The 57,671-nt window shown below is 51.3% G+C and carries 40 protein-coding genes and 1 pseudogene (1 of these 41 cut by a window edge); 19 read left to right on the forward strand and 22 right to left on the reverse strand.

From position 1 onward, the window contains the following. Both surE and CRP01_RS23195 read right to left on the reverse strand, forming a co-directional pair. Positions 1–600: the 5' portion of a 5'/3'-nucleotidase SurE gene (gene surE / locus CRP01_RS23190; RefSeq protein ID WP_099152496.1), read on the reverse strand. Its footprint begins 204 nt before the window's first position; 600 of the gene's 804 nt are visible here — the first part of the coding sequence; it begins with the start codon at positions 598–600; its stop codon lies off the left edge, out of view. Between the two features lie 35 nt (positions 601–635). Next, positions 636–1,175, reverse strand: a complete 540-nt coding sequence (locus CRP01_RS23195) for a hypothetical protein (protein WP_099152497.1) — start codon at positions 1,173–1,175, stop codon at positions 636–638. A gap of 151 nt (positions 1,176–1,326) precedes the next feature. On the opposite strand from CRP01_RS23195, the gene hemH reads away from it, so the two are divergent. From hemH to CRP01_RS23215, 4 genes are all read left to right on the forward strand, one after another. Then, the gene (gene hemH / locus CRP01_RS23200) at positions 1,327–2,373 is read left to right on the forward strand and encodes a ferrochelatase (protein ID WP_099152498.1); all 1,047 of its coding nucleotides are present in this window, start codon (positions 1,327–1,329) and stop codon (positions 2,371–2,373) included. A gap of 213 nt (positions 2,374–2,586) precedes the next feature. Then, positions 2,587–3,042, forward strand: coding sequence for an SRPBCC family protein (locus CRP01_RS23205; protein ID WP_099152499.1), 456 nt, complete (start codon positions 2,587–2,589; stop codon positions 3,040–3,042). Between the two features lie 95 nt (positions 3,043–3,137). Further along, positions 3,138–3,809 (forward strand): outer membrane beta-barrel protein, encoded by a 672-nt coding sequence (locus tag CRP01_RS23210; RefSeq protein WP_099152500.1) that lies wholly within the window; start codon positions 3,138–3,140, stop codon positions 3,807–3,809. A 102-nt stretch (positions 3,810–3,911) separates the two neighbouring features. Further along, entirely contained in the window at positions 3,912–5,180 is a 1,269-nt protein-coding gene (locus CRP01_RS23215) for a metal-dependent hydrolase family protein (protein ID WP_099152580.1), read from the forward strand. 223 nt (positions 5,181–5,403) lie between these two features. On the opposite strand, the gene CRP01_RS23220 is transcribed toward CRP01_RS23215, so the two are convergent. Continuing rightward, positions 5,404–5,892, reverse strand: a complete 489-nt coding sequence (locus tag CRP01_RS23220) for a nuclear transport factor 2 family protein (protein ID WP_099152501.1) — start codon at positions 5,890–5,892, stop codon at positions 5,404–5,406. Positions 5,893–6,073: 181 nt separating this feature from the next. Further along, on the reverse strand, positions 6,074–6,820 hold the full coding sequence (locus CRP01_RS23225) for a LytR/AlgR family response regulator transcription factor (RefSeq protein WP_143473504.1): 747 nt from the start codon (positions 6,818–6,820) through the stop codon (positions 6,074–6,076). On the opposite strand from CRP01_RS23225, the gene CRP01_RS41925 reads away from it, so the two are divergent. The 3 genes from CRP01_RS41925 to CRP01_RS23235 all read left to right on the forward strand — a co-directional run bounded on the left by CRP01_RS41925 (position 6,819) and on the right by CRP01_RS23235 (position 12,034). After that, on the forward strand, positions 6,819–7,040 hold the full coding sequence (locus CRP01_RS41925; RefSeq protein ID WP_143473505.1) for a hypothetical protein: 222 nt from the start codon (positions 6,819–6,821) through the stop codon (positions 7,038–7,040). The genes CRP01_RS23225 and CRP01_RS41925 overlap by 2 nt on opposite strands. A gap of 150 nt (positions 7,041–7,190) precedes the next feature. Further along, entirely contained in the window at positions 7,191–9,593 is a 2,403-nt protein-coding gene (locus CRP01_RS23230) for an ABC transporter permease (RefSeq protein WP_099152503.1), read from the forward strand. Between the two features lie 65 nt (positions 9,594–9,658). Then, positions 9,659–12,034: an ABC transporter permease gene (locus CRP01_RS23235; RefSeq protein WP_099152504.1), complete on the forward strand. Its 2,376-nt coding sequence runs from the start codon at positions 9,659–9,661 to the stop codon at positions 12,032–12,034. Positions 12,035–12,795: 761 nt separating this feature from the next. Here the strand turns inward: CRP01_RS23235 and CRP01_RS23240 are convergent. The 6 genes from CRP01_RS23240 to CRP01_RS23265 all read right to left on the reverse strand — a co-directional run bounded on the left by CRP01_RS23240 (position 12,796) and on the right by CRP01_RS23265 (position 23,086). Beyond that, positions 12,796–13,479: a LytR/AlgR family response regulator transcription factor gene (locus CRP01_RS23240; RefSeq protein ID WP_099152505.1), complete on the reverse strand. Its 684-nt coding sequence runs from the start codon at positions 13,477–13,479 to the stop codon at positions 12,796–12,798. A gap of 58 nt (positions 13,480–13,537) precedes the next feature. Continuing rightward, positions 13,538–15,073, reverse strand: a complete 1,536-nt coding sequence (locus CRP01_RS23245; protein ID WP_099152506.1) for a sensor histidine kinase — start codon at positions 15,071–15,073, stop codon at positions 13,538–13,540. Further along, entirely contained in the window at positions 15,073–16,596 is a 1,524-nt protein-coding gene (locus CRP01_RS23250) for a TlpA family protein disulfide reductase (protein WP_099152507.1), read from the reverse strand. The genes CRP01_RS23245 and CRP01_RS23250 overlap by 1 nt, the downstream gene beginning before the upstream one ends. A 341-nt stretch (positions 16,597–16,937) precedes the next feature. Beyond that, a complete protein-coding gene (locus CRP01_RS23255; protein WP_099152508.1) occupies positions 16,938–18,206 on the reverse strand; it encodes an MFS transporter in 1,269 nt (422 codons plus the stop codon). 197 nt (positions 18,207–18,403) lie between these two features. Continuing rightward, complete coding sequence (locus tag CRP01_RS23260) at positions 18,404–19,825, reverse strand: SusD/RagB family nutrient-binding outer membrane lipoprotein (RefSeq protein WP_099152509.1); 1,422 nt, start codon at positions 19,823–19,825, stop codon at positions 18,404–18,406. 18 nt (positions 19,826–19,843) lie between these two features. Continuing rightward, positions 19,844–23,086, reverse strand: a complete 3,243-nt coding sequence (locus CRP01_RS23265) for a SusC/RagA family TonB-linked outer membrane protein (protein WP_170110503.1) — start codon at positions 23,084–23,086, stop codon at positions 19,844–19,846. Positions 23,087–23,392: 306 nt separating this feature from the next. On the opposite strand from CRP01_RS23265, the gene CRP01_RS23270 reads away from it, so the two are divergent. Both CRP01_RS23270 and CRP01_RS23275 read left to right on the forward strand, forming a co-directional pair. Continuing rightward, complete coding sequence (locus tag CRP01_RS23270) at positions 23,393–25,807, forward strand: ABC transporter permease (RefSeq protein WP_099152511.1); 2,415 nt, start codon at positions 23,393–23,395, stop codon at positions 25,805–25,807. A 257-nt stretch (positions 25,808–26,064) separates the two neighbouring features. Continuing rightward, on the forward strand, positions 26,065–28,521 hold the full coding sequence (locus CRP01_RS23275; RefSeq protein WP_099152512.1) for an ABC transporter permease: 2,457 nt from the start codon (positions 26,065–26,067) through the stop codon (positions 28,519–28,521). A 67-nt stretch (positions 28,522–28,588) separates the two neighbouring features. On the opposite strand, the gene CRP01_RS23280 is transcribed toward CRP01_RS23275, so the two are convergent. After that, on the reverse strand, positions 28,589–29,539 hold the full coding sequence (locus tag CRP01_RS23280; RefSeq protein WP_099152513.1) for a DUF3078 domain-containing protein: 951 nt from the start codon (positions 29,537–29,539) through the stop codon (positions 28,589–28,591). Between the two features lie 679 nt (positions 29,540–30,218). Between CRP01_RS23280 and CRP01_RS23285 the strand changes: the two genes are divergently transcribed. From CRP01_RS23285 to CRP01_RS23295, 3 genes are all read left to right on the forward strand, one after another. After that, entirely contained in the window at positions 30,219–30,755 is a 537-nt protein-coding gene (locus CRP01_RS23285; protein WP_143473506.1) for a hypothetical protein, read from the forward strand. A gap of 94 nt (positions 30,756–30,849) precedes the next feature. After that, positions 30,850–31,803 (forward strand): isopenicillin N synthase family dioxygenase, encoded by a 954-nt coding sequence (locus CRP01_RS23290; protein ID WP_099152515.1) that lies wholly within the window; start codon positions 30,850–30,852, stop codon positions 31,801–31,803. A 228-nt stretch (positions 31,804–32,031) separates the two neighbouring features. Further along, entirely contained in the window at positions 32,032–32,253 is a 222-nt protein-coding gene (locus tag CRP01_RS23295) for a Sec-independent protein translocase subunit TatA/TatB (RefSeq protein ID WP_099152516.1), read from the forward strand. 139 nt (positions 32,254–32,392) lie between these two features. Here the strand turns inward: CRP01_RS23295 and CRP01_RS23300 are convergent, their stop codons facing one another. The 4 genes from CRP01_RS23300 to CRP01_RS23315 all read right to left on the reverse strand — a co-directional run bounded on the left by CRP01_RS23300 (position 32,393) and on the right by CRP01_RS23315 (position 39,057). Further along, complete coding sequence (locus CRP01_RS23300; RefSeq protein ID WP_170110504.1) at positions 32,393–33,019, reverse strand: DUF937 domain-containing protein; 627 nt, start codon at positions 33,017–33,019, stop codon at positions 32,393–32,395. Positions 33,020–33,298: 279 nt separating this feature from the next. Continuing rightward, positions 33,299–34,429, reverse strand: a complete 1,131-nt coding sequence (locus CRP01_RS23305; protein ID WP_099152518.1) for a right-handed parallel beta-helix repeat-containing protein — start codon at positions 34,427–34,429, stop codon at positions 33,299–33,301. Between the two features lie 217 nt (positions 34,430–34,646). Then, positions 34,647–37,460, reverse strand: a complete 2,814-nt coding sequence (locus CRP01_RS23310) for an ATP-binding protein (RefSeq protein WP_170110505.1) — start codon at positions 37,458–37,460, stop codon at positions 34,647–34,649. Positions 37,461–37,773: 313 nt separating this feature from the next. Beyond that, positions 37,774–39,057: a glutamate-5-semialdehyde dehydrogenase gene (locus CRP01_RS23315; protein ID WP_099152520.1), complete on the reverse strand. Its 1,284-nt coding sequence runs from the start codon at positions 39,055–39,057 to the stop codon at positions 37,774–37,776. A gap of 278 nt (positions 39,058–39,335) precedes the next feature. Between CRP01_RS23315 and CRP01_RS23320 the strand changes: the two genes are divergently transcribed. Next, positions 39,336–39,836, forward strand: a complete 501-nt coding sequence (locus CRP01_RS23320; protein WP_099152521.1) for a YybH family protein — start codon at positions 39,336–39,338, stop codon at positions 39,834–39,836. A gap of 9 nt (positions 39,837–39,845) precedes the next feature. Here CRP01_RS23320 and CRP01_RS23325 read toward each other — a convergent pair whose 3' ends face one another. Then, entirely contained in the window at positions 39,846–40,748 is a 903-nt protein-coding gene (locus tag CRP01_RS23325; protein WP_099152522.1) for an AfsR/SARP family transcriptional regulator, read from the reverse strand. Positions 40,749–41,049: 301 nt separating this feature from the next. On the opposite strand from CRP01_RS23325, the gene CRP01_RS23330 reads away from it, so the two are divergent. From CRP01_RS23330 to CRP01_RS23340, 3 genes are all read left to right on the forward strand, one after another. After that, entirely contained in the window at positions 41,050–41,277 is a 228-nt protein-coding gene (locus tag CRP01_RS23330; RefSeq protein ID WP_099152523.1) for a hypothetical protein, read from the forward strand. Positions 41,278–41,507: 230 nt separating this feature from the next. After that, positions 41,508–42,080, forward strand: coding sequence for a hypothetical protein (locus CRP01_RS43020; RefSeq protein ID WP_099152524.1), 573 nt, complete (start codon positions 41,508–41,510; stop codon positions 42,078–42,080). A 282-nt stretch (positions 42,081–42,362) separates the two neighbouring features. Beyond that, entirely contained in the window at positions 42,363–43,178 is an 816-nt protein-coding gene (locus CRP01_RS23340) for a PhzF family phenazine biosynthesis protein (RefSeq protein WP_099152581.1), read from the forward strand. A gap of 321 nt (positions 43,179–43,499) precedes the next feature. Here the strand turns inward: CRP01_RS23340 and CRP01_RS23345 are convergent, their stop codons facing one another. Beyond that, positions 43,500–43,943 carry a hypothetical protein gene (locus tag CRP01_RS23345; RefSeq protein WP_099152525.1) on the reverse strand — a complete coding sequence of 148 codons (444 nt, stop codon included), beginning with the start codon at positions 43,941–43,943 and terminating at the stop codon, positions 43,500–43,502. Positions 43,944–44,905: 962 nt separating this feature from the next. On the opposite strand from CRP01_RS23345, the gene CRP01_RS23350 reads away from it, so the two are divergent. The 3 genes from CRP01_RS23350 to CRP01_RS23360 all read left to right on the forward strand — a co-directional run bounded on the left by CRP01_RS23350 (position 44,906) and on the right by CRP01_RS23360 (position 51,858). Continuing rightward, positions 44,906–47,320 (forward strand): glycoside hydrolase family 127 protein, encoded by a 2,415-nt coding sequence (locus CRP01_RS23350; RefSeq protein WP_099152526.1) that lies wholly within the window; start codon positions 44,906–44,908, stop codon positions 47,318–47,320. 393 nt (positions 47,321–47,713) lie between these two features. Then, positions 47,714–50,074, forward strand: coding sequence for a glycoside hydrolase family 127 protein (locus CRP01_RS23355; protein WP_099152527.1), 2,361 nt, complete (start codon positions 47,714–47,716; stop codon positions 50,072–50,074). A 68-nt stretch (positions 50,075–50,142) separates the two neighbouring features. Then, entirely contained in the window at positions 50,143–51,858 is a 1,716-nt protein-coding gene (locus tag CRP01_RS23360; RefSeq protein ID WP_099152528.1) for a DUF885 family protein, read from the forward strand. 1,477 nt (positions 51,859–53,335) lie between these two features. Here CRP01_RS23360 and CRP01_RS23370 read toward each other — a convergent pair. The 5 genes and pseudogenes from CRP01_RS23370 to CRP01_RS42420 all read right to left on the reverse strand — a co-directional run bounded on the left by CRP01_RS23370 (position 53,336) and on the right by CRP01_RS42420 (position 57,059). Next, positions 53,336–53,926: a hypothetical protein gene (locus CRP01_RS23370; protein WP_099152530.1), complete on the reverse strand. Its 591-nt coding sequence runs from the start codon at positions 53,924–53,926 to the stop codon at positions 53,336–53,338. Positions 53,927–53,963: 37 nt separating this feature from the next. After that, entirely contained in the window at positions 53,964–55,292 is a 1,329-nt protein-coding gene (locus CRP01_RS23375; protein WP_170110506.1) for a hypothetical protein, read from the reverse strand. 9 nt (positions 55,293–55,301) lie between these two features. Then, positions 55,302–55,493, reverse strand: a pseudogene (locus CRP01_RS43480) (papain-like cysteine protease family protein); the annotation flags it as partial. A gap of 134 nt (positions 55,494–55,627) precedes the next feature. Beyond that, positions 55,628–56,272, reverse strand: a complete 645-nt coding sequence (locus CRP01_RS23380) for a response regulator transcription factor (protein ID WP_099152532.1) — start codon at positions 56,270–56,272, stop codon at positions 55,628–55,630. 109 nt (positions 56,273–56,381) lie between these two features. Further along, the gene (locus CRP01_RS42420) at positions 56,382–57,059 is read right to left on the reverse strand and encodes a sensor histidine kinase (protein WP_170110507.1); all 678 of its coding nucleotides are present in this window, start codon (positions 57,057–57,059) and stop codon (positions 56,382–56,384) included. Between the last annotated feature and the right edge of the window lie 612 nt (positions 57,060–57,671).

The following is a 57,671-nucleotide window of genomic DNA, read 5'->3' on the forward strand; positions in this document are numbered from 1 at the left end:
ATCGGTGGCTTCCATAAACTCTTCCTCCCAGCGGGAGTCCGCCTGGCGGCATACCTTCAGCCCCTTGATCTGATCTCCGGGAAGTTTGGGAATATTGACATTCAGCAGGCTACCGGAAGACAGCCCGTGCTCCAGTACAAAACTGATCAGTTCGGACAGGTAAGGCTTGGCCGCATCAAAATCGGCATCATAGGCAAAATCCAGCAGGGAAAAACCGATCGAGGGGATGCCTTCCAAACTGGCTTCCATGGCGGCCGACAGCGTGCCGGAATACAGAATATTGATAGCGGCGTTGGATCCGTGGTTAATGCCGGACAGCGCCAGGGTGGGCTTGCGATCCCGCAGGATCAGGTGTTTGGCCAGTTTTACACAATCAACGGGGGTGCCGGTGCATTCGTAGGCTTCAATACCTTCGAATACCTTAGCTTCGTGAATTCTTACGGGGTCGTGAATGGTCACGGCGTGTCCCATTCCCGATTGGGGGGAATCCGGGGCTACTACTACTACATCTCCCAACTGGGAGGCTACGTCTACCAGCGCGCGGATACCCGGGGCAGTGATGCCGTCGTCGTTGGTGACTAAGATCAAAGGTCTACTCATATTATTTGTATTCAAATTTGAAATCTTTTAATTGCTTATCCCGGATACCAGCCTACCGTCGTTACCGGGAATTGGTGCTGATCCAGTTGTAAGGTGGTTCCCTGATCATTGCGCAGTTCAACATCCTCCAGTTCGATACTCAGGGAATACAGCGGCTGCGATTGGCCCGACGGACCGAGGTTCTCCTCAACGATCCGGATCCGGGCGGTGCCGCGCTGGGCGATCCATTCGCTGATTATTTTCGGCTGCTGTTCGATGATGATCACATCATTGCAGTAATACTGCTCAATGTTGCCCTCGTAGGAAAGCAGGCTAAGCTGAATATCCGCGGACGGGCCGATCGAAAAAGATGCTGCTTCGGTTGATAATCCCAACTGGTCGCGATCTCCCTGAACGGCAATACTCAAATCTCCCGCTTCGTTGGATTGATAGATGAGGAAAGAGCCGCAGCCGTCGGCCGGACCGGTAAATACCAGAGATTCCGGGTTTGGAGTCTCCACTCTGGAACATCCCCAAAGGAGGCAGCCTACAGCCAGTAAACCAGCCAAATTTAAACGAGCGCTTAGCATATTCATTGTTTTCCTTTTTTTATAAACGTAGCGAGGCGCCAAAAAGACGGGCGGGCCCCGGAAATTGTTAAAACTTGACAGTCATTTTACCTGTAATTTGCCGATTTATGAACAAAAAGTGGTCAATTTGTGTCCTGTTTTGGAAAACTGATCGTGCATGAAGCATTTAGGTAAAAAAGGCGTTTTATTAGTGAATCTGGGCACTCCGGACAGTCCGTCCCGGGGAGCCGTTTATCGCTACCTCAAACAATTTCTTCTCGATCCCCGGGTGATCGATTATCCCTGGTTGCCCCGCAATCTGCTGGTCCGCGGGATCATTGCTCCTTTCCGCTCCGGAAGCTCCGCAAAGTTATACAAACAGCTTTGGACGGAAGAAGGTTCTCCATTGAAAGTTTACGGAGAACGGGTGGCTGCTGGGGTGCAGGAACTGCTCGGAGAAGAGTATGTCGTTGAGCTGGCCATGCGCTACCAATCGCCTTCCATGCCGGATGCCATCGATCGCTTGCTGGCCCAAAAAGTATCGGAGATTATCGTGTTCCCGATGTTCCCGCAGTACGCTTCCGCTACTACCGGCTCGGTCCACGACGAAGTGATGCGGGTGTTCCGCGAAAAGGATACCATTCCGAATATCCGGATGATCAATTCCTACTACGATTACCCGGCCATGATCGATATTTTTGCGGATAACGCCCGGCAGTTCGATCTGGACAGTTATGATCATATCCTGTTCAGTTACCACGGTCTGCCGCAGCGTCAGTTGCGCAAAGCGGATGATTTCAACCACTGTCTGCAATCGGAAAATTGCTGTCAGCGTATTTCCGCTACCAACCAATTCTGCTATTCGGCCCAGTGTCACGCTACTACCCGGGCCATTGCGGGAGCGCTCCAACTGACGCCCGAGCGATATACCACCACTTTCCAAAGCCGCCTGGGGCCGGAAGCCTGGGCCCAACCTTATACCAGCGCTACTCTGGAAGAACTGGCTAAGAACGGCGCCAAGCGCATCCTGGTCTTCAGCCCTGCCTTCGTGGCGGATTGTCTGGAAACCATCATTGAGATCGGCACGGAATACCAGGAAGAGTTCGAGGAACTGGGCGGCGAAAAGGTCGATTTGGTACCCAGCCTGAACGATGATCCCCGTTGGATCCGCATTGTGGCGGATCTGGTTATGGAGCAGTCGGGCGTCGGCACCTCAATGGGGTAGTGGTGTGGTGTTTTAAGGTGATCATACGATTTTTTCAATATCAATTACCATAGCGGGAAAAGGCAGTTTGCTGCTGCGATAGGCTCCGTCGGGTATTTTTCACCTTTCGGCAGCACTGCGGAAGCCATTTGCGTGTTATTAAAATGATCGCACCTTTGCTTTCAGCCTGTAATCTTAATGGAAGGCTGAATTTCCACACCTAAACAGCTACTCATGGAAAATACCGTTTGGGAATTCCAACACGCCGTTACCTGCCAGGCCAGTTGCGCCCAGATCTGGTCATTTCTTACGGACGTCACCAACTGGGAACGTCTGGAAGGCACCACCGTAAACTGGATCCGGATCTACGGTCCCTTCGACACCGGTACCAATGGAGAGACCAAAATGCCGGGTAAGATGCCCCAGCGCTGGGTGATCGGGCCCGTGGAAGAAGAACGTCTGATGGTGATCGAAGTACCACTGGAAGGCGCCGTATTTTACAACCGCACCGAACTGGAATCCCTGGAAGAGGGTAAGACCCGCATTCTCCGCACCATGAGCCTGGCCGGGCCCAATGCCGCCGGGATGACCGACGGTATGCAGGCATTCGAACAAAATGCCCCACTGGGGCTGGCCAAAATGGCCCGGGAGATCGAAGCCAAGGTCGCCGAGGAGAGAAAAAATAGCTGATCATTCCGATTCGCCGAAAGAATCCCTATTTTGTAAATCGTTGAAATCCATTCTGATAAGCCCAGTGGGCCAACGATTAAAAGGGAGAGCTAAGCATGAAACACCGGCAATTCATCTGTTTTCTACTGCTGTTTTGTATTGGTAGCGTAGATTTAATGGCGCAGGGCAAAGGATACAAACGTCAGAGCCGGTTCAAGGCCGGTTTGCAGATCGGTCTCAATATGGCCCAGATCGACGGCGATCGATACAGCGGCTACCGCCGTGCCGGCATTCAGGGCGGACTCATGGGCGTAGTCGTACTCAACCGCAATAACCTACTCACTACCGAATTACTGTTCAGTCAGCGTGGAAGCCAGCCGTCTAATCGGGAAAGGCGCGAAAATATCGAATACCAGCTGCGGATCCGGTTAAATTATGTGGAAGTTCCCGTTGTTTATCGCCATCTTTTCAATGAAGGTGAGGATGGAAGTTTTAGCCATGATTATCACTTCGGACTTTCGTTCGGCCGCCTGGTGAGCTCCCGGATCGAGGAATCCAGCTTTAACCCTTACTACCAGCCCCGTACGAAAGACTCCCTGATCAAGACCGGGGATGACATTCAGGAAAATGATGTAAGTCTGCTCTTCGGTGGCACCTTATTATTCAACAGGTATTTTGGTCTGAGCCTGCGCAGTGTCATATCGCTCACTTCCTTTTACGACCCGGAGGGTACTTCGGCCCTGCGAACCTACCACCTCACTTTGGCCGGAGTTTACTATTTGAACTGAAGCGGGATCTCCGGTATTCTCGTTTAAGGCTCCGAATCCTGCGAAGTCCTGTCCATTTAGCCTTATCTTTCCGCCACAAACAACAATATTCCAGTCGCTATGATGATAAGATCCTTGAGTTTACTGCTCATTTTAGCTTTCCCTATTCTTCTGCTCAGTCAGTCCGATACGATCCATCTGTACCAGCCCGCATGGGTGTTTGACGGTACGGAGATGCACGAAAACTGGTCGGTAGCCGTCCGCGGTGCCACCATTCTGGCCGCCGGGCCCCGCAACGGACTGAACTTGCCTTCCGGCCCACGGATAACGCACGATTTGCCGGGCCAGACCCTGCTACCGGGAATGATCGAGGGGCATTCGCATATTCTGCTTCATCCCTACGATGAAACTTCCTGGAACGATCAGGTGCTGGTGGAAAGTGAGGCCGAACGGGTGGCGCGGGCTACGGTCCACGTGCGGAAGACCCTGGAGGCGGGATTCACTACCAGCCGGGACCTGGGAAGTGAGGGCGCCGGCTACGCGGACGTTGGGGTAAAAGAGGCGATCGAAAAGGGCGTGATCCCGGGACCGAGCCTGCTGGTTGCCGGTCCGGCAATCGTAGCGAGTGGTAGTTACGGGCCAAAAGGATTTGCGCCCCACGTGCAGTTCCCGCTGGGGGCCGCTACCGCCGACGGTATCGAAGGACTGACCCGCGAAGTCCGGACCCAGATCGGACACGGCGCTGATCTGATCAAAGTCTACGCCGACTATCGCTGGGGACCCAAGGGAGAAGCAATGGCCACCTTTACCCTGGAAGAACTCGAACAGATCGTCAAAGTAGCCGCCAGTAGCGGCCGACAGGTGGTCGCCCACGCTGCGACCCCCGAGGGCATGCGACGGGCTACCCTCGCCGGGGTAAAGACCATCGAGCACGGTGACGGAGGTAACCCGGAGGTCTTTCGCTTGATGCAGGAACGGGGAGTTGCGCTCTGCCCCACCATTGCCGCCGGGGATGCGATCAGTCAGTACCGCGGCTGGCAAAAGGGAACGGACCCGGATCCGGCCCGCATTGTACAAAAACGCAAAAGTGTGCAGCAGGCACTGGCTGCCGGCGTAACCATCGTGGCCGGTGGGGATGTCGGTGTATTTACCCACGGAGAAAACGTCCGCGAGCTGGAACTGATGGTGGAGTACGGGATGTCCCCTCTGGACGTACTGCGCTCCGTGACCGCCGTTAATGCGGAAGTATTCGATCTGAACGATCGCGGCCGGATCGCCCCGGAGCTGCGGGCCGACCTGGTGGTGGTAAGCGGCCGGCCCGATGAGGATATAAAAGCGCTGTGGCAGGTGCGTCGCGTACTGAAAGCCGGGAAGATGGTATATAGCCGCTAGCAGATTCCCGGAGCATACAGCGGTTCGGTTTTAATGGATTGTCATAACATTTTATCAATTGTAAGCTCAATCTCAATTACCATAGCAAGGTAAAGGCAGTTTTTCCCCCGGCATATCCATTTTGCACGATTATGAGGTATTGAATTTGCTATTGCTATTGAAATTGCAATTCTTCAAACTCAATAATTTGAGAACTGCCCCCTACGCTACGGGCGGATCACGATTATTTCCCCGGCTCCGACTCACCGGCTGTGGATCCCGGCGCTCGTATCCCCGAGACGTGGGAAGCGATCGCTTTCCATCGATCTCCTCTTTTGATCAATACATTGCTGGATTCGTAGATCATTTCCACGCCTTTATTGATCATATGACCGGTGCCGGCTACAATGGCGGTGCCGTTCTCCAAAATATCCAATCTTTTGATGGTGTAAAAAAAGGAATCGTGTTCCATGGCGTGGGCTTTTATCCAGTCCATTTCTCCGGCTTTATCGGACCAATTGCCGCCGGCATCCACCATCTGGAAGGAACCATCCAGGATCTGGTCCAGCAGCATGGTGTCCTGTTCGCGGTAGGCGGTGGGCCAGTGGACTTCTTTTAGTTGTCGTAATTGCCGGGCATCGGCAGTCGGATCAATGGTTATGGCCTGCGATCCGGACGGCGTACAGGCGACGGCAACGAGCAGGATCAACAAGCTCCAAAACGTAAATTTCATCGGTAGCTGATTTAAATGTAATTGTTAAATGGAGCTATGAAGATGAATGGCTTAGCACGAGGAGAAAAGCCAAACCGGGTGAGCCGAGGAATAAACGAGGTGAGTCGGGCCAAGCAGGGGTTGAACGTCCCGTAGGGCTACGGCACGCTAAACCTGCACGTCTACCCTGCACGTTTACGGTTTACATGAATTCGCCGCAATAACTTCGGCTGAACTTTACCCGCGTACCATTATGCAGCGTCAACCAACCGTCGCCGTTCTTATTCTTTTCGAAATACGCTACCTGTTCCATGTTTACGGCGAAAGACCGGTGCACACGCCGGATAGCCGTATCCTCATAGGCCGCAAGAAAAGATTTCATACTTTGATAAAGCACAAAATTCCCGTTATCCGTATGCAGGATGATACAGTTGTTGGAGGTTTCAATGTAGGAGATGTTTTGCCAGGTACAGGGGTAGGTCTTATTGCCGGAGGTAAGCAAAATGGGTGGCGGAACGTCTGGAGGTACCGCGGTATCACTATCTGCCACCGGCTTCGTATCCACAAACACCAGCGAGCAATAGCAAAGCAGATGAACGGTAAGGTTATTGGTAAAGGTGCCGTTGAGAAATCCAAAGACCGTATCGGCACAATCGGCCGAACCGATCACCATCAGGAACAGAATACCCGAACTGATCAGCATATTGAGCACCCCGGCGGACAGGCCGATCCCCATCTGAATGGCAAAGTGTCCAAAGGGCCCCATTGGTTTCCAGCGGGAAGCAGTCCGGGCCGTCCAGCCGGAGGCCGCTAACCAAAAGACCAGGCCCGTAGCTGCAACGATCATCAACTCCATGAAACAACGGTAATCCGTAGCTTGCTGGAAGAGGTAACCCAGTACCAGGTTGAGCAATATAAAAAAGGATATGATGAAGTGCTTGAGAGTCATGATCAACAGGCTCGGTGAAGGAAAAGTGTGCCCGGCCGGACCGGGAATCTTTTTGAGAACGCACGAAGCGGTCCGGCAGTTGCCCGGATCAGCTTCCCGCTGGAAAAATGCCAAAAGCTGCGGCTGTCGCGAACCCGATTACATCCGGGCGGTCTTTGGGTACCTGATCTCCTCCGTCCGATTGAGCGTTCATTCCCGGACACCTGTTGTTCAAATCTGAACATATTTTTCCCTGATTTGGACGGTTTTTGCTTGTATTTACCTGATTTATAGGTGTTTTTGAGCTTGGCATGAAATTTCCATGAATAAAAACGGAGCGATCGTCCCACTATCGCTCCTGGTACCATCATAACTACTAAATCACCCGGCCATGTTTCGAAACTACCTCCTTATTTCGTTTCGGCAATTGCGTAAGAACCTGCTCACTTCCGGCCTCAATATAGCAGGTCTGGCTACCGGAATTGCCGTTTGTCTTTTTATTGCTGTCTGGCTGGAACGCGAACTCTCCTACGACGATTTTCACCCAGACGGAGACCGGATCTACCGGATCGTGAACACCTTTACCAGTGAAAGCGAATCTTTCTCCCAGGCGCCTTCCGGTCCGGCTCTGGGCGCGCAACTTCCCGATAATCTGCCCGAGATCGAAGCGGCCTGTCGCTATTTCGACGGCGCCGGTCAACTGACGGTCGGCGATAAAAAATTTTTCGAGGAGGATATTCAGATCGCCGATTCCAGTTTTTTCCATTTTTTCAACTTTCCGCTCCTGCAGGGGTTGCCGGGGGAAGTGCTGTCGGAAGTCGATCAGATCGTTCTGACGGAAAGCCTCGCCAAAAAGTACTTCGGCAATTACGACCCCGTCGGCCAGACCATCCAGTACGGCGAAGATGAGATGCTGACGGTAAGCGGCGTAGCGGCCGATCCGCCGGCCAATTCGCAGATCCAGTTTTCCGCCATTATACCGATGGACTACATGTATCGCTACGCCGAGGAAAACTACGGTGGGTTCAACATCAATGAAATGTGGGTCGGTGGCTGGATGTACACTTATGTACGCCTGCGCAATCCCGCGGAATGGCAGGAATCCGAAGTCCGGGTGAATGCCGTGGTGGCGGAGCACTCCAAAGAAGCCTGGGAAGAAAACCAAATGAGTTATACCTACGCCCTACAGCCGCTGCGGGATATCCATCTGGATTCCGATCTGCGCTACGACCTTCCTTCCAACGGCAGCCGGGCGCGGGTTTGGATGTTCGGTTCCGTAGGTTTGATGGTGCTGCTGCTGGCCTGCATCAACTACATGAACCTGGCCACCGCGGGTGCTCTGAAGCGGGCGAAAGAAACCGGGATCCGCAAAGTAGTCGGTGCCCGCCGGAGTGAACTAGTGCGGCAGTTTTTGACCGATTCGGTAACGATGGTCTTCCTTTCTACCGCGATTGGCCTTTTGCTCTTTCGTTTGTTTCTGCCGGCCTTTTCCGATCTTACCGGACAGACCTACCAATTTGCTATTAGCTGGGGTAATGTCCTGATCCTGCTGGGTTTTGCTCTGGGGCTGGGAGTGCTGTCCGGTCTGTATCCGGCTTTCGTGCTTTCCGGTTTTAAACCGGTCTCTATACTCAAGGGCTCCTTTCAGCGCAATCCCGAAGGCGTATGGATGCGCAAGGGACTGGTCGTTTTTCAGTTTGTGACCACCATGGTCCTGATCGCGGGCATTATGATCATCCGGCAACAGATGTCCTTTGTACAATCTAAAGAACTGGGTTACCAGGGGGACGCCGTGATCTCAGTTAATTACCGGGGTTTTGATGCCGTGAACCGCCAGATGGAAACGCTGCGCAGCGAATTGCTGAAAAGTCCGGCCATCCTGGCTACCGCCCGGCACGGCGGGAACGTAGTGGGCGGTCTGGGTAACGACTGGACCACAACCGAAAACCTCGAAGGCGAAGAGATCTCTACCAGCGCTTACATCCTCTCCGCCGATCCGGATTATTTTGCAACCTACGGCATGGAACTGGCCGCCGGTCGTTTCTTTTCGGGCTCCATTGCTACGGATTCGACCAAGGCCGTGCTGGTGAACGAAGCCGCGGTCCGCACCTTCGGCTGGGAAAAACCGGAAAATGCCATTGGAAAACCTTTCGGGAAAGGCGATAACACCCGAAGGGTAGTGGGGGTAGTCAAGGATTTCCATTTTGAAAGCCTGCACAAACCGGTGGAAGCGCTCGTCATCAGCTTTGCCCGCAGCGGCAGCCGCTTGTCATTGCGCGTCGACCGGGCCAATGTGAAGGATGCGGTCCGGCACCTGGAAACCACCTGGCAGCGCATGCTGCCCGACCTGCCGCTGGATTATGCATTCGTGGACAGTCAGGTAGCCGAACAGTACGGTAACGAGCAGGTCATGGGTACGCTGTTTCTGTTGTTCTCTTCCCTGTCCCTGTTTATTGCCTGTCTGGGGCTATTCGGCCTGGTCACCTTTATGGCCGAGCAAAAAGTCAAGGAGATCGGCATTCGGAAAGTGCTGGGGGCGACGGTGTCCGGCATTGTGGCGCTTTTGTCCAGGGATTTCCTGAAACTGGTATTGATCGCCATGCTGATTGCCGCCCCGCTGGCCTGGTATTTCATGGAACGCTGGTTGCAGGATTTTGCCTACCGCATCGATATTCACTGGTGGGTATTTGTGCTGGCCGGAGCCACCGCTATGGCCATTGCTTTGCTAACCGTAGGTCTGCGCAGTCTGAAGGCAGCATTTACCAATCCGGTGGAAAGTCTGCGGAGTGAGTGATGTTAATGATCCGGTAATCCGATGATCTAATATTTTAATGATCAGATGATCAAATAATCAATAGTATGTGGAAAAATCATCTCAAAGTCACACTGCGTCATATGGCGCGCAATAAAGGATACACTTTTATCAACGTTTTCGGTCTGACGGTCGGCATCGCCGTTTGCCTGCTCATCTTTATGTGGGTAAACGATGAACTGAGTTACGATCGATTCCACGCGAAAGCGGACCGGACTTATCGGGCGCTGTGGGAAGCCCGCTTCGGCGAGAATGAATGGAAGATCCCCAATGTACCCATGCCGCTGGGACCTACCCTGGAACGGGAGTTTCCGGAAGTGGAGTCGGTCACCCGCTTTATCAGTGGGGGATACACCATGAAGCAGGGCGAAGCATTTGTCCGGGAACAAAACGGGGTATTCGTTGATCCCGGCTTTTTCGATGTTTTTACCGTCGAGACCATTGCCGGGGAGCCGCAGGCGGGCCTGCAACAGCCGAATACGATCGTGTTGACCGAGGAGATGGCGCAGCGTTATTTCGGCACCGAAAATCCCGTGGGAAAGAGCATCGAGCGCAATGACGGACAATTGCTCCAGGTAGTGGGCATCGTTCGGGAATTTCCGGCCCAATCTCATTTACAGTTCGACTTTATGGTCTCTTCCGATGTGCTGGAGTACCTAAAACAGCGGCGGGACCAGTGGGGATCGGCGACGGTGCTTACCTATTTCACTCTATTGCCGGACAGTGATCCGGACTTGTTACAGCAAAAGTTACTGACGTATGTGGAAGAAAATGTGGTGGATGAAGATTATGCTGAAGGAAATAATTACACCAAGTTCCCCTTCCAGGCCCTGACGGACATTCACCTCGGTGAACGGCTCGACGGGGATGTATCCCAGAGTGGCAGTATGACCTCGGTCTGGCTATTCGGCATCATTGCGGTCTTTATCCTGTTGCTGGCCTGCATAAATTTCACCAATCTGACCACCGCCCGCTCGGTGATCCGGGCGCAGGAGGTGGCGGTTCGCAAGGTACTGGGCTCCCAGCGGCGCCAGTTGATCGCGCAATTTTTTACCGAAGCGGTGCTCTATATCGGCTTCGGTCTGGTACTGGCCATCCTGCTCACGGGTCTGGTGCTGCCTGCATTCAATGCTTTTTCCGATAAACAACTGGCGATGGAAACCCTGCTCACGCCCCGTTTCCTGCTGACTATCGTCGGCTTCGGCGCGCTGACTACCTTCCTCACGGGGATCATCCCGGCAACGATCCTTTCTTCCTTTACGCCCGCCAGGATACTCAAGGACAAGGTCGCCACCCTGAAGGGACGCAACTGGCTGCGGGAAGGAATGGTCGTTATGCAGTTTGCCATTTCGGCCGGACTGATCATCGGAACCCTCATCGTCAAAGACCAATTGAACTTCCTGCAGGAGAAGCAACTGGGCTTCGACCAGGAGCACGTACTGGTCATCAACCGGGCCACCGCCTTGCGCAATAACTATGCGGCTTTCAAAGAACAACTACAGACCCTGCCGGCGGTAGAAGAGGTGACAACGGCGCAGGGCGTACCGGGCGATGAATTCGACAGCACGGTATTCGTGCCCGAAAAACCGTCCAATTACGAAGCAACTTCCCTGACCTATTCCTTCGTGGATGCCGACTTCGTGGAGACGATGAAGATTGACATGGTCGAAGGACGGGATTTCTCCGTCGATATGCTCACGGATAGCAGCGCCTGTCTGATCAACCGGTCGGCGGCCGCCAAACTGGGTTGGGAAGATCCCATCGGAAAATCCCTGAACTACGGAGGGTACGACGAGCGCCGCATCATCGGTGTAACGGAAGACTTCAGCTTCCGCTCCCTGCACCACGAAGTAGAACCCATCGTACTGCTTATGACCAAATGGCGGCTTTCCAAAATGGCCGTCCGCCTGCGACCGGGCAATGTAGAGGAACAGATCGCCACCATCCAGGCGGCCTGGAAAACATTTGCTCCCCAGGCTCCCATGGAGTATTCATTTCTGGATCAGGATTTCCAGCAATTGTACGAGGGGGAGACCCGGATGGCCCAGGTATTCGGAATCTTTTCCCTGCTGGCCGTTTTTATTGCCTGTCTGGGACTGTTCGGTCTGGCGGCTTTCCTCACCCAGCAGCGAACTAAGGAGATCGGTGTCCGGAAGATCCTCGGCGCCTCTACGGCCAGCCTGGTTGGCTTATTATCCAAAGACTTTTTGAAACTGGTGGTCATCGCGCTGGTGATCGCTTCTCCGCTGGCCTGGTACCTGATGAACGCCTGGCTGGAGGATTTTGCTTATCGCATCGAGATCCAGTGGTGGGTATTTGTGCTTGCCGGTATACTGGCGGTAGGTATTGCTTTTTTGACGGTGAGCTTCCAGAGCATCAAAGCCGCTCTGACGGATCCGGTGGAGAGTTTGCGGAGTGAATAGATCCGACTTCTGGTGAGGAACATTCATAGTTAAGAATCGAAAAACTGAAATGAATGAATTTCACCGCAAAGCCGCCAAGACGCTAAGCTTGTTAGAGATTTTGCGGCCTTGGCGGTGAAGACAAGCAATCTTAATTTTCAATGTTCGATAGTACAAGTCGGGAAACGACACCTCACAAATAGTCAAAAGTGCGCTCGGTGAAAACCCAAAGCATTGCGTACTTCCGGCGTACAAGTCAAAAACGTTCTGACGCTTGAGTGTAAGGACCTGCCTGCCGGTGTGTTGTTCTACACGCTGACTACCGATGACTTCACTGTAACAAGATCTATGGTTGTTGAGTAAGCATCATCTGTGCTTCGGCGCAGGGTTAACATGATTCATGCGAATCAGGGGTCAAACTTGGAATCAATGTGCGTTTAGGCACAAAATGTAGGTAGCAAAATGACCATTTCCCGACTTAGCGTGCCGTAGGTACGCCATGTAAAACCATATTGCGTACCTACGGCACGCTGAACCTCCCAAATTATTGGACGGGCTACCTATAGCTCGTCCCTACGGGACTTTTAACTCCTGATTTGCATAAGCCGTCCTGAATTTTTTCAGGAATCAAAAATCACCTCGTAGAGGTTAAGCATTCGTAGAAAAATAGTCGAAATGCTGGTTTCGACCTCAGGGAGGTCGCACAACGCTTATCCAGGCTAAATTCTACGAATATTCAACCTCTCTGAGGTCACACGCCGCCTTTGGTATTCATGTTTTAATTAGTGCGAAAAGCGATCAATAGCCTGCTGCAAGCCCTCCCGATAGGGTTTGCCCACCGGAATACGTGACGCTCCGATGTGAATGTGCTGGTACTCGATCGAGTCGATCCGTTGCAGATTGACGAGGTAAGACTTGTGTACCCGCAGAAAATGGTAGGGAGCGAGCTGTTCGCTAAAGGACTGCAGCGTCTGCCGTACCAGTATTTTTTGCCCGGGCGTATAAATACTCACATAATTTCCGGCTGCTTCCAGATAGAGGATCTCTTTTATCCGGAGTTTAACCTGCCGGCTCCCGTCTTTGACAAAGAAAAAATCGGGACGCTGCCGGGAGGACTCCGATAACGAGCGGGCTTTATTCACCGCCCGCAAGAAACGTTCGAGATCAAAGGGTTTGATCAGGTAGTCCACCGCTTCCAGTTCGTAACTATCGGCAGCGTACTGGGGGAAGGCCGTCGTGAAGATCACCAACGGCGGCTGGTGCAGGCTGCGCAACCACTGCATGCCCGAAATATCCGGCATCTGGATATCCAGAAAGACCAGATCGACCTGATGCTCCTCCAGGTATTGCTGGGCCTCAAAGACGTTCACAAAAGTAGCGGCCAGATCCAGAAAGGGGATCTGCTCCGCGTGTTTACGGATAACGGTGAGTGCCTTGGGTTCATCATCGATGGCGATACAGTGCATGAAGTCAAATTGTCTTTTAGTTTTTAAACCGGACGAGTGCTGCCGGTCGGCTATTCCACTAAAGCATGATCTTCAAATCTACTCTAAATTCACCATTTTTCCGGCTGATCTCCAGGTGATGCTTCCGGGGATAAAGTATTTCCAGTCGTTTTTTCATATTATCGAGCCCGATCCCCGGCTGCACTTCCGCTTGCTGCTCCCGCTGCGGATGTAGAGGGTTAACGACCAATAAATGGACGGCTTTATCTTCTACCCTCAGTGCAATTTCAATAAAAGAAGGATGTTGTAGGCTGACACCGTGTTTGAACGCATTTTCCACTGGCGCCAGAAGGAGTAGAGGCGCTATCTGTTCTTCCGGGAACGGAGCTGTCGGCCATTTTACCTGCACCTTAATCTGCTCGGGCAGCCGTCTTTTTTGCAACTGAATATACTGGTACAAAAAATTCAACTCCTGATCCAGGGCTACCCGGGGCTGATCCGTTTCGTAGACGGTATACTGCAGCAGTTGGGAAAGCTGGACGATACCGGCTGCCGTTTTGGGGCTGTCCTCTTCCAGAGCTTCGGCGTAGAGTCCATTGATGACATTGAGTAGGAAATGGGGCTGGATCTGGGTTTTCAAATGACTCAGCTCGGCCCGGCGGCTCTCGGATTCGGTACGGAGCGCAATGGTTTTTTCCGCTACATTCCGTTCGAAAAAATAATAGATCCAGGAAAGAACAACAGCGATCCAGAAGGTGAGTTTCCGTAGATTAAAGAAGATGTCCCAATAGGTGCGGTAATTTTCGGAAACGGCCCCGTCCCAGCCCCGGTTGGCATTCAGAAAGTTCAACCAGGCATCCAGCGGCCAGGCCAGCGCTAACAGCAACACGAACTGTAATAGATAGTAAGGCCAGTTTTTATTCCATTGCCAGCGACGCAGCAAAAAGTAATTACCGTAAAATACGACAGCCATCAGAATAACGGCCGCGCTTTCTATCAGGTTGTAATCGAGGATCCCGATCAGTTCCCAGTTAGTGGCGACCAGGAAGGCCCAGAACAGCACGTGCAGTGTCCACTGGAGCCGCAGGACGGGTAACTGCTGCTTTTTCTCCGCCGGCACCGAAATATACCATAAGCCATAGCGGCCCCATCCCCAGCCGAAGGTGATCAGCCAAAAAGGGAAGCGTTGCCCGACCTCACCCCGCATACCGGGCAGCCAGTATTGATACTGATCCAGCTGCAGCAGATAAGCCTGGTGATCTTCCGACCAGACGATCATCATCAGCAGGTCATTGACGAGTGAGCGGTGGATTACTTCAAAGAAAACGACCAGAAAGATGGTCATTAGCAGATAGTTGATCGGCTTGCCGGCATTCATTTGCCGGGGCAGCAGATCGTACCCGTGGTAGTAAAAAACAGCCATGAGCAGGAGCAGATCCAGTCCGAACTCCACCCGCTGTATGCCGCCCCATTCCGCCCAGCTGCTGTTCGGTAAAGCGACCGCCACCACCAGCCACAGCCAGACACCCAGCTGCAGGAGCATGCCGCTGGCCAGTCGCAGATGGTGCGGCAACTCCCGGTAAGCGCTTTCCAAATTTCGGATATGCCTGTTCATTATTTCTCCAGTAGTAATTGATCAATCGCCCGGTAGAGCTTTTCTTTTTCACTGGGTAGCGGGGCCTGCTTCGTGCTGATCCGTCCGCTTCGGTCTACCAAAAGATAGCGCGGATAGGCATATTGGGGCTGCGGCAGGTCCTGCCAGATCTCGTCCAAAAGGGTACGACTTCCCAATATATGTTTTCCTGTGAGCCCGTAATAGCGGGCGGTGGTCTGCCAGTGGTCCCGGCGGGAGGGGCTGTCCGTCGAAATATAAAGATAAGCTAAGTCCTGGTCTTGGAATCGTTCTTTAAGGGCCGGTAAATGTCGGAATTCTTCGCGGCAGGGGCCACAGGTGGAAAACCAGAGATCTACCAGTACCACCTGCCCGCGGTAGGGGCGCAGTACCTGGGCCAGGCTGTCCCATCCTTCCCTTTCGGCATCCAGAAAGGTGTAGGTATTTTGACTGTTATCCGCCTGGGTGTCCCGAAACTTATTAATGACCGGTTCCAGTTTACGGTCCAGTCTGCTCAGGTAGCGACCCTCCGGAAACAGACCACGGTACAGTTGGTAGGCCTCTTCCAGGTTCTCGAAATATTCCTGGGAAGCGGCTACGTAGAGATCACCCACCAGCGCTTTTTCCAGTACGCGGCCTTTCAGCTTTTGTGGAAGGAGCAGGTGCTTGAACAGAAGAAAAAATTTGTCATTCTCAAGGCGGGGAAATAGCGTGCTGGGGCGTTCCCCGAGAACCTCTTCGATCATTGCCATTCCCGCATCTTTCCCAAGAGCCTGAAACCGGTCGAAGAGTAGCCGTTGCTCCCAGTCGAAATAATCGGATAGCCACCAGAAATAGCTCAGGCTAGGGAGCGCGGTTTCATTTTGCAGGTTTTCCGGAATAAACTGGGTTGCCAGTATCGTCCGCCAGCCGGTCTGGTCGAACGTACTATCTATCGGGAAGACATAACTGCGTTGCTTGCCAACCCGGTAAAAAAGCTCCAGGTGATAGTATCGTACTTCCTGCCGGAGGACATCGCGAAAGCGTTCTTTTTCTGGATGTTCTCGGAGAAAATCCTCCAACTGTTCCTGATCGGCCATCTGCTTTGCTTCGATAGTACGCCAAAGCAATTGCGGGTCTTCCACGGATTCAAAGGCGGCCAGTGGATCTTTCACTCTCTCTCCGGCGTGTAGGGAAGCAAAGAGTTCGTTGACGGCGGCCAGTGATCCGGCGAAGCGGAGTTGCTTGTCCGGCCCCGGATCTGTGATAAACAGGTCACTACCCGGTTCCAGCAGAACTTTTATCCACTGCTGATCAATCCGAAGGAAAGCGAACTGGGTTTCCGGGAGGTCCAGCGTGACCGAAAAACTACCGTCCGCTTCCAGTTGTGTCCAGTGGGTATTTTTATCCAGGCGGAAAAAGTGAAAAGGCAGGTGGACGCCTATCTCCTTTATCTGTTCGATCGGTAATTTCCCGCTGACGGTGATCGTCGCGTTTGCGGAAAGTAGTAAGGGAAAATAAAACAATAGGAAAATGAATCGTCGCATTACTTTTTTTATCGAAAGTAATGGCGGTTAGCTCCGGCGGCAATTAAATGGGTTGAAAGGCCGCCAGGATGGGGTGAACGGTGGGTGTTTGAATGTGTTGACGTTGGGATGTGGAAATGTTTGAACGTGGAAATGTTTGAACGTGGAAATGTGTTAATGTATGGCATAAGGGTGCTATAAACTGCAGGGTTAATTCATCGCTTCCTCGCAAGCACATCGATCCACAGGAGTCCGAACGCTATCCTTTCCGAACAGCCACCTTTCCACATTAACACCTTCGCACTCCTAACCGGGCTACGGGCTTTAGATTAGCGTCATCACTGGCCGGGTAATTTCACCAATTATTGCGGAGCGATCTCTGCCGCTGCTTCCAGAGCCCTTTCCTCCTCCTGCCGTCGCTTGATATCCCGGTTGATCATTTGCATCATGCCGATGGTGATGATCATGCTGATGGCCACGATAATTCCCAAGACGGGGTAGCGCTCAATGTATCCCGTCTCCGTCTGATAAACGATCATGCCGGCAATGGCCGAGGCGATACCGCCCGAGACCTGGGCCACCGAGGAGTTTACCCCCATGAACGCGCCGCGATCCGATGGGTCGGGCACAGCGGTGATCAGTGCGGAAGAAGCGATCATGCGGGAAGTGATCCCGAGAAAGAGTACCGAACTGAGTAGGATCAGGAACCAAAGCGGGGTCGGCCCCAGGTTGGTATAGTAAACCACCAGCACCAACGAAAGTAGGGAGCCGATCACAAACATGCGCATTTTACCGATCTTATCGCTCAGTCGGCCGATGATGGGGCCGCCGATCATGGAAACGATACCCGTGACCATATATACCAGCGGCAGTTCTTCCAGCGTAATGCCCAGATTATTGACGGAAAAGGCCGCACCGAATGGCATCAGCATGAAACCACCGGTAGACAGCAGGGTAGTGGCACCAAACCCTTTCAGGTAACGGAGCTGCGAGACCGTTTTGGTCAGGTGCCGAAACGGAGACTGTTTGGTTTGCAGCGACAAATGCGCGTCTACCGCCCGCATTTTAAAAACGATACCGATAAAGACAATAATACTGACCGCCACAATGAGTAGGAAAGGAGCGTGCCAGTCCATCCAGTTGGCGAGATACAGACCGATGGGAATACCGAGCACCTGACTGGTGGCAAAAGCCATTTGGATGAATCCCATCACCCGCCCCCGTACCTTTAGGGCGAAAATATCCGTAATGATCGCGTAGCTCACCGAACCGATCACTCCACCGAACAGACCGGTGACAATACGAGCGCCCAGAAGCAGATGGTAGGTGGGCGCGATACCGCAGAGGAAAGTACCGATGATGAAACCACCGTAAAAAAACAACAGCAGTTTTTTCCGGTCGAACCGATCGGCGAAACCCGCAGCTAAAAGGCCCGCAGCCCCGGCACTGAAAGCGTAGGCCGAAACCACCAGCCCAAACTGCGCCGTAGTAATGTCCATTTCTTCGAGCAGGATGGCGCTCAGGGGCGACAGCACCATGAAATCCAGGATAATGGTGAACTGCAGGATCGTCAGTACGGCGATAATAAAGGCCTCGTAAGCAGTAAAAGTTTTAGACTTGGTGGTGGTCAAAGTGCGAGCTTTTGGTATCCGAGTAGTGATTACCTTTTGGAAACTGCACGGGAAGTAGAATAGTTTCGGGAGAATGGATATTTGCGACGGAGATGGATACTGAAACTACTTTTAATCTGGGCACTGAGTTAAAATCAACATCAAAGATCGGGTTGCGGAGCCCGATTAGGCCCCGCAACCCGAAAGTTACCGATCGGTCAACGGGAGTTGACCTCCGTACTCGTAAAGATCCCCGGATCCTGATCCGGAGCGTTGGCATTGGCATTGAGTTCATCCGATGCATAGGGTAACCGACCGACATGCAGGGAAGCACTGCCGTCGTTGAGCGGGAACGGCACCACCAGATCCAGTTCGTTGGCACCCCGCAGGCGGCGGTGATCGTTGAACGGCATCCAGGTCAGGAAACCGGTAATGTAGCGCTCTTCGATGATCTCCCGCAACAGGGCGCGCAAGGGGTCGATCCCGTCCATGTTCTCTATCCCTCCGGCCTGGAAATCTTCGGCGGTATAAGCTTCGTACAGATAGGGGATCGTATCGAAACTTTCGTTGAAAAAATCGCCGGTATTCAGGTACATCCGCAATTCATTCAGATTTTCCAGTCCCGTATCGAAGCCCTGGGTGCGGGCGCCGGCCTCGGCCAGGGTCAGCAGGTTCTCTTCGTAGCTGATCAGGTTTTGCGGCTCGAATTGCTCGATGATCCCCAGGTTGGAAAGCCCATTGGTTTCCACCACGTAACTGTAGCCGGAACGGGCCCTCTCGTTGGTTTTGGCATTGCCCCGGTAGACTTCACTATCCGGATCGAGTAACTGTACCATATAGCTGTCACCGGAGCCGATGTCTCCACCGCGGGAACCGGAGAGGGTGGTCCAGAACTGGTTCTTATCATCCGTGGTGGTTTCGGTACCTCTCGGCACAAATTCCATACTGCCACCGGGTGAGCTGATCCCGTTCTGAGCGGCCGCAAAGGCCATGCCGTAATCTCCGGTGAGTAAGTAGTAGCGGCTTTTCAGCGTCCACGCTGTTGCCAGCCATTTATCCGCATCGCCCTCAAAGTGAATGTCTTCCGGCAGGGGGCGGGAGGCGGCGGCACTCAGATCGTTGATGGCATCATCCAACAGCGCCTGCATACTGCCCAGTACGGCCACCTGGCTGTCGAATACCGGATCTTCTACTTCCGGATCGTTGATCTCCGTGTAAGGGACATCCCCAAAAATAGCGGCTGCGGTACCTACCGCGTGCGCTTCGAGTACTTTGGCGATGCCGGTGAGTAACGCATCATTTGGGGCCTGATCCAGAATATGCCGTACATTGGTGACCACACCGACGTAGATCTTATTCCAGGAAGAATTGGCTTCAGCCGTCGAAATGTTGTAGCGGTAAACGTCGCCGTAAACGGAGGCAAATCCGAATAACTGGCCGGAATAGAGCGCCGATATCCGGCTAAGGTGCCCCAGTTGAAAGCTGACATTGGCGAGTTCTACGCCCGTCAGAAATAATTTTGCTTCGATCTCATCCGCCGTCACGGCGTTTGGATTGTCGTTGATTTCGTCTACCAGACTCTGGCAGGAGATCATCAGTAAGCTCAGCGCAAGTAAGCTGGTATATAAAAGCTTTTTCATAATGTTTCGATTTAGGGATTAGTAAGTGATCCGCAGACTGAACAGTACGGACTTGGTACTCGGGTTGGTGAAATAATCCAGGCCGCGGGAGTTGCCTACCCCAAACTGGTTGACCTGAGGATCAATTCCCTCCAGATTATCCCAAAGGAAAAGGTTCCGGCCGGTTGCCGTAAAGGTGATCCCGCTGATTTTGGTCTTGTTGCGGAACCAGGGAGAATCCAGGGTATAGCTCAGCGACAGTTCCCGCAGACGGGTATTGGTTGCGTCGTAGATCCCGAACTCGTAGATCTTACCGTCGCCGAAACCACCACCCGGGCCGGTACGGTACCAGGCTTCGTCGCGCAATACCGGGCCGCCACCAAAATCGTAGATATTACCCCTTACGAGCGTACCCGCCGGGAAGATATCCCCGTCGTAGTTGACGATATCCTGCTCCAGCATGGTTTCCACTGCCGTTTCCGCCGTAGTACCGAAGCGTCCGAGTACAAAAAGTGTCCGGAAAGAAAAGTCGCCGCCCTGCTGGTGATCGAAAAGGGCACTGAGGGTAAGCTTTTTCCAGCTCACGGCAAAGCCCAGTCCGGCCCGCCAGTCGGGATTGGGATCCCCTACAATGCCTTCCGATGAGGTAATGATGGGAAAACCATTATCATTCAATACGTACGAACCGTCCGGGTTGCGTTGAGCACTGGTACTCCAGAGCACGCCCAGCGGCTCGCCGACCACGGCCCGGCTACTGACGGACTGACCGGCTCCGATATCAACGGAAGTAACGCCTTTCAGGTCCGTTACCAGATTCTCATTGGTAGCGAAATTGCCAAATACATTGATATTCCAATCGTTGTTCTGTACGGCCAGATAGTCGATCTCCGTTTCAAAACCCTTGTTTTCCATGCTACCCGCATTCGTATAGATCTGCTCAAAACCGGAGGACGGACTGGTTTCTACAAACAGTAACATATCCTTGATCTCGTTTTGGTAGTAGGTCATATTCAGGGACAGCTTGTCGCTGAAGAAACGCAGGTCCGTACCGATCTCCCATTCGGTCTTTAACTCCGGCCTCAGGTTGGGGTCATTCCCGGTATTGTCGATCCGGAAGCCACCACCGAACTGATTGATGGAAACCCCGTCGGAATAAGTGGAGTAAGCAAAGCCGCCTTCCGGCAGGGTCTGGCCGCGGTGGGCGAAAGGCTGGATACCCACCTGGCCCCAGGAGGCGCGCAGTTTACCGAAAGAAAGCAGGTCCTTATTGCTACTCTTGACAAATTGCCAGGCACCGTCTATGGACGGATAGAAGAAATTACCGTCTACACTGGATACTGCCTCCGTAGCGCCGGAAACATTGATGAACAGGCGGTCAAAGAGGTCAAAAGCAAGCACGCCGTAACCGCGGTTGGAACGGATCAGCCGCCGGGTTTTACTGATGGAGGATGCCTCCGAAGCGGTATTGAGGTCGGTGGTGATCTTGGTTGAATTCACCAGAAAACCCTGGAGGAGTGATTCGTTGATGTCGCGGGACCGGTCGTTGATGTTCCAGCCAACGGTAGCCGTAAGTCCGATCTTATCCGCCAGTTTGAAATTACCGCGGGCGATGGCGTCGAAGTTGATCTCGGTTTCCGCAACGACATCCTCTCCGTAGGCACCGTTCCGGGTATCACTGTCCGCCGATCCGATAGGGAAAAAAGTGATCCGCCGGTCCGAGTAGGAATCTACGCCGCCCCGCAGGGTGAAGGTCAGCCAACTGTTGGGCGTCGCGTTCAGTTCACTGGAAACGATAAAGCGGTCAACATCGGTCGTGTTCTTTTGCTCGTACAGTGACCAAAGAGGGTTGGTATAACCCGGATTGATACTGGAACCCAGCAAATTCCGGTAGGAGCGGTGGGCGCGGGGTGTGGCTACACCGTCATCGTTGTAGTAAGTACCGATGTAATCCCGCTGATCGAAATCGGGCGGGGTACGCAATAGGCCAAGCAGAAGTCCGGAGGTATTGGAGTTTTGCTGGATCCGGTTACCGTGGCTGCTGATGTAACCCGCTTTGGTAGACATGCTCAGCCAGTCGTTAAAGATCATCTTGTTGTTCAGGCGGATATTGGTCTTGTTGTACTCGCTGCCGCGAATAATGCCGTCCTGATCAATGCGGCCGAGGCTGAAATAAAAAGTGGCCCGCTCGGTTCCTCCGCTGATCGACAGGTCGTGCTGGAGGAAATGCCCGGTCTGAAATACGGAATTCCAGTTTTCATCCACAAAGGTTTCCCGCGAATTTTTGACATTGCGGTTGGCCAGTGGGTAATAGAGGGTACCGTCTGCGGCTTCAAAATATTCACCGCTCTGGTCCACATCATCGGCGCCGCCCGCCCGATCGGCGATCCGGTCTCCCCAGGCTTCGGCCCGGCTGGAGCGCTCGTCGTAGACGCCGTCCCGGCCTTTGCCGTAGGTGTTTTGCATGGGCATCCGTTCGGAGACCTCATCCAGGGAAAGCGAAGCGGAATAGGTGATCTTCGGACGGCCGGATTTTCCGTTCTTGGTCGTGATCACCAGCACGCCGTTGGCCGCGCGGGAACCCCAGAGAGAAGCCGCCGAAGCGCCCTTCAGTACCTGGATCGATTCAATATCGGCCGGGTTGAGGTCATTGAGCCGGGATTGCTGGGATACCCCGCCCGAGCGGGACCCGGTCAGACTGGCGCCACCGGTGTAGATCGTGGAATTGCTGATCGGGATACCGTCAACAATGATCAGCGGGTTACTGGAACCCTCAATGGTGTTGGCACCGCGAATACGGAAGTTGACCCCGGCCCCCGGATCTCCGTTGGTACTGAGGATCTCCACATTCGACGCTTTTGCCGCCAGGGAATTGAGCACCATGGCTTCGCCGGATCGCTGGATCTGCTCCGTACCGATCACGGAAGACGTGGATCCGGATTCATCCTTTCGGGTTTCGTAACCCAGAGCCGAAACAACGACCTCGCCCAGTAGTTGGGCGTCTTCTTCCATTTCAATATTGAAATTGTTGTCGTTGCCCACCGGTAAACTGATGGGTTGCAGACCGGTGTAGGTGATCTGCAACACGGAATTCGGTCCGGCCACCTGCAGGGAAAATTTACCGTCCAGATCGGTTATGGTACCGTTAGAGGTACCTTGCTCCAGGACGTTAACCCCGATGAGCGCTACTCCGTCGGTGTCGGTGATGACACCGGTAACGATTCGCTGGGCGTTTAGCTGAATCGAAACACAGAGAGCGATTAGTCCAATACTTAACCATTTCATAGGCTTAGATTTGTGATTCATAAATAGAAAAGGAAAACGTGTAAGTGTGTATTGATTAAGAGTTTAAGATATAAAAGCGAGCGGGGAAATTAAAATTTGGCGGGCTGATGTCCGTCGACCTACCCAAAACTACCCACGAAATTTCGATAAACGGGGCTATTTCCGGGCGCTTACGGTTTCCGGGAAAGAGGCAATAGTTAACAAAAAGGAAAATGTGATCCCCAATTGTTAATCAGCTTAGAGAGCAAGAAAAAGTTGATATCTTAAAGCATTGCTCCGCTCTTTTTCACCCGAAAATGTGATCCTATGCTCCGTAATTATTTCAAAGTAGCCTGGAGAAATCTCCGGAAGACCCCTGCGCTAACCCTCATCAACGCCACCGGTCTGGCGGTAGGCCTGGGTTTCCTCTTCCTGACGGCTGCTTATATCTGGCGTGAATACCAGGTGAATACCGTTATCCCTGATAACGACCGCGTATTGGTGCTGAAAAGCAACTGGAAGCGGGCGGGAATGGGGCTGGAGTTTACCACCTTTGCCCCCCTCGCCAGGTCCCTCTACGAAAACTATTCCGATCTGGTAGAAAATTACTACCACCACGACGGGATCTCCTCCATTGTCTCCCACGGGGATCAGCTTTTCTCGGAAAGCCTGCAGCCGGGCGATCCCACCTTTCTGGAGATGTTTGGTTTTGAATTGCTGTACGGCTCGGCCGAGGGGGCGTTGGAGGCCCCATTTACGCTGGTGCTCACCGAATCAAAGGCCCGGAAGTATTTCGGCCGTGCGGACGTAGTCGGAGAGACGCTGGAGATCCAGTCCTTCTCCGGAGCGGAACAGGCTTTTGAGATCACGGCCGTTTTGCAGGACCTGCCTTACAATACCGTTACCAGCTACAATAACGGCAGCAACGAGATCTTCCTATCGGCGGCCAGTCTGGATTTCTTCGGTCGCCGGGAATCCTTCGAATCCTGGCAGAATCCCTACCTGATCAGCTATGTAAAATTGCGGGAGGGAGTCACAGCGGATCGTCTGGAAGAACCCTTACGGGAATTATTGCGCGCCAATACGCCGGAAGAGGTTCATCAGAATCTGGAAATATACACCGCAGCGGTTCGGGATTATTACCTCCAGCTGAACGACGGATCGGCCCGACGGATGATGCTCACCATGGGCTTTATCGCCCTTTTCATTCTCTTCATGGCCGTGGTGAATTTCATCAATACCACGGTGGGTAACTCACTGACCCGACTGAAAGAAACCGGACTGCGCAAGGTACTGGGAGGTAACCGGCAGCAGGTAACGGCCCAATTTCTCGTGGAAGCACTCGTCTTCAGCACGCTGGCCGCAGTAGCGGGCATATTGATCTATACGCTGGCCCGGCCGGCTTTCAGCCACATCCTGGGGAAAAGTCTGCCCGGCCTGTCCGATATGCCGGTGCTCTTTGCGTTGTTCCCGCTGCTGACTGCTCTTGCGGTCGGTCTGCTGGCGGGCATTTACCCGGCGCTGGTACTGGCAGCCCAACCTTCCGTGGCGGCGATGCAGGGCAAACTGAAAGCCGTACGGGAAAAGAAACATCTTCGACATTTTCTGCTGGCTTTACAGTTTACCACGGCGATCATCGTTTTTGTCGGTGCGGTGGTGGTGCACCAGCAGGTCAGTTATTTTTTTAACGCCAATCTCGGCTACGATAAAGAATCGGTACTGGTATTGCGGACACCGCGGGACTGGTCCGAAGCCGGTGTGCAAAAAATGCAGACGGCCCGCCGGGAATTTGCCCGATTGCCGCAGGTATCCGGGGCCACTTTTTCCTTTGAGATCCCCGACGGACAGAGCGGGAGTATTTCCAACCAGCTCTATCGCGCCGGTCAGGATGCCGGGGAAGCGATCACGGCCACTTCACTGGTGACGGATGCCCATTATCTGGATACCTACGCGATGGAATTGGCGACCGGCGATTTTTTTGATCCCAGCGGTAGTCCGGCCAATCTGCAGGCCCTGGTCCTGAACGAAACGGCGGCCCGCGAACTGGGGTGGGACGATCCGCAGGAAGCGGTCGGCGAACAACTGATGCTGAACCAGAACGAAGCGCCCTTTACCGTGAAGGGTGTGGTGCGGGATTTTCATTTCAACACTATGCACGAAAATATCCGGCCGATCTTTTTTCAGCATGTGAGCGGTGCCCTTTTGTACCGGTATTTCTCCTTCAAGATCCGCCCGGGGAATCTGGCCGCTACCGTGACGGCGATACAGGATCAGTGGAGTGCCCTTTTCCCGGATGCCCCCTTCGATTATCAGTTTATGGATGAAACACTGGCCGGTCGTTACCAAAATGAACTACAACTGAAAAAAGCCTCGCAGGCGGCCACCATTATTGCGCTGTTGATCGTTCTGTTGGGCGTGATCGGCATCATCTTGCTGGCGATCACCCGTAAGACCAAAGAGATCGGTATCCGCAGCGTACTCGGCGCTTCCCGGTCTCAGATCATCTGGCTGTTCGGCCGGGAGTTCTTCTGGATCATCGTGGTGGCCAATCTGGTGGCGTGGCCGGTAGCCTGGGGGCTGTTGCAGCAGTGGCTGACGCATTATGCCTACCAGGTGGAGATCAGTATGGTGGTGTTTGCGGGTACCGGCCTGCTGGTGGTCGGACTGACCGCCGTGATCGTCAGCTGGCTGGTCGGCCGGAAGATGCGGCGGAATCCGGCTTTGTCCCTGCGGGACGAATAAGTATCGGCAATTCCCGCTCAAGGTCAGCGTTTGCAGCCAAAAGCATAGTACTAACCACCGGTTCTGTCTACGTGCGATTCTGAACAGCGAGTGTTCAATAATGAACATCCCTATTTTTGCAGCTATGACATAAGTGTCTAAAAAACAATGCCTTGTTGCCATTCGGCCGGCTGGCACGATTTTGCCTTTAAAAGAGGTATTCGATCCCGGCCCACACCGCCGGTCACTTCCTTATTGGTACCAAACGGCTGTAAACAATGGTAAAGAACTATCTGAAGATCGCCTTTCGGCAATTACTAAAAAATAAGACGCAATCCATTATCCTCGTCGGCGGTCTGGCGGCGGGCATGATGGCCTGTATGCTGTTGCTGCAATACGTCAGCTACGAGCTGAGTTTTGATGATTTTCACAGCAAACGCGACCAGATCTATCGCGTCGTTAACGAGCGTATACAGAACGGCGAAAGTGTGCAGAAAGGCACCATCACCTATCCGACGATCGGCGCGGCCATGCAAAAGGATTTTCCGGAAGTGGTCAATCACGCCCGCGTCCGATCGGCCGGTCCGGTTGTCGTTCGCCACCAGGATCAGGTAGCGCCCCAGGAGTCCATGATCTGGGTGGATGAACATTTTTTCGAAATATTTGACTTCCCGGTCCTGGCCGGTGAAAAAGTAGACCTGCTCTCCGAGACCAACGAGGTGGTGCTCACCCGGAAGGTGGCGGATCAGTATTTTCCCGCCGCTAAAGGGCAGTACGACCGGATCCTCGGCCAGGAAGTGGAACTTAACAAAAATCCGGATCCATACCGCATTGTTGGCATCACGGAAAATGTACCGGCCAATTCCCTCCTCCAGTTTGATGTGCTGGTATCCTTTGCCACCCATATCCGCTACCAGGGGCAGGCTTCCGATGATAGCTGGACCTGGTCCGATTTCTGGCACTTTGTCGAACTGCAACCCCAGGCGGATGTTGCCGCGCTGGAAGCAAAACTGCCGGCCTTTAGTGACCGTTATTTTCGCGGTACGGAAGTCTCGGGCAGCGAAGAAGTTTTCAGTCTGCAGCCGCTCGCTGATGCCCATTTGTACTCCGCCGGTCTGGAATACGAGATCGGCGAAACCGCCAGCGGCAATGCGGTCTGGTCTTTGCTGATCATTGCCTTTTTTATCCTGATCATTGCCTGGGTCAATTACGTAAACCTTTCTTCCGTGCGGGCCATCGAGCGGGCGCGGGAAGTGGGTGTGCGCAAAGTAGTCGGTGCGCGGCGCAGCGCCCTGATCGCCCAGTTTTTTACCGAGGCCCTGGTGGTCAATGTATTAGCGCTGGTGCTGGCCTGGCTGGGGGCACACTGGGTGAAACCGGCTTTTGCCGCTAATTTCGGACTCGAGCCTTCGGCTATGTCTTTTTTTACGGAAGGTACTTTATTTCTGCCGCTGACGATGCTGGGGCTGCTGGCGGCGGGATTGCTGATCTCCGGGGCCTATCCGGCCTGGTTGTTATCCTCGCCGCACGTTTCCAATGTACTGAAAGGCGCCTTTCAGCGCAATATGGGAGGCGGCACCCTGCGGAAGGCGCTGGTCGTCTTTCAGTTTACGGCTTCCATCGCGCTGATCACCGGTACCTGGCTGGTTGCCCGCCAGATCAACTTCATGAATAAACAGGATCTGGGGGTCAATATCGATCAGGTCATGACGATACAGGGGCCGGGCCTGACAAGTTTCGACAGCACCTTCATTGACGAGATGAACGCTTTTAAGGATAAACTGCTGACCAATCCGCATATCCTGAATGCGGCCACCGCCAACCGGACACTCGGTGACGACTGGCAGGGCCGGGCTTTCCAGATCGCCAAATTGGGCGAGGATGCCGGCACCGAACAGTTTACGAGCAGTTTTATCATGACGGATTACGGCTACGCGGATACCTATGACATGGAACTGCTGGCCGGCCGGTTCTTCCGACCGACTGACCATCATCCGGATTTTCAACGACTGGAAAATATTGTACTGACGGAAGCGGCGGTGAAGATGTTCGGCTATCCGAACGTTGCTGACGCGGTGGGGCAGCGATTGAATTTCTGGGATAAGAACTGGACGGTAGTGGGAGTACTACCCGATTATCACTCCCGGTCGCTACACCATCCGATCGAACCGCTGATCTTCGTACCCGCCTACGGCACGGGTAATGCCCTGTCCCTACGTCTGGACGGCGAGGATATGGAGTCTACTATCGGCTTCATCCAAAGTACGTTCCAGGATTTCTTCCCAGGGAATATTTTTGAGTACGCTTTTGTGGATGAGTCCTTTCAGCGCCTGTACGAATCGGATCGCCGATTCGGTCGGATCCTGGTGTTTTTCACCTTCCTGACGGTACTGATCGCCTGCCTCGGCTTATTCGGTCTGGCGACCTATATGACCTTCCTGCGCACGAAAGAGATCGGTGTGCGGAAAGTCCTGGGAGCGTCCGTGGCCAGCCTGCTGTTATTACTGTCCAGGGATTTCCTCCGCCTGGTTTTGCTGGCGCTGGTTATTGCCATTCCGCTGGCTTGGTTCTTTTCGCGCCAGTGGCTGATGGAGTTTCCCTACCGGGTAGATATAGAGTGGTGGATGTTTGCGGCGGCCGGTCTGGGGGCTATTCTTATCGCTTTCGTGGCGGTGAGCGCCCAAAGTGCGAAGGTAGCGATGGCCAATCCGGTGCAAAGCCTGCGAAGTGAATGATTGATCATTTGATGATTCGATGATGTAATCGATCACATCATCGAATCATCAGTTCATCAGATCATCATCAATTGGAGCTGATCGCGTAGGAAAGTCCCAGGATCCAGTAGCTCTGCAGCGGGTTGTTGTCCAGTTCGGCAGCCAGTGCTTCCTGTTTGTTATTACGCAGTCCGATATCCAGACCGATACCGATCCCCTTATATGCGGTGCTGAAGGTATTTACCCAGGTCCAGTTGGACAGGTCACTCCCCTGATAGCTCATGAAGGCCGACAGGTTAGATTTCCAGTTCAGCCCCTGCACGATCTTTTTGGTGTAATCCGCTACGATCTTCGCACCCAGCGAAGACTCATAGGAGAAATCCTGATCCGCAAAAACGAAGTTGTAGTTCAGAGGGTGAATAACCACTACCAGGTTGTTGGCCGGCGTCCAGGTACCACCCGCACCGAGGTCCAGATAGCCCGGGTTGTTGAATTTCCCTTCGAGAATGGACGTCCGGTATTCACCGAGGGTAGAGATCGCAAACTTCGGGGACAGTTTGAAACCGTAGAGCGAGGACAGGTTAAAAGCATCGGCGGCCACCTGAAATCCTTCCGTATCGTCGGGATTGTCCTTATCGTCAAATTTCAGCCAGCCCAGAGTCAGGTTGGCACTGTTGCGCCAGAATGATTTTTCCCAGTCTCCGTTGGCGAAAGCCGTAGAAGTAACACCGATATTAACCGCAGAGGTATTGGATTGGCTTTTTGACAGCCAGTCGCTGAAGGTAGCGAAGTTGAGACCAAGGTTACCCAGCATACCCTTGTTCCAGCGGGGGTAGGGGGTAAGTTGATCCGTGAGACTGGCTACTTCTCCTTCCAGAGTAGCAACCTGCTTACCCAGTGTGCCCAGGGCAGTTTTCAGCGAATCCAGGGTAGCGCTTTTCATTTCTTTTTCGGCCATCATCTCTTCTCTGGTCTGAGCGGTGAGGAAGGATGGCAGGGTAAAGGCAGTTAATAAGGCGATCCAAATTAAACGTTGCATCTTGCGAGTGTTAGTGAGTAATAGATTTATTAGAACATAGTTGGCTATGTCAGGCAGAATGGATGGGAATTCATCCCTTCCCGACAAATTACAGCAATTATGACTAAAAAACATCTAATATGTCACATCCCGTAGTGCAAAATACCGGTCCGGCTGGTTGAAAAATCGAATAATCGAGGTGGGAAATAAAAAAGTCGTGCCAAGTGGCACGACCTGCGTAATTGAACTAGTATGAAAAAACTCTATGTGAAGATCACACTATATTAGACTCCTTTTTTTCTAAAAATGTTGCCCGGGAACAGAATAAAATTTTGGTTTTACGACGAAACCTTCTTAAGGGTCGTTAAACGGTCCCTTTTAGTGGATGGAAAAAATTGGGCACCAAATAATAAAATGGTCGTCGGTTAGCAGGACGGTAGGGCGTAAACGGGCATTGTTGATAGAGATTGGAGCCAATCGGGATTTCCTTCCCGGGAAAAACCAATGAAATTACCTGCGGGCTACAGCCTACGATCTGCCGGTTCGTCCGTCGGCCCTAAGAATGAAGCGGATAGACATACGGCCAAAAAAAATAACAACCGCCTCCGGGTTTTAAACAATTTCCGGCACCCCGGCTTTCGTTTATGCTGCAAAAAAAAGGACGGGTAGTTATCCGTTTAGATCATCAAAATAAACCAGCATGAGAATACTGCTTGTAATGAGCGCCTTTGCGCTTCTAATGATTTCTTGTTCCGAAGGAGAAGACCTGCGGGAACCCGTCGTGGATCTGACTACAGAATGGGACAATACCACTGCTGTGATCACGCAATTTATCAATACGTTGCAGCGGGCCCAACAGGAAATGCAGAATCAGTTTGCCGAAATGGCCGTACCGGAAGAACTCACCCTGAACGAGCAGTCTCAGACCCAGGTGACCGAACTCCGGGATAATTTCCAGGAAGAGCTCAGCAGTCTGACCGATCTGAGCGGTGAGATCAGCGGCTTCATCGGAGCGTGGCAGTCTAAAGCAGAAAAACTGACCGATCTGAATGTGGGGCTGGAAACGGGCGATCTCGGTTCGGACAGCCGGAGTACGCTGGAGGAACTGCAGGAGACCGTCGAACAGGGCCGGAACGAACTGGAAAGCTGGAAAGGCGAACTGGAGGATATCCAGATCAATACCCAGGATATTCTGGAACAATTCCACACCCTGATTGCCAACCTGCAGGGAAACTGATACGCCGGCCGGCGGTAAGGGCGGAGCTGTTCTTAGCTTACCCCTTGCAACTACCTATCAGAAAAGTGTATTTTTGCGGAAACAAATAAGACTTATGCAAAAACGAGCTATTCCTTTGGTGGACCTCAGCAAGTTCACCCATGGAAATGCGGAAGAAAGAGCCGCTTTTGTGGAGGCTTTGGGAGAAGCTTTTCACACAATTGGTTTTGTAGGGGTAAAAAACCACGGCGTACCCCAATCCCTGATCGATCGCTTTTACAGCGAATCCAAAGCATTTTTTGCCCTGCCGGAAGACGTGAAGCGCAGATATGAGATCGAAGGGCTGGCCGGTCAAAGAGGATTCACCAGTTTCGGTAAAGAACACGCCAAGCAATCCGAAGTGGCGGACCTGAAGGAGTTTTTTCAGATCGGTCAGGAAGTGAAAGTGGATGACGCCCTTAAGGATCGTTATCCGGATAATGTCCACGTGGCGGAAAACCCGGACTTTACCCAGACGGGCATCGAATTGTATCGTGCTTTCGAAGGCGCAGGCAGCGAACTGCTGCGGGCCATTGCCATCCATCTGGATCTGGGCGCCGATTATTTTGACGATAAGATCGAAAAGGGGAACAGCATCCTGCGTTCCATCTTTTATCCGCCGATCACCCGCGAGCCGGCTTCGGCCATCCGGGCGGAGCAACACGAAGATATCAATCTGATCACCCTGCTGGTCGGGGCTTCCGCTGGCGGCCTGCAACTCTTCACCAAAGAAGGCGAATGGGTGGATATCGTTCCCGGAGACGACGAGATCGTGATCAATGTGGGCGATATGCTACAGCGTCTGACGAATAACTATCTGAAATCCACTACGCATCGCGTGGTCAACCCGCCCCGGGAGGATTGGCACTTGCCGCGTCTGTCTATTCCGTTTTTCCTGCATCCGAAAAGTGAAATGGACCTGACGATCCTGGATAAGTGTGTGGACGAAGAACATCCCGCTGCCTACGAGCCGATCACGGCCGGGGACTATCTGGACGAAAGGTTACGAGAAATCGGACTGAAGAAGTAAGCGTTCTCAGTCACAGGAGCGTCATAATACCGATTGCTCAGGTGAATCCTGATTTTTTTCGTAACTTTCTATACTATTTTAGTCGAATGGCTGTCCGTCTGAAGCCGTAAGTCCTCTGGGCTTGCGACCGGGAGCGGCCGACATGCATTACAATTTTAAATCGTTTAGCAAACAAGTTTGATATACCGGAAGAAATCCAGTAGTTTTGCTTTACAAAATTTTCAGTCTATGAAAACGATCCTTTTATTTAACTTCTTGGGACCTGAAATGCTGGTCATTTTCTTCGCTATCCTGCTGCTATTCGGCGGAAAGAAAATTCCCGAACTGATGCGTGGCATTGGCAAAGGCATTAAGGAATTCAACTCAGCCCGTTCTACCCTGGAATCAGAGCTGAAGGACGGAATGAAGGAAGCCGAGCGTAGAGAACTGGAGGAGAAGAGACAATCCTAACCAATAGCGATTGCCCTAAGTATATTTCTGCGGGCAGGTCCGTCCTGCCGGGTAGTACTGTACTTATACAATATGGTCCAAACAAAAAAGCCGGACGGTAATCGCCCGGCTTTTTTGTATTTGTAGCAGTCGGTCAGCACTATTTTTTACGGCCGAACAACCCGCCCAGCATTTTCATGCCCATTCCGGCCAGATCGTCCAGGATGCTACCGTCTCCATCGGCATCCAGAAAACGCATCGCCAGACTCATCAGCGGATTATCATTGGAATGTTTCTTAACGGTACCCGTCAGCAGATCGGAAATACCGGAGCTGTCCAGGTTGTTGTCGCGTTTGGCTTTACCCAGAGCGCCCATGATCACCGGAGCCAGCATGGTCATCAGGCTACCCGTTTTATTGGAATCCAGACCACTCATTTTACTGATCATATCGATGGCACCGGATTGCTTGTTGCCCAGTACGTGATTGAGGATACCGGCACCGTTGAGCATGCGGTTGAGATCGATACCACCCGTACCGGCATTGCGATTGTTGCCGGTCACCATACCGACCACATCGTTGAGAATACTACCGTCGTGATCGCGCTCCAGCGCACTGGCCAGTGAGCTCGCACCTTCGGGAGAAGCGGCGTTTTTCGCTAATGCACTCATCAGAACGGAAGTAATACCGGAAGCAGCTTTCGCGGTTTTTTCTTTTTCTGCCCCACCGAGAGATTGGCTGAGTTGGTCAATCATTCCGCCGGACAGTTGTCCTTGTAGAAGATCCATTAGGTCCATGAAGTTAATTTTTAGATTGAGAAATGGTTGTTCTAAAGAGAAGCGTATTTGAATATATTATTTCTGCGGAAGAACTTCTTCAAATGTATTGAAAAAGGATGTCAATACCCAAAATTGAGCGGATATAAAGTCAAATGTATCGCTATTTACGCATCTGCTATACCCTGGAGACGACAGTTCGGCCGGGAAGTCACGAAAAAATTAAGGAGTGCCCCAACCTGCAGGACACTCCTCATCTGATCTGTAAATTTGTTTGAGTTTATAAGGGGGTTAATAACAGGGGTTTAGGGAGGTGTCTACGAGGTCTCCTCCGTTTACGGAATTATTTATTCCGCAATCCTTAATGCTGATGCCCGAAGCGGAAATAACCTTATTATCAAAAGAGGTTGGCGTTAAAAAGCCGAAACGTTCGGTATCTCCGGCCAGTTCGACATCGGCGTCTACGTTGTCGGCCGCTTTATTCATGATCAGCAGGTTGTTATTGGCGCCGTCGATGACGATGATGCCGACGTGGTAGTTCCCGTTTGCCGTATTGTGATGCGTGATCCAGTTCTTACCGGCATTTTCCGATCCCACGATCGTACCATCCGCCAGCGGAAGGGCTGTGGGAACTTTGCAGAGGATGAGGCCGATAAAATTTGAATTCGTGGTATTGCCGGTGAGCAGTCCGTCTTCGTCGCAGGCCCAGATACCGAAAATCGTATTGGTAATATGGTTATTAAAGATCCGGACACGGTCGCCGTTCATATTGACTACGCCGTGTACTTCGGACGCCAGATCGGTTTGCCAGGCACTACTGCCGACGATCGTATTCCGGGTAATGTAGCTCCGATCCCCGTGATGGTTCAGTATACCGATCCCAAAATTGGTAAACGTATTTTGACTGATAAAAGCCTTCGGAGCATTCTGGATAAGGATGCCCGTGCCGCCATAATCCGAGTCGGCCCGCAGCGAAAGTCCGTGCACCAGCACCCCTTCGGCATTAAGAAGATGCAGCGCCGGCTGAATGTAGCCAACCCTACCCGGTGGCTGGACGCCGGAAATGATCTCGGCTCCGGCTTCGCCGATAATACTGACTTTCTGGTCGATCACCACGGTACGGGTTTCGTGGTGTTCGCCGGCTTTAACGAGCACCGTGCCGCCGGCTCCGGCTTCGGCAATAGCTGCCGCCAGGCCGTCTACCGAACCAGCGGGCAGTTCCACCGCATTGGCCGGAATGCGATCCATGGTCTGGAGCTGAATGCGTAAACCGTCTTCCCGGGCATTCCGGATCTGTTGCTCAGCAGCATCGATCCATTGCTTTTCGGTGAGATCCGGGCCTTTCACTGTGGGTATTTCTTTCTGACAGGCAGAGAACACTAACATCATCAGCGCTAAAACTGGTAATAACTTGAGGTACATAAATGAATGGGTTTAATTAAAAAATTTGTGAATCAGGAGGGGCTATTTTTTAGGCGATTTGAGCGTAGCTGGGTTATGAATAAAGGTCGAGCCTGATCGAAAAGAGTACGTATCAGACTCAAAAACTCATATGGTAAAAATGAAGGATATCGATGAATTGGGACCGAACTATAGTTTCAAAAAACCGAACTATTGTCCACAAAAGGGGATAGCGTTCTTATTGCCCGTCCTTTCTGGCCCTGGATGGACTTTTTCCAAATTTTTCCTTATAACATTTACTGAAGTAATCGGCACTGTTGAATCCCGTTTGGTAGGCGATGTCCTTAATGGGAAGATCGGATTGGAGCAGAAGCTCCTGACCTTTTTGCAGGCGGTAATAATTGATAAACAGAGCGACGGTCAGTCCGGTGAGTTCACTGATCTTTCGGTACAGCACTGTCCGGCTGATGAATACGGATCTGGCCAGTTCATCCGGCCCGAAATCCGGGTCCGAATGCTGCTTTTCCAGTACTTCCAACACCTGCCGCATAAAGGCATCGTGTTGCTGGCCAACCGTATCGGTTGCCGGTACGAAGGTGATGATAGCGGCATAGCGCTCCCGGAGTTGCCGGCGCAAAAGCAGTAGTTGCTCCAGGCGGGCAAACAGCTCGTGACGCGAAAACGGCTTTTCCAGACACGCATCAGCCCCTTGCTGCAAACCTTCCAGGCGTGCCTCGTGACCAGAGCGGGCCGTAAGTAAAATGACCGGAATATGGCAGGTAAGGGGATCTGTCTTAACCTGATGGCACAAACTCAGCCCATCCAATACCGGCATCATAATGTCGCTGATGATCAGGTGGGGAGGGTTCTTTTTGATCAGGTCCAGGGCCACTTTGCCGTTGGGCGCAAAACTTAACTGATAGTGATCCGCCAGCATTTGACCCAGTACCAGGCTCACGTCTTCCTGGTCTTCTACGATCAGAACCTGTTGCGTGGCCGGAGCCGACTGACTAGAGGACAATTCTTCCAGGGATCCGCCGGAATGATCCGGAAGCGAGGTGGGCATCACGCTGGGTATTGCTGCTGTCGCCTCCCGGTGAGCATGCCGGATGGGCAATGCTATCGTAAACGTACTGCCTGCGCCAACTTCCGACCGGACACGGACCGATCCTTCGCATATTTCAGCGAGCTTTTTGGCTAGTGCCAGGCCAATGCCCGACCCCTGGTAGCTGCGCTGCAGGTCTTCTTCCACCTGGTAAAACCGGTCGAAGATCCTTTCCTGCAGTTCGATCGGGATGCCTTTTCCGTTATCTTCCACCGCCATGCAAAAAAATGGCTTGCCGGCTATTGTGTCCTTACTCGCCCTTACCTGTATACGACCGCCGGCCGGAGTAAATTTGACGGCATTCGACAGGATATTTTCCACGATCCTCTGAATCGCTTCCGGCGCAAAATCCATTTCCAGGGCCGGGGATGACGTGGTGAAAGTCAGTTCAATTTCTTTCTTACGGGCAAGGTGACCAATGGGCTCCAGCAGGTACCCCAGGTAGGCGATGATATCCGCGTGCAGGAACTCCAGTGGTCGTTCGCCTTGTTCCAGCTTTTGCAGTTCCAGGATCTGATCAATAAGCCGGAGGGAACGGTTCACATTCCTTTGCAACAGTTTTCCCTGATTTTGGTCCGCCGGATGCTCCCTTCGGATCAGGTCTTCCGCTATACTGTTCACTACCGTCAGCGGCGTCCGGAACTCATGGGTGATGTTAGCGTAGAATTGGTTCTTGGCTTCGGACAGTTTTTTAATGCGTTGTGCTTCTTCCCGATCCTCAATAGCTTTTTGCTGGAGCATCCGCGTTCGATAGCTCAGTCCGAGACTAAAACAGATGATCTCCAGAAGCACTCCGAACTGGAACTTATACATATAAATGCGGAAACCACCACCGTAGGGCTCGTAATACCGATAGAAAGGTAACCAGTGATATTCGCCGGGAACAAATTTACTCATCAGGATATAAAGAGCCGGGAGCAGCATGAAACCGGTGCCGATCAGGATGTAATTTTTCAGTGGAGAGGGATATCGTTTCAACAACAGATAGAAGAAAGCCGCGGCAAAAGGGAAGAACAACACCTGCATGAGCAAAAACAAATAATTGCTGACGCTGCTTGCCGGGATCATTTTTATGCCCAGGTCAAGAATGGTCAATCCCACAAACGCATAGGCCCCGGCTAAAAGATAACGGTTAAGTTTGGGATAGTGGCGGGCGTTGATACTCAGGAATTCTCTGGTGAACAGGATATACGCCAGATAGATCAGGTACGATACGGTGATCTCGATGTCCCGGTAATGACTGGCAAAATGGTCGAAGAAAAGATGAAGCCGCAGGTTTTGTTCGGCCATCCGGAAGTAATAGAGGAACAGCCCCAGCAAATAAAAGCTGTAGTACAGATAAGCCTTATCCGAAGTAGCCCGGTACTGGATAACGGAAAAGAAGGTGAGATAGAGCAAAATGGCGAAAAAAGATCCATAAAACAGGAATTGTTCCCGAAGCTCGCTGGCTTCAACGAGTTGCATCCGCTCCATTTCATCCGGACTGAGCACTTCCAGGAGCCGTTCGGATTCATACCGAGTATCGAGGTCCTTTACCCCCAGCGTATAGGTGTACGTTTCTCCCGCCGGAATGTGGACGGGATAATCGGAAAACCGGTCGGGCAGGGCCCGTTCCTTATAATCGCGGTTAAGCCCGGACTTGAGGATCCGCTTTTTATCCACCCAAAGTAGGCTGTAGCTGACAAAATCCGGGATATGAAATAGGGCAACAAGATCCCGATCGGGAGCAGGATTGTGGATCCGAAACCGGAACCAGCCCGTTTGCCTGGCTAAAACCCGGGGGGGCTGGGTAACGGGGTCAATCGCAGAAAAAGCATTATCGGGTATTTGCCGGGGATCCAGACCACCGGCCGGGTCCAGCGCGAAAAGCAGGGAATCTGATATCTGAACCCGCCGCTGGATTGTCAGTGTATCCGGGTGAATAGAGAGGGTTTGGCTGTTTCCCAAAAGCGGAAGCAGTAGCCCCAATAGAGCCGGTAAGCAGAAAGAATGGCGTCCTAACCTATTGATAATCTGGAGTTCCCAAATCATAGTGCTCTGGGTGAATAGTGTAGCTTAAATTACAAAATTCACCCAGATAAAGGAAATTTCTAATTATTTCAAGTTGCGATACTTGAATTGTAGAGAGTAGATGGTAAAGCGTAAAGAGACTACAACCGTTAAAATGAGCAATTTTGCTCCATTTTAACGATAGGTAATCCTTCTACCTTCTACTTTATACCCTCTACCTAAGTTGCATCGCAACTTAGATTAATTATTTCTAAGATCCGGCCCGGATCTGCCCATCCCCCCGGATCACCCATTTGTAGCTGGTCAGTTCCCGCAGGGCCATGGGACCGCGGGCGTGCATTTTCTGGGTGCTGATACCGATCTCGGCGCCCAGACCGAACTGACTGCCGTCGGTAAAGGCCGTTGTGGTATTGGCGTAAACCACGGCGGCATCCACACTTCTCAGAAAAGTGTCAACGATCTGCTGGTCTTCGGCCAGAATAGCTTCGCTGTGTTTGGAACTGTAGCGGTCGATGTGATCGAGTGCTTCCTGCAGGCTGTCCACCGTTTTGACGGACATTTTCATCGAAAGGAATTCCGTCCCGAAATCCGCTTCTTCGGCCGGGTGCAGCAATTGATCCGAATACTTGCCCTGCAATACCCGGTAGGCGGCCTCATCGGCGCGCACTTCACACTGATGGGTAGTGTCCAGTTCCGAAAGGATCTCCGGCAGATCGTTGAGGCGACTGCGGTGGATGACCAGCGTATCCAGTGCATTACAGACGCTGACGCGCCGGGATTTGGCATTGGTCACAATGGCCTTGCCTTTGGCGAGGTCGGCGCTGGCGTCAAAATAGGTATGCACAATACCCGCTCCCGTTTCGATCACGGGGACTTTGGCGTTGGCCCGTACAAAATTGATCAGCCCCTGACTACCGCGGGGAATGATGAGGTCCACATAATCTACGGCCTGCAGAATATGGCCGAGTGCTTCCCGCTGACTGGGCGCCAGGTAGCAGATGTCTGCCAGTTCCCGTTTGGCCAGCACCCGGTGGATAAGACTGACGATGGCAATATTGGAAAAATGGGCATCGCGGCTGCCTTTGAGCACACTGGCGTTACCCGACTTCAGGCAGAGGGCGAATACATCGAAGGTTACATTCGGACGGGATTCGAAGACAATCCCGATCACGCCCATCGGTACGGATAAGCGGGAAAGTTCCAGTCCGTTGGGTAGGGTTCTTTCTTCCAGTATCTGACCCAGCGGAGAGGGGAGTTCGGCTACTTTTCGCAGATCGGCGGCGATACTTTCCAGGCGTTTCGGGTTCAGCAGCAAGCGGTCGTACTTGGGATCTTCCGGATCCATGCGATCCAGGTCTTTTTGGTTTTCTTCCAGCAGGAAGGGAATGTTTTCCAGGGTAAGATCCGCCAGTTCGTTCAGAATGCTGTTGATCTCCCGGTCATCCAGGGAAAGCATTTTTCGAACGGCGCTCCGTACGTTTTTGAGTTGATCCGCAATTTGCTGGTCCAGATCGGCTAAAGTATCCGTTTGCATGACTCCGTTTTTTCGGTAAAAGTTGACTTAATCCAGATCGCAGGCCGGGGAATTGCAAGGCCCGGATAACTGGCCTTTACGCTATTCCTATACGGTTGCCGGTACTGACCGTACCATCTGCGTTTCTGTATTTACCCCGATGGCAGGCAAATAGTTCCTGCGCGGAGTAATAGTTGAACGCAGCAAAAATAAGCGATATAGGATGAAAATGCTTAGCTTAGGTCATAGTACCGGACCAAAAAGTTCGGCCGGCCCCGAAAAACTACAATATCCGACTGATGAAAAAGCTATTTACCAAAGGTATAGCCCTGCCGGCCCTTGTGCTGGTCCTGGCCAGCTGTACCTCCAATCTTTCCAACGCTCCATCCGGTGGGGAACTAACCACTTCCGATAGAGAACAGATCAGGGCCCTTATCGGACAATACGTCACGGGTTGGCTGACCAGCGATACCGCTATGGTGCTGGATATTTTTGCCGATACAGCTACGATCATCCCCAGAGGGATGGCTCCAAAGAAAGGCAAAGCCGCCCTCCGGGAGTTCTGGTTTCCCGCAGACAGCTCCGTGACGACCATCCATTCCTACGAAGTGAACGTCCTGGAGATCGGAGGCAATACGGACCTCGCTTATACTCTGGAAGCGGGACAGTTGTCTTTTTCCTACCAAAAGGGAGATCTTAAGCTCTCACGCGAATCCAATGCCCACGCCACGACCATCCTCAGAAAGTCGGGCGGCGGGCAGTGGAAGGTCGTGCAAAGGATGTGGACGGATCGTCGTTAAAAACTGGGTTCAGGCCCTCGACAGGAAGGCCGTTTGCAGGGCTTCCCCGCTTACAATGCAGTGGTAGAGAGTCTGGGTCTGGGAGGAAGGTTCCAGCCCAAACTCCTGCAATAGTAGCGATTGGCACTTTCGGTATTGCCGGATGGCCAGATCCCGTTGCCCTTCTTTCGCATAGCACCACATCAGTAACTGGTGGGCCCGTTCCAGGTAGGGATCTCTCTGGAGCATCTGCTGGAAAGTGGCCCGGGCGGCCTGCGACTCGTTGCGTTGCAGGTGGCAGATGCCGAGGCCTTCCAGTGCCTGCAGATAGCGTTGCCTGAGTTGTTCGCGGGGCGTTCCCGTCCATTCCTCGTAGGGGAAAGCCGACAGGAGGTCACCGGAATAGACCTGGGCGGCGCGGCGATACGCCCGAAATGCACCGGCCGTATCCAGGGTTTTCTCCAGCTGTTGTCCCTGTTGGAGGTACTGCTCAAAACGCTGTACATCGGTCTGGATGATCCAGTTCGGATTAAAGCGATAGCATCCCCGCTGGTGCACAATGATCTGCTCCTGGGGACGGACATACTGGCGAAAATGCCTACGGATGTGACAAAGGGCAACATTGAGGGAATTCCGGGCGGATTCCTGGTGTACATCCGGCCAGAACTGCCCGATCAGCTGGTCGCGCCGGATCTTCTGTCCGGCGTGCCGGGCAAAGTAAGCCAGCAGCAGCGTGTGCTGCGGGCTGGACATTTCCGGTATTTCCCGATTGGACGCAAAGCAGCGCACGTGACCGAATAGCTGGATCCGGAGATCAAATACGGGTAGTTGTTTGGGAGTTGTACTTTCCGGGTTTTCTTCCCGGTTCATCGGTTTTTGGGGCTGGAAAAAGTGATCCCACCACTTATTCCACCACTTAACTGGGGTCTGCATGTTTCTTGTTTCCTTAATGTGTTCAGTAAGCAGAAGGAGAAAACTGGAATGGGACTTCGGGCAGGCAGCGGATAATTGATTTAGTGTGAGAATATGAAGTGAAAAGCGATCTTTCCCGCTGGATCCGGGCCGTGAAGTGAGTATTCGTGGCGAAAAACACGAATAACGCCCATTGCTTCTATAAATAGATAGTGGCTGTAGTATGGGTGTGATTCTCTGCAAATTTACGGAAAAATGCCTACCTTCAGGAGCGATTATACCTACCAATATTGGGAGGTTGAATAAGAAAAAACGTTAAAAAATGGCCGCTTCTTTTGATTTCAATCAGGAAGACCTGGAAAGGCATACCTGCCGTACCTGGCAGGAAGGAGACTGGATTATTTTGCAATGTACGCAATGCGATTTTCTGCGCCGGATGAACTGGAAAACCGGTGCGCTAAAAATAGATCAATCGGGTGAACCACAGATCATGCACAGTGCCCAACATCGGGGGCAGAAGATTGCGCTGGATGTGGGATCGATGAATTGACGTTTCATTGTGTTAAGGTGGAAATGTGGAAACGTGGAAATGTGTTAAAGTGTTGAAGTGGGGAGGTGTTGAGGTTGGGTTCCCGGGGGGCTGACGTATGTACTTTGGGGTTTTTCTTCCTTTCGGCCGTTTTTGGGGTATGGCCTTTGGGTGAGTAGTTATCTTTTCGCCTGGATATTTCCCTGCTGATGAAAAAGGCCGCTAACCTGACGTTAGAGAACATTTGAAAGTTGAAACTATCCAAACGGCATATTATTTTTATCATTGGTTTGCTTAGTGTGTACTTTAGTTTCCTATTCTTTGGAAGACGACCAGACTTCTATCTCATCCTTTTAATCGGTGGAATTGGAGTAAGCTTAATAGCCTTTTTGACGATCTTATTTGGTAAAGGGGCTGGAAAATCCAAATTATTCTGGGCTTTGATCTTACTGTTATCAGTTGTTTTATTGCAGCTGGCAGAACCACTTCTTATTCGCACCTCCTTCATCATTTACGTTCGAGCCAACGATAATCACTTAAGAGAAATAAATGGATTGCTGACAAGTCATCCAGGAACGCTGCACATCTATCCCGATAATATCACCACTAAAGGGATGGAATTGGGTGATCTGGAAATAGATAGGCTAAAAGAACTCAGAAAGGAAGTTGATGCTTATCTGATCATTAAAACCGATTCTACTATTTATTACGGACTTTCTGGTTTTTTAGACGTGCGACATGGTGTTTCATATCGGTTCAGGGGAAAACATAACCCAGCCCCCCATCTAATTCATCGAAAATTAATAGGAAACTGGTATTACTGAAAACATCAGAAAAGTATACATTGCTCAACAAAACTTATCAGTAACAGGCCCCTGCGGGTGGCTGCGGCTATTAGCGTGGATGTTGGTACTATACCGCACAATGTCAGATTATGTGCATTTAATATTCCTCCTCCGCCCTGCGGGCACCTCCTCCCGAGGAGGATAACACCTTGATTAATGGACGGTTGTGCTCCACTGGGGGAGCTGGCCGAAGGACTGAGGGGGATCTTCATTTGCACAAAATCACATGTTGTCAAGTATAATTTGGAAACCATAGAGCAAATGACCGGAATAGAAACCTATATCGTCGATTCATTTACGGACGAACCTTTTAAAGGGAATCCGGCGGGTGTCTGTTTGATCAAGCGGGCGATAAGTGACGAGAAAATGCTTTCCATTGCCCAGGAGCTTGGACTGTCTGAAACCGCGTTTGTTCATCTACAAAGTGGGCAGGAAAAAATTCCGATTCGCTACTTTTCACCGAAAATGGAGATCCCGCTTTGTGGACACGCTACCCTGGCTGCTGCCAAAGTGCTTTTTCAAAATGACCTGGGTATCACCAAAATCCACTTTGTGAACACGCAGGATTTAGACCTGACCATCCGAAAAGATGGAGCGTTCATAATAATGGAGTTTCCAATCTATGGAACAGAACCGCGAACCGCACCTGAAGCATTACTTGTTGCGCTTGGAATTGATGAAATAAAAAATAGCGCTTATAATGAAGAGACCAAGATACTGCTGCTCGAAATAAACGATTGTAAAGTCTTGCAAGGGCTCCAGCCCGACTTTGAAAAATTAAAAAGATCGATCGATTCGATCAATGGTGTTTTGGTTACTGCCTTATCCGACAAGCCGGACTACGATTTTGAATCAAGATATTTCTGGCCCTGGAGCGGTACGAATGAAGACCCGGTAACCGGGGGAACGCATACCTTCTTGGCAAAATACTGGGGAGATAGATTAGGTAAGCGAAAAATGAATTCTTTTCAGTGTTCGGAAAGAACCGGATTTATGGAAGTTGAATTAATTGACCAGCATAAGATGACTATAAAAGGCAAGGCGCAAATAGTCTTGAAAGGAGAATTGACAATATAAAACCGGCTACTACGGTAAGTAGTTGGTTGGTCTCGGCGGCTTCAGAGAATTCCTGTAACTAGTTTAATGTACTTACGGGTAAACTCAACTAACTATTCATAGCCAGGACCCCGTTTCCCACCGGAAAAGATAAAGTGTAATACATCCTGAAAAAGCGAGGGAGCTGCCGTGGCAACTCCCTGCTTTTAAAACGTTCATGGGGTTTATAAGTCGATTAGTTGAAGTGGTCGTCGGCCGGTGTGCAGCAGTCAGCCGGGGTGCAAAACATGCAGGTGTGCTGACTACTGACGACCGGATTCCGCTACTGAACACCACAGGATACTATCCGTAAACCTGCAATACACCAACTTCGTCGTAAGCTGCCAGTGGGGTAGGGTTGCCACTAGGGTCGTGCAGTACGATGGTAGCGATCAGTTTGTAAGCGCCTTCGGCCAGCGTGCCGTCGGGGATGGTGATCACTGCGCTGTAGTTGTTGGTCGTAGTATTGAAAGCTACGTTGACCGGTGCGGGGTTGGAACCCACTTCACCACTGCCCATCAGTTCGAAAAAGATCCGGCATTCAAAGCTCCAGCCGGCGAAAGAATTCGCCAGGGAACCGCTTTCGGACCATACGAAGTGTACGAAAAGGTCCTGTCCGGTGTTGATGATATTTACCGGCGGCGTGATGGCGGGCAGGTCAGGTGGTAAGGTCGGGCCTTCGTGCAGGTGTACATTACCGCTAATGTTGTAAAAAGTGGTTGGAAATCCATTTTCAATCGTCAACATAAGATTGGGATTTTGGGTGGCTTCCTGCATGCCGGTTCTTGTCGGAAGGGGAATGCAGTCCGCGCTAGTTTAAAATGGGGTTGATGAAAAAACGAGCGACAAGAACTGAGGCAAAGGTGCGACCCCGGAATTAATCCGTACTTAATTGACGATTATCACACGCTTAATTTTGGCTTAATCCGCTTAATTGGCGGTTAAAGCAAAAGTTTTTACCCTAAAACTTTCCCGCATCCTTTCGGAGCGCCGGCCTGGCTTCAATTTTTTTCACCGGATCACCTTTTGGTTACCCGTTCAGAACTGCCATTCGGTATCACCATTTGGCGGTTAGCCATTGTAATGCGGCAATGGTTTTACTCCCGGATCGAGAAAATTGAAAAAAAATTTAAATTTTTTCCCTTTTAGAAATCCGGATGCCCGGTCCTCTCCGTAAGTATACCCGTAAACAGGAAATAAACAACCCCATAAGCTTGTTTCCGCAGAGGAAATTAGTGTAAAGACATAGCTACATCTATCTGGCTTTGAGCCGACAATGCAAATCAAGGTCACATTAAAGATGCTAATAAGACTGTAAGGGAGGCGATAAAATGTTATCGCTATTTTAGTAGGGCGGACTCGATCCGCCCTATTTTTTTGTCATATCTTAGGGTAAGAAAATAAAACGGCTTAATTTTATACACGGAAGTCGTTCTATAATTTTCGGCCGGATCGTTGAGTAGACCCCAGGAGGTTCGGCCATCAGGAAACTCCAATTTCTCTGGTCCGGTGATTCGAGGTTTAAGTTTACCGGTCTCTCGTAACCTACTGCGACTTCTTACGTTTAAACAGCTCTCTAACCCTCCACCAATTTGCGATCTTAACGAATTTCTGGGCGCTCGCCCGAAAATAACTGAACATACCGATCCGTGCTGTTGCCAAAACAGGACCGGATCAGGATAGGTGATCATTATCTGAAAACATTAATTATGAACAAGCATTTCATCCCTTACCTGTGTTTTGCTCTTGTTGCGTGTGTATCTTCCGTGGCCTGGGGCCAGGACCAACAAGATTATCCCATTACGCCCATACCATTTTCCAAAGTTGAGATCCGGGACGAGTTTTGGTCGCCCAAGATCAAGACCAATCACGAAGTGACCATCCCCATTGCGATCCAGAAAAGCCGGGAGACCGGCCGGATCGATAATTTCCGGATTGCCGCCGGTACCAAGGAAGGACAGTTCTGTACGGAATACCCCTTCGATGATACGGACATTTATAAGATCATCGAGGCGGCCAGCTATTCCCTGCAGGTATTTCCCGATCCCGAACTGGAAGCGACGGTAGATTCCCTCATCGATCTGGTTGGCGCCGCTCAGGAAGAAGACGGTTACCTGTATACCAACCGGACCATCGGGAAGAATCTGCATCCCTGGGCCGGTGAAAAGCGCTGGGAACTGGTACACGAACTCAGTCACGAACTCTACAACCTGGGGCATATGTACGAGGCCGCAGTGGCGCACTTCACCGCGACCGGAAAGCGCGATTTCCTGGATATTGCGATTAAAAGCGCGGATCTGGTTGATGAGGAATTCGGTCCGGGAGAAGGGCAGATCGCCAATGTGCCCGGCCATCAGGAAATTGAGATCGGTCTGGTAAAGTTGTTCCGCGTCACAGGAGAGCAGCGCTACCTCGATCTGGCAAAATTTTTCCTGGATATCCGGGGAAGCGAAGGAGTTGGTAATCCGAAGAAATACGATCAGTCCCACCTGCCGGTCACCCAGCAGAGTGAAGCGGTTGGCCACGCCGTTCGCGGTGCGTATATGTGGACCGCCATGGCGGATATTGCCGCCATTACCGGAGATCGGGATTACATGGATGCTATCAACCGGATCTGGCACGACATCGTCGACGGGAAATACTACATCAACGGCGGGATCGGGGCGACCAACCACGGGGAAGCTTTCGGCGATACCTACCAGCTGCCCAATATGACCGCCTATTGCGAGACCTGCGCTGCGGTCGGCAATGCCTTCTGGAACCACCGCATGTTCCTGATGACGGGAGACAGTAAATTCATCGATGTGCTGGAACGCAGCATGTACAACAATATCCTGGATGGGGTTTCGCTGTCCGGCGATCACTTTTTCTATCCCAATCCGCTGGCGTCTGACGGCCGCCACGAACGGCAGGAATGGTTCGGCTGCGCCTGCTGCCCGCCCAACGTAGCTCGCTTTCTGCCGTCCATGCCGGGCTACATCTACGCGCAGCAGGACACGGATGTATACGTCAACCTGTACATTACCAGCGGCACGGAAATGAATGTCGGCGGCAAAGCCCTGAAACTGGAGCAAACCAGCGAATTTCCCTGGGAGGGAGGCGTAGAGATCCGGGTCACGGCACCGGAACCCGTTGGCGCCAAACTCAAACTCCGGGTGCCCGGCTACGTGCAGGATCGACCGGTGCCCAGCGACCTGTACAAATACGTCGGCGCAAAAAATCAACCCTTCGTCATGAAGATCAACGGGCAGGCGTATCCTTACGTGATCGACAGTCTCGGATACATTTCGGTAGAGCACGTCTGGAATCAGCGCAATTCCATCCAGATCGATTTCCCGATGGAGGTCAAAAAAGTGAAAGCCCACGAAGGCGTTACCCAGAATACCGGCAAAGTGGCCATCGAACGGGGCCCGATTCTGTATGCGGCCGAATGGCCGGACAATCCCTACAACAAAGTACTGAGCCTGGTGCTGGACGAAACGACCGAGCTGAAGCCGAAACGATCCAATATTCTGGGGGGTACTTATACCATCCGCGGTAAAGCGAAAATGGCTGCCAAAAAACTGGACGGCTCGGTGATGCTGAGCAAAAGTGATAAACTGACCCTGATCCCCTATCACCTCTGGAATAACCGCGGGGCCGGCGAAATGACCGTCTGGCTGGCAACGGACGTCGCCCATGCCGATCCCGTACCCGCTCCGACTATTGCGCGCACCAGCAAGGTGTCCGCCTCGGTAGACACCAAAGCAACCGTCGCGCTCAACGATCAGCGGTATCCGGAGCATTCGAACGATCACAGTATTTCCTACCTGCACTGGTGGCCCAAGAAGGCGACGACCGAATGGGTGCAATTCGATTTTGACGCGCCGAAAAGCGTATCAAAAGTCCAGGTCTACTGGTACGATGACGGACCCAACGGCGGATGCCGCATTCCGGCTTCCTGGAAGGTGCAGTACCACCGGGCGGAAGGCTGGCACGATGTCGTGCCGACCGGAGAGTATACGATCACGAAGGATGATTGGGATACGATCGAGTTCAACCCGGTGAATACTGGCATGCTCCGCGTGGTTGTCGAACTTCCGAAAGAATACGCAACCGGACTCTACGAAGTCATCATTGAGTGATATATTCGACCATAAAAAGAATCGGCTGCAAACATGAATCACCCCGGATTTTATAAAAGGCGGTGTATGACCTCAGAGAGGTCGAATATTCGTAGAATTTAGCATGGATAAGCATTTTCCGACCTCAGGGAGGTCGCACATTTACCACATTGCTCCATGTTGTGCGACCTCCCTGAGGTCGAAACCAGCATTTCGACTATTTTTCTACGAATGTTTAACCTCTACGAGGTCATTTTTGAGTCCTGAAAAAATTCAGGATGACTCATGTTTGCGGCTGATGACAAACCAGAAGGGCTGTTTAAGAATCAAGACAGTCGCGTACTCGCTTAGATACCAATGGTCGCGCAGCAAGACCGGAACGTACTTTATAATTGTGCAGCTTAAGCAAGATCTATGAATACCAAGTTGAAACTACTGGTGGCTACCGGTATGATGCTCTTTATCGGTGCTTGCAGTACCACGCCGATCACCCAGCAGGAAGGAAGCGGGAAACCGGTGGAAGCTTTTCCCATCACTCAGGTGGAATTGCTGCCGGGCCCTTTCCTGCACGCTACGGAACTGAATGTCGAATCGCTACTCAGCTACGAGCCGGATCGCCTATTGGCAAAATTCCGTTCCGAAGCCGGCCTGGAACCAAAAGCAGAACACTACAAAGGCTGGGAAGCGGAGACGATCGCCGGCCACACCCTGGGTCATCACCTGAGCGCCTGCGCACTGATGTATCAGTCTACCGGTGACCAGCGGTTTCTGGACCGGGTCAATTATATCGTCGACGAGCTGGAGGCCGTGCAAAATGCCAACGGCAACGGCTATGTTGGGGCATTTACCAATGGTCGGCAGATCTTTGAGGAGCAGATCGCCAAAGGGGAGATCCGTTCCCAGGGTTTCGACCTCAATGGGATCTGGGCTCCGTTTTATACCCACCACAAGGTGCTGGCCGGATTGCGCGACGCTTACCGTCTGGCCGGAAACGAAAAGGCACTCGAGATCGGGAAGGGATTCGGCACTTGGATCGGTACGATCGTGCTGGATCTAAACAACGAGCAGGTACAAAAAATGCTGCACTGCGAATTCGGAGGGGTACAGGAAACCCTGGCCCAGTTGTACGAGGACAGCGGAGATGAAAAATTTCTGGAGATCGCCCGGGTTTTCCACCACGAGGACATTGTGGATCCGCTGGCGCGGGGAGAAGATATCCTGCCCAATAAACACGGCAATACCCAGATCCCAAAGATGATCGCTTCGGCTACCCTCTACGAACTGACCGGAGAAGAGCAGGATCGCCGTCCGGCGGAATTTTTCTGGAATACGGTAGTCGACCATCATACGTACGTCACCGGCGGACACGGCAATCACGAATATTTCGGCCAACCCGATCAACTGACCAATCGGCTGAGTGATGAAACAACCGAAACCTGTAATGTCTACAATATGCTGAAGCTATCGCGCCATCTGTTCCAGTGGGAACCGAGCGCGGCGGTAGCCGATTATTACGAACGGGCGCTGTTCAACCACATCCTGGCGTCCCAGCATCCGGAAAGTGGCCGGGTGATCTACAACCTCTCCCTGGAAATGGGCGGGTACAAGATCTACCAAAACCCGGAATGGTTCACCTGCTGTGTAGGTTCCGGTATGGAAACCCACAGCAAATACGGAGCGAATATTTACTACCACAATGAAGAGGAGCTTTACGTCAGCCAGTATATGGCTTCGGTGCTCGATTGGGAGGAAAAGGGCCTGAAACTTCGGCAGGAAACCAGTTACCCGGAGGAGCAGGGCAGTCAGTTTTTGTTGGAATTGGTGGATGACCGGCAATTTACGTTGTATCTCCGGTACCCATACTGGGCGCAGGAAGGGGTGAATGTTACCATCAACGGGGAAGCGCAAACGGTAGAGGCAGCACCCGGCAGTTTTCTGGCTATTGACCGCAGCTGGAAAAACGGGGATAAGATCAGGATCGACTTCCCGTTCAGTTTGCGCCTGGAGGCCATGCCGGACGATGAAGACCGGATCGCCGTTTTTTACGGCCCGGTCCTGCTGGCCGGAGACCTCGGTCCGGTAGAGGACGAGGCCGCTTACACGCCCGAATACGTACCGGTCTTTATGTCGGAAGAACGCTCGCCGGAGGCCTGGCTGGAAGCGGTGCCCGGCGAGGTCAATACCTTCAAAAGTAAGGAGGTCGGCAAACCAAGAGATATTGTCTTCAAACCATTCTATAAAACCCACGACCGGCGTTATTCGGTATATTTTGACCTGTTCAATCAACAGCGCTGGGAAGAGCGGCAGGCGGAATACCAAGCCGAACTGGAACGCAAGAAACAACTGGAATCGATTACCTACGATGCTTTCCAGCCGGGAGAAATGCAGGCGGAGCGCAACCACAATTTCCGGGGTGACAAGCTCAATATCATGGAGGATTTCAAGGGCCGCAAAGCCCGGGGTTCGGAACGCGGCGGCTGGCTGGCCTTCGATATGAAGGTGGAACAGGGCACGCCGATGGCGCTGAATCTGGAGTACTGGGGGGGCTTTACCGGTTCCAAAACTTTTGATATTCTGATCAATGACCAAAAAGTCGCTACCGAAAATATCAGCGGTAAACAGGATGGTGCCTTTATCGATGTGAATTACGATATTCCCACTGAGATCACCGATGCCACGGATAAGATCACCGTGAAATTTGAACCCCACGTCGGCCACCGGTCGGGACCATTCTTTTACGCCCGGACCGTCCGGAAGCGGGAGGATCCACAATAAGCTTGCAATTGCCTTTAACGTAAGACCGGTGCACCCATTGAATTCGTGTACCGCATAAAATATTGAACATGAAAAAACTCGTACCCTTCCTTTGTCTGCTGTTTATACTTTCCAGCGGTTTTGCCCATCCGCTACCTCCCGATTCGGAGATCCCCGAATGGATGACCCAGTACCGGGCGGATTACGGGGCGCTCAATCGACTGTACAATATCTGGGGAACGGAGGAATACACCCAGCGGATGACCGGCCTGGTGGATCAATACCTGGCCAAACTGGAGGAGCTGGATTACGATGCTCTGAGCCTGGATGCCAAGATCGATTACCAGTTATTTCGCCGGCAGTTGCGGGAAGCTGCGCTCAATCTGCAGCAGGACGCGCTGGAGTTGGAGGAAGCCAAATCCCTCTTTCCTTTCGGAGAGGAGATCTACCAACTGGTAAGCGAGCAACGCCGGGGCGCGCAGCCCCAACCCAAAGCCGTAGCTGCTCGCGTCAATGATTTGAACAAAGCGATCAGCGCTTCGATCAAAAGCGTACAAAAAGGCGATACGCTGGACGCCAAAGTTGCCCGTCCGGCGGCTCGCCATATCGATGATATGCGGGAAGCGCTGGAGAAATATTATCAGTTCTACGACGATTACGATCCGCTTTTTAGCTGGTGGATGAAGCAACCCTACAGCGAGACCGACGAACTATTGAAACAGTACGAAAGCCTGCTCAAAAAGAAAAACCGGGTAGAAAGCAATCAGCGCCGGGACCAGTCGGGGATTGTAGGCAATCCCATCGGAGATGCGGAGATCCGGCGTCGACTGATCTACGAGATGATCCCCTACAGTCCGGAAGAACTGATCCAGATCGCCGAAATGGAATTTGCCTGGTGCGACCGGGAAATGCTTAAGGCTTCCCGCGAACTGGGCTACGGCGAGGAATGGCACGATGCCCTCGAACACGTCAAGGAGACTTACGTGGAACCGGGCAAACAGCCGGAAGTGATCAAGCGCCTGTACGACGAGTCGGTCGCTTTTATCAAAGAAAATAACCTGATCACGGTACCCGAGTTGTGCGAAGAGACCTGGCGGATGAATATGATGTCCGAAGAACGGCAACGGGTCAATCCCTTTTTCACCGGAGGGGAAGTCATCTCCATTTCCTACCCGACCAGCGAAATGACCCACGAGGAAAAAATGATGAGCATGCGCGGGAACAATCCGCATTTTTCCCGGGCGACGGTCCACCACGAGCTGATCCCCGGCCACGGACTGCAGATGTTCATGAATCAGCGTTACAAACCCTACCGCCGTACCTGGAACGGTTTCTGGGGCGAAGGCTGGGCGCTGTACTGGGAACGCCTGCTCTGGGATCAGGGGTTTCCCGAATCTCCGGAGGACCGCATCGGGATGTTGTTCTGGCGAATGCACCGCTGTGCCCGGATCATCTTTTCCCTGAAATACCATATGGGCGAGTGGACGCCACAGGAATGTATCGACTTTCTGGTAGAGCGGGTCGGCCACGAACGGGCCAACGCGGAAGGTGAGGTCCGCCGTTCCTTCACGGGCGGTTACGATCCCCTGTACCAACTGGCTTATATGATCGGGGGCCTGCAGTTTGAATCTCTGAAAGAAGCGCTGGTCGACAGTGGAAAAATGAGTTTCCGCGAGTTCCACGACCGCATTCTGAAAGAGAACCAGATGCCGGTGGAACTGGTACGGGCCATCTTGATGGAAGACGCTCCGGAAAAGGATTTTGTCACCAAGTGGCGCTTTTACGACCTGAAGAAACGCCCTTAACCAATAGCAAAAAAATAAGCCCGCAAAGTGCGGGCTTATCGAAAACTGATCATCCATTTATTGTGGCCATTTCTTGAACGGATGGCGATCAGCGCTAAGAAAACTGGGATTTAGTTGGCCCCGCGCGGTCCGGACAGGGGATGATCGGACCGTTAGCGAATCCTGCGTGCTCCCACACGCTCAACTGGGGTTATACAAGTTCTAAAAACAATAACAGGGTTTTAAGGGGCAAATTTGTTTCCGTAGCATTCTGCTGAGCATCATAGGGTTAACTGGGTGTTGGGGCGTAGTCATTTTACTGGACATCAGGTGTTTGGTAGACGATGGTGAACCCACTGGTCTCACTGCCTGATGCATCGTTGCTCAGCAATAGTGATTTACAATTTCAATTGTCCTGGATGTCATGATTATTTTGGGTTTAGTTACATTACAAAGTTACGGGAACGAGTTATGGGGCTCAACTACCAATTGTGGGAGGATCGTTTCTGTCGGGAGGGATGAACAAAGCATATCTGCCATAAAAGAAGCCTAAGGAGAGGAATAAATTTCCAATGATATCCAATACGTTGCTTGCCGAATATAATTTGACATAAAGGATAAAATCACGTGCATAAATGTAATCCCCGGTAAGATCAAGAAATAGTGAAAGCAACTCTGGTAAAAGTATACCAATACTAATCCATAAGTATGGATTTTTTTTAAGCGGAATCCTAAGAGAGTAACTACGGGAATACCATAAATAAGAGAGTGGCAGTAAAATTAAAAATACGCCCTCAAGAACTGGATTTAAGTTTCCAGGAGCATGGTATCCTTCGATAAAACAATGGTTGATCAAAGCTACAACAGAAAGTATACAGCTTAATGGAAATATGAAACGTTGAAAGGTGTTTTTGGGAAATAACGTGCTGTAAAACCAGCCAACCAAGAGGAAGTTTTTCAGATAATACAAAATCAGAAGAAAGAAAGTGTTCTGGATCTTGAAATAAGCAATAAAGTCCTTGATCCAGTGAAATCGATTAGCAGACACCCAGATCACTCCTTGCTCGAATAGATTTACAAATAGGGTAACCAAACAATAGTAAAAAACAATTCTGAGCGGCTTGTTCCAATACTTCCGGTAAAAGATGGCTACGAATACGGGAATTGCCATAGTCGCTATGGTAAATCTACCGAATGAGATTAGAAAATCGTTCCAGTAACTTTCTATCGGGGGCACCTTTCTAAGTTTTAAAATTATTTAAAAATGGATAAAGGAAATGGTTTATTCCTCAAGTAGACTAATGCATTATTTCCCTCGGAACATTAATATTTCCCAAGCATCTATTTCTAAATCTGGCTGCCAGTGAAGGAATAGGTTTTATTTCACTGGCAGCTATCGTATTTTAAAGCTTATTGAATTCAACCAATTAGTACCAAAGAAATCCAGCCTTATCGGATAGAGATCTTGGGTGCGATTGACAGATAAGCTCTAATTTTTTTAATCTTCCCCCGGTGGAATTCTTGCACCTGAGGTGGCTCCGCCGCCGCCTGCTCCAGGGCCTAATTTTATATCAACCTGCCCGGCTAATATGAACGCAGTGGGATTTCCATTAGCTTTACGCCCAATTCTTCCCACCAAGGTCATTAAGCGGTGAGGTACAAACTGCTTTAAGCCCTCATTTCCCTCTAACGGGAATATTTCTTCGCCGAATACGAAAAGAGACACTGGAGGGTCATCTCCCAATTGCCGTTTTAGCGTGGCAATCAAATTTTGGAAATAACCGATTATGCCACCCGTATTTTGGGATGCATCTTTTCCCGGATTATCCGGATCGTAGCTGATCCAGGTAGCATCCACCAAATCCGGATCTTCGATATTGGTAACTCTTAGCGCAATCTGTTTACTTGGGGATTGAGCCAGGAGCAAATTCGCTCTCCAGTACTGGATGAGAAAAATCCTCTCATTATTGATACTCTGCCAATAGTTTATAATTTCCTGGTTCATTTGGGCAGGTGTGAAAACACCCGGAGCTCCTGTGGGAAGCTGCTCAAGCTCATCATGTCCCGTTTCAATCTTGATTTCTGCCATAATTTCTTAGTTAGGTTTGTGATCTCATTTAAGAGGGTTAAAGTTTTCTTCGCCTGAACAGCTTATCCATCCGAAGTATTCCGTCATTCTGTAATATGTTCTGAACTTTCTCCCGATACTTTGGACTTTTATCTATGAGTTTCGGCTGATCAAAATCCAGAACAAATTTTTCCAGACCTTTTAACAGATAGGGTTCCGGAATGCCCAGTATGCTATTTTGGTATTTTCCTCCATAGAAGAAATATTTTGCATACCCTTCAGTTGGTAGGTAGTAGATCTCATTCTCATATGAGAATCGATAGAATTCAAAAGTATAGGGTGGAAACCGGACAATGCTGTACCTGGTTTTTTTGCCATCAAAACTGGTGTCGTAAGGATTGTTGCTTAACCAAATTGTATCACCTCTTATCAGGGCCGGTTTGGGACTTATATCATTAGCTAGTCTTATTTTTTCCACCGCACATTTACCCGTTTTTTCACTGCATACAATTGATGTACTTAAGGCAGGCTTTGATTTTATATAGGTTACTTCCCTGAGGTCTGTCTTCAAGATGGCATTGCTGTGAATTAGATTCTCCGTTTTTTTGGGAGTATTAAAAAAGTCATAATTAAATAATTCAATCTTGGTTTGAAAATGCCCCTTTTTCAAGTACTCGAGGAGAATTTCCTGGTCAAAAGTGCTTCCATTCGCAGTAGCCAGGAAATCATTTCTATTTCTGCGAATTATCTCCAGCAAAAGATTCTCCTTAGGATCAATGTATTTAATGGAATCGGGTATAGCTTCGCATGGATCACAGGTATTACCTTTTGGAAAGATGTGGTGAACCATTGATAAAAGGATATTCATCCTTTCAACCAGGATGCCACCTACCGCATCCACAGCTTGGCCGGAAAGTGCATTTTCGTGCAGTAAATAAGACTCTCCATCACAGACATCCCAGGGGTCCTGGATCATGAAATAATTTTCCAGGGTAGTTGCATCCGATCCAGTGACTGTGGTATATCCCTTTCCAACCGTTGCATGAACAAAGTTCTTTTTGGATTTGGTGGGTTCATCAACGGCACTGATGCTATAAAGGAAAATAACGGGGCGGCAATGGTCTATCTCGTAGGTGTATTGATCCCAGGTAAGTTTCCGGTGATCCTCCATGGAGTAAAAATCATTCTCGGTAAATAAGATATCTATAAAGGACTTTTCGTAAAAGTTAGTTTCAACAGGCCCCATTCCAAAGTTAGTGGTGTACGAAAAGGAGTAGGGGATATTCAAATTACATGCTGATGGATAAGTTGCCGGAGCTGGATCCGCACATGGGTCTATACAAAAATCGGAACAGTCAGCAGCAGGATCTATTTGAGCAACATTCATGTATTGTTCGACCAACATACATTGTCTAGAAGTATTAATAGGCTGATGGTATTCCATGATCATGTCCATACTGGCAGCCCAGCACCACAATCCGGATTTTTGACTGTAATCAGGAACCGCCAGTTCCTTATGTTGACCATTTGCCAAGCAAATGGCGGATAGCATGAGGTATGAAAAAAGATGTAATCTTTTAAATGTCATTTTGTTAGGTTAATTCAGGTTTTAGCAATTTAATCTGCACCGAGAGCAATTATTTTGAATTTGAACGAAAAGCATGATTCCAACCTATTGGGAGGAATCGTCGTTAGCCTCCAATGGGTGGCTCCCAACTGGAATTAGATCAGATGATTCTTTAGCGCTTTCACCACCGCTTCTGTCATCGAATTGACGTGCAGCTTTTTGTAGATATTTTTTATGTGGAAGTGCACGGCGTGGTAATTCTTATTCAGCCGGTCTTCGATCATTTTATAGCTCAATCCGTCGGCCATACACTGCAGTACCTTTTTCTCTGTCGGTGTCAGTTCCACGTATTCCACCTGGCTGGTGACCACATTGTTCTGAAAAAAGGTGATCACTTTGGAAGCGATTGCGGGAGAGAAATAGCCGCCACCGGCGTGTACATCGTAAATGGCGTTCTCGGTCGCCTCCAGACCGGCCGATTTCAGGACATAACCCGAAGCCCCGGCGCACATGGCCGCGAAGATCTTGTGGTCATCCTGGAAAGCCGTCTGGATCAGGATCTTGGTATCCGGTTCCGATTTTTTGATCTGTTGCATGGCCTCGATACCGGAAATGCCCGGCATTTCGATGTCCATCAGCACCACATCCGGGCGGTGCTGACGGATGAGTGTTAGGGCTTCAATAGCATTCGGGAAACAGGCAGCCATATATATGGTATTAGAGCCGTCAAAATAGAGTTCCAGCGATTCGCTGAACTTCGGATTGTCTTCGAATAATATGACTCGGATAGCGTCTTTCATAAGGGGCCCGGTTTCGGGCTAAGCTAGGTTTTTAAAGGTGTTTATGGTACTCCCAAATTTGGGAGCATAATTTTAGTTTGGGATTTGACCAACGCCATTCTTTTGGCACCTATGCCAGGCTGTGTATGGTCATATGAGTGTGTGCTCCGGCTCCGGGGGCCGAATCCAGCTTCAGGTCAATAAAATTTTCCCTGGCCCGGTTCCGGAAATTTTTGAGCCCGTTGCCCCGGTGCAGAACATCAGGATCAAAACCCACACCGTTATCCTGTACGGCAATCGTTAAACTGGTCCGGTTATTGCGAATGTCCACGGATACCTGGCTGGCCCCGGAATGCTTCACAATGTTGTTGATCACCTCCTTGAACATCATGAACATGGCGTGCCGCTGTTGCATGTCCATCTGGATCGGATGCTGCGTATCGTAGTGGCTTTCGTAGGAAAGCTCTATGTCTTTGGCTCCCAGCATTAAAAAGGCAAATTCCCGCATCTTCACCAGTAATTCTTCGATGGAATCGTTGAGCGGGTTGATCGCCCAGACCGTATCCTGCAGGTTGGTGATGGTATCCCGGGTGTAATTCTTGATCCTTTCGATAATTTTACTTCGGGCACTGCTGTCTTGTTGATCGTGCCGCTTTTTGAGGAGGTCCGTCAGGTTGTTGATCGCCCCGAGATTGGCACCTACGTCATCGTGTAGATCGCTGGCGATCTGGTTGCGTACCATCTCCAGGCGCAGACTCCGGCGGGAGCGGTCTAATGCCAGGAAATAAGCAATGGTGAAAAGGATCAATAACAGACAAAATATCAGTAGGGGTTGGAACCACCATTCTTCACGAATATTCTCCTTCCCAGGCTTTGCAGGAAAAAAGACAAGAAAGCTCATATCTTCCTTAGTGATCGGATGGCGTATTTTTAGTTTATATTGGCGGCTGCTTAGATTAGTGTACCTGACAATATTGTACTGCATGTGGTTCCAATCATCTTCAAAACCGACCAACCTGTAATTGACACCAGTTTTAAGGCTATCCTCAGGGAGCCCAATCTCAATTTCAATTTCCTTTATAGGTGGAAGATCTATTTGTCCGTTAACCTGGTAAAGACTATCGATACTTCTTCGATCCAGGGTATGCTCGTCATTATAGCTGATCTTTTTAATGTAGTAACCGGAATCATTACCAGCCAATGCCGGCTGGCTGGATAACAAGCCAACCACCAGGATCAACCCACAAATAATACGAGCGGGAATAATAGCAATAGGCAACGGCCGACGGAACGTCGCCGTGAAAAGGAAAACCGGGGTATAGAACGAAGGCCTTTTTTTTCCTGAACCTTCGTTTGGGGTAAAGCGGAATGGTGTCATGCTGGGGATAATGGTTATACTGCTGTAATTATTTGGGTTTTT

This window comes from Flavilitoribacter nigricans DSM 23189 = NBRC 102662 (genome assembly GCF_002646595.1).
Classification (GTDB): Bacteria; Bacteroidota; Bacteroidia; order Chitinophagales; family Saprospiraceae; genus Flavilitoribacter; species Flavilitoribacter nigricans.

Bases quoted from the DNA above. Each gene is read 5' to 3' on its own strand.
- CRP01_RS23195 (WP_099152497.1), bottom strand. From the start codon at position 1,175: ATGAATATGCTAAGCGCTCGTTTAAATTTGGCTGGTTTACTGGCTGTA.
- hemH (WP_099152498.1), top strand. From the start codon at position 1,327: ATGAAGCATTTAGGTAAAAAAGGCGTTTTATTAGTGAATCTGGGCACT.
- CRP01_RS23205 (WP_099152499.1), top strand. From the start codon at position 2,587: ATGGAAAATACCGTTTGGGAATTCCAACACGCCGTTACCTGCCAGGCC.
- CRP01_RS23210 (WP_099152500.1), top strand. From the start codon at position 3,138: ATGAAACACCGGCAATTCATCTGTTTTCTACTGCTGTTTTGTATTGGT.
- CRP01_RS23215 (WP_099152580.1), top strand. From the start codon at position 3,912: ATGATAAGATCCTTGAGTTTACTGCTCATTTTAGCTTTCCCTATTCTT.
- CRP01_RS23220 (WP_099152501.1), bottom strand. From the start codon at position 5,892: ATGAAATTTACGTTTTGGAGCTTGTTGATCCTGCTCGTTGCCGTCGCC.
- CRP01_RS41925 (WP_143473505.1), top strand. From the start codon at position 6,819: ATGATCAACAGGCTCGGTGAAGGAAAAGTGTGCCCGGCCGGACCGGGA.
- CRP01_RS23225 (WP_143473504.1), bottom strand. From the start codon at position 6,820: ATGACTCTCAAGCACTTCATCATATCCTTTTTTATATTGCTCAACCTG.
- CRP01_RS23230 (WP_099152503.1), top strand. From the start codon at position 7,191: ATGTTTCGAAACTACCTCCTTATTTCGTTTCGGCAATTGCGTAAGAAC.
- CRP01_RS23235 (WP_099152504.1), top strand. From the start codon at position 9,659: ATGTGGAAAAATCATCTCAAAGTCACACTGCGTCATATGGCGCGCAAT.
- CRP01_RS23240 (WP_099152505.1), bottom strand. From the start codon at position 13,479: ATGCACTGTATCGCCATCGATGATGAACCCAAGGCACTCACCGTTATC.
- CRP01_RS23245 (WP_099152506.1), bottom strand. From the start codon at position 15,073: ATGAACAGGCATATCCGAAATTTGGAAAGCGCTTACCGGGAGTTGCCG.
- CRP01_RS23250 (WP_099152507.1), bottom strand. From the start codon at position 16,596: ATGCGACGATTCATTTTCCTATTGTTTTATTTTCCCTTACTACTTTCC.
- CRP01_RS23260 (WP_099152509.1), bottom strand. From the start codon at position 19,825: ATGAAAAAGCTTTTATATACCAGCTTACTTGCGCTGAGCTTACTGATG.
- CRP01_RS23265 (WP_170110503.1), bottom strand. From the start codon at position 23,086: ATGAAATGGTTAAGTATTGGACTAATCGCTCTCTGTGTTTCGATTCAG.
- CRP01_RS23270 (WP_099152511.1), top strand. From the start codon at position 23,393: ATGCTCCGTAATTATTTCAAAGTAGCCTGGAGAAATCTCCGGAAGACC.
- CRP01_RS23275 (WP_099152512.1), top strand. From the start codon at position 26,065: ATGGTAAAGAACTATCTGAAGATCGCCTTTCGGCAATTACTAAAAAAT.
- CRP01_RS23280 (WP_099152513.1), bottom strand. From the start codon at position 29,539: ATGCAACGTTTAATTTGGATCGCCTTATTAACTGCCTTTACCCTGCCA.
- CRP01_RS23285 (WP_143473506.1), top strand. From the start codon at position 30,219: ATGAGAATACTGCTTGTAATGAGCGCCTTTGCGCTTCTAATGATTTCT.
- CRP01_RS23290 (WP_099152515.1), top strand. From the start codon at position 30,850: ATGCAAAAACGAGCTATTCCTTTGGTGGACCTCAGCAAGTTCACCCAT.
- CRP01_RS23295 (WP_099152516.1), top strand. From the start codon at position 32,032: ATGAAAACGATCCTTTTATTTAACTTCTTGGGACCTGAAATGCTGGTC.
- CRP01_RS23300 (WP_170110504.1), bottom strand. From the start codon at position 33,019: ATGGATCTTCTACAAGGACAACTGTCCGGCGGAATGATTGACCAACTC.
- CRP01_RS23305 (WP_099152518.1), bottom strand. From the start codon at position 34,429: ATGTACCTCAAGTTATTACCAGTTTTAGCGCTGATGATGTTAGTGTTC.
- CRP01_RS23315 (WP_099152520.1), bottom strand. From the start codon at position 39,057: ATGCAAACGGATACTTTAGCCGATCTGGACCAGCAAATTGCGGATCAA.
- CRP01_RS23320 (WP_099152521.1), top strand. From the start codon at position 39,336: ATGAAAAAGCTATTTACCAAAGGTATAGCCCTGCCGGCCCTTGTGCTG.
- CRP01_RS23325 (WP_099152522.1), bottom strand. From the start codon at position 40,748: ATGCAGACCCCAGTTAAGTGGTGGAATAAGTGGTGGGATCACTTTTTC.
- CRP01_RS23330 (WP_099152523.1), top strand. From the start codon at position 41,050: ATGGCCGCTTCTTTTGATTTCAATCAGGAAGACCTGGAAAGGCATACC.
- CRP01_RS23340 (WP_099152581.1), top strand. From the start codon at position 42,363: ATGACCGGAATAGAAACCTATATCGTCGATTCATTTACGGACGAACCT.
- CRP01_RS23345 (WP_099152525.1), bottom strand. From the start codon at position 43,943: ATGTTGACGATTGAAAATGGATTTCCAACCACTTTTTACAACATTAGC.
- CRP01_RS23350 (WP_099152526.1), top strand. From the start codon at position 44,906: ATGAACAAGCATTTCATCCCTTACCTGTGTTTTGCTCTTGTTGCGTGT.
- CRP01_RS23355 (WP_099152527.1), top strand. From the start codon at position 47,714: ATGAATACCAAGTTGAAACTACTGGTGGCTACCGGTATGATGCTCTTT.
- CRP01_RS23360 (WP_099152528.1), top strand. From the start codon at position 50,143: ATGAAAAAACTCGTACCCTTCCTTTGTCTGCTGTTTATACTTTCCAGC.
- CRP01_RS23370 (WP_099152530.1), bottom strand. From the start codon at position 53,926: ATGGCAGAAATCAAGATTGAAACGGGACATGATGAGCTTGAGCAGCTT.
- CRP01_RS23375 (WP_170110506.1), bottom strand. From the start codon at position 55,292: ATGAATGTTGCTCAAATAGATCCTGCTGCTGACTGTTCCGATTTTTGT.
- CRP01_RS23380 (WP_099152532.1), bottom strand. From the start codon at position 56,272: ATGAAAGACGCTATCCGAGTCATATTATTCGAAGACAATCCGAAGTTC.